Source organism: Microbacterium sp. DT81.1 (assembly GCF_049844955.1).
Taxonomy (GTDB): Bacteria; Actinomycetota; Actinomycetes; order Actinomycetales; family Microbacteriaceae; genus Microbacterium.
Map to the genome: position 1 here is coordinate 225,794 of NZ_JBNCMA010000007.1, position 56,828 is coordinate 282,621.

Annotated in this window: 49 protein-coding genes and 3 tRNA genes (2 of these 52 running past the window's edge); 30 read left to right on the plus strand and 22 right to left on the minus strand. The window is 67.0% G+C overall.

Features of this window, described 5'->3' with window-relative positions; translation table 11 throughout:
* Positions 1-915 carry the 5' portion of an alkaline phosphatase D family protein gene (locus tag ACLQ2Q_RS18860; protein ID WP_425822748.1) on the minus strand. Its footprint begins 750 nt before the window's first position, so the window shows 915 of its 1,665 coding nt (coding positions 1-915); its start codon is at positions 913-915; its stop codon lies off the left edge, out of view.
* 75 nt (positions 916-990) lie between these two features.
* On the opposite strand from ACLQ2Q_RS18860, the gene ACLQ2Q_RS18865 reads away from it, so the two are divergent.
* Positions 991-2,022, plus strand: a complete 1,032-nt coding sequence (locus ACLQ2Q_RS18865; protein ID WP_425822750.1) for an alpha/beta hydrolase — start codon at positions 991-993, stop codon at positions 2,020-2,022.
* A gap of 202 nt (positions 2,023-2,224) precedes the next feature.
* Here the strand turns inward: ACLQ2Q_RS18865 and ACLQ2Q_RS18870 are convergent, their stop codons facing one another.
* Positions 2,225-2,713, minus strand: coding sequence for a YajQ family cyclic di-GMP-binding protein (locus tag ACLQ2Q_RS18870; protein ID WP_425822752.1), 489 nt, complete (start codon positions 2,711-2,713; stop codon positions 2,225-2,227).
* 260 nt (positions 2,714-2,973) lie between these two features.
* Between ACLQ2Q_RS18870 and ACLQ2Q_RS18875 the strand changes: the two genes are divergently transcribed.
* The 4 genes from ACLQ2Q_RS18875 (at position 2,974) to ACLQ2Q_RS18890 (ending at position 7,702) form a co-directional block, all read left to right on the plus strand.
* The gene (locus tag ACLQ2Q_RS18875) at positions 2,974-4,215 is read left to right on the plus strand and encodes a sugar ABC transporter substrate-binding protein (protein WP_425822754.1); all 1,242 of its coding nucleotides are present in this window, start codon (positions 2,974-2,976) and stop codon (positions 4,213-4,215) included.
* Between the two features lie 89 nt (positions 4,216-4,304).
* Positions 4,305-5,936 carry an ABC transporter permease subunit gene (locus ACLQ2Q_RS18880; protein WP_425822757.1) on the plus strand — a complete coding sequence of 544 codons (1,632 nt, stop codon included), beginning with the start codon at positions 4,305-4,307 and terminating at the stop codon, positions 5,934-5,936.
* Between the two features lie 37 nt (positions 5,937-5,973).
* Positions 5,974-6,891: a sugar ABC transporter permease gene (locus tag ACLQ2Q_RS18885; protein WP_425822892.1), complete on the plus strand. Its 918-nt coding sequence runs from the start codon at positions 5,974-5,976 to the stop codon at positions 6,889-6,891.
* 7 nt (positions 6,892-6,898) lie between these two features.
* A complete protein-coding gene (locus tag ACLQ2Q_RS18890) occupies positions 6,899-7,702 on the plus strand; it encodes a hypothetical protein (RefSeq protein ID WP_425822759.1) in 804 nt (267 codons plus the stop codon).
* Between the two features lie 3 nt (positions 7,703-7,705).
* Here ACLQ2Q_RS18890 and ACLQ2Q_RS18895 read toward each other — a convergent pair whose 3' ends face one another.
* Positions 7,706-8,455: a class I SAM-dependent methyltransferase gene (locus ACLQ2Q_RS18895; protein ID WP_425822761.1), complete on the minus strand. Its 750-nt coding sequence runs from the start codon at positions 8,453-8,455 to the stop codon at positions 7,706-7,708.
* Between the two features lie 78 nt (positions 8,456-8,533).
* Here ACLQ2Q_RS18895 and ACLQ2Q_RS18900 point away from each other — a divergent pair, with 78 nt between their 5' ends.
* The 4 genes from ACLQ2Q_RS18900 (at position 8,534) to ACLQ2Q_RS18915 (ending at position 11,138) form a co-directional block, all read left to right on the plus strand.
* Positions 8,534-9,436, plus strand: coding sequence for a bile acid:sodium symporter family protein (locus ACLQ2Q_RS18900; protein WP_425822763.1), 903 nt, complete (start codon positions 8,534-8,536; stop codon positions 9,434-9,436).
* Between the two features lie 42 nt (positions 9,437-9,478).
* Positions 9,479-9,973 carry an FBP domain-containing protein gene (locus ACLQ2Q_RS18905; protein ID WP_425822894.1) on the plus strand — a complete coding sequence of 165 codons (495 nt, stop codon included), beginning with the start codon at positions 9,479-9,481 and terminating at the stop codon, positions 9,971-9,973.
* Complete coding sequence (locus tag ACLQ2Q_RS18910; protein ID WP_425822765.1) at positions 9,970-10,887, plus strand: PfkB family carbohydrate kinase; 918 nt, start codon at positions 9,970-9,972, stop codon at positions 10,885-10,887. Before ACLQ2Q_RS18905 ends, ACLQ2Q_RS18910 begins: the two co-directional genes overlap by 4 nt.
* A 166-nt stretch (positions 10,888-11,053) precedes the next feature.
* A tRNA-Tyr gene (locus tag ACLQ2Q_RS18915) sits at positions 11,054-11,138 on the plus strand.
* Between the two features lie 255 nt (positions 11,139-11,393).
* Here ACLQ2Q_RS18915 and ACLQ2Q_RS18920 read toward each other — a convergent pair.
* Together ACLQ2Q_RS18920 and ACLQ2Q_RS18925 are read right to left on the minus strand one after the other, a co-directional pair.
* Positions 11,394-11,708, minus strand: a complete 315-nt coding sequence (locus ACLQ2Q_RS18920; protein WP_425822767.1) for an EthD family reductase — start codon at positions 11,706-11,708, stop codon at positions 11,394-11,396.
* Between the two features lie 172 nt (positions 11,709-11,880).
* Positions 11,881-12,948 (minus strand): SDR family NAD(P)-dependent oxidoreductase, encoded by a 1,068-nt coding sequence (locus ACLQ2Q_RS18925; protein WP_425822769.1) that lies wholly within the window; start codon positions 12,946-12,948, stop codon positions 11,881-11,883.
* 50 nt (positions 12,949-12,998) lie between these two features.
* Between ACLQ2Q_RS18925 and ACLQ2Q_RS18930 the strand changes: the two genes are divergently transcribed.
* From ACLQ2Q_RS18930 to ACLQ2Q_RS18940, 3 genes are all read left to right on the plus strand, one after another.
* On the plus strand, positions 12,999-13,562 hold the full coding sequence (locus ACLQ2Q_RS18930; RefSeq protein WP_425822771.1) for a TetR/AcrR family transcriptional regulator: 564 nt from the start codon (positions 12,999-13,001) through the stop codon (positions 13,560-13,562).
* Between the two features lie 26 nt (positions 13,563-13,588).
* Positions 13,589-14,146, plus strand: coding sequence for a YbaK/EbsC family protein (locus tag ACLQ2Q_RS18935; protein WP_425822773.1), 558 nt, complete (start codon positions 13,589-13,591; stop codon positions 14,144-14,146).
* Between the two features lie 118 nt (positions 14,147-14,264).
* Positions 14,265-15,311 carry a hypothetical protein gene (locus tag ACLQ2Q_RS18940; protein ID WP_425822775.1) on the plus strand — a complete coding sequence of 349 codons (1,047 nt, stop codon included), beginning with the start codon at positions 14,265-14,267 and terminating at the stop codon, positions 15,309-15,311.
* Positions 15,312-15,343: 32 nt separating this feature from the next.
* On the opposite strand, the gene ACLQ2Q_RS18945 is transcribed toward ACLQ2Q_RS18940, so the two are convergent.
* A complete protein-coding gene (locus ACLQ2Q_RS18945) occupies positions 15,344-16,951 on the minus strand; it encodes a phytoene desaturase family protein (protein ID WP_425822777.1) in 1,608 nt (535 codons plus the stop codon).
* A gap of 30 nt (positions 16,952-16,981) precedes the next feature.
* Here ACLQ2Q_RS18945 and ACLQ2Q_RS18950 point away from each other — a divergent pair, with 30 nt between their 5' ends.
* From ACLQ2Q_RS18950 to ACLQ2Q_RS18975, 6 genes are all read left to right on the plus strand, one after another.
* Entirely contained in the window at positions 16,982-17,773 is a 792-nt protein-coding gene (locus ACLQ2Q_RS18950; RefSeq protein WP_425822779.1) for an inositol monophosphatase family protein, read from the plus strand.
* Between the two features lie 263 nt (positions 17,774-18,036).
* On the plus strand, positions 18,037-19,269 hold the full coding sequence (locus tag ACLQ2Q_RS18955) for a M23 family metallopeptidase (RefSeq protein ID WP_425822781.1): 1,233 nt from the start codon (positions 18,037-18,039) through the stop codon (positions 19,267-19,269).
* Positions 19,270-19,340: 71 nt separating this feature from the next.
* Positions 19,341-19,412, plus strand: a tRNA-Thr gene (locus ACLQ2Q_RS18960).
* A gap of 26 nt (positions 19,413-19,438) precedes the next feature.
* A tRNA-Met gene (locus tag ACLQ2Q_RS18965) sits at positions 19,439-19,512 on the plus strand.
* Between the two features lie 173 nt (positions 19,513-19,685).
* Positions 19,686-19,922, plus strand: coding sequence for a helix-turn-helix domain-containing protein (locus ACLQ2Q_RS18970; RefSeq protein ID WP_425822783.1), 237 nt, complete (start codon positions 19,686-19,688; stop codon positions 19,920-19,922).
* Between the two features lie 200 nt (positions 19,923-20,122).
* Positions 20,123-21,109, plus strand: a complete 987-nt coding sequence (locus ACLQ2Q_RS18975) for a tyrosine-type recombinase/integrase (RefSeq protein WP_425822785.1) — start codon at positions 20,123-20,125, stop codon at positions 21,107-21,109.
* A gap of 180 nt (positions 21,110-21,289) precedes the next feature.
* Here ACLQ2Q_RS18975 and ACLQ2Q_RS18980 read toward each other — a convergent pair whose 3' ends face one another.
* A complete protein-coding gene (locus tag ACLQ2Q_RS18980; protein ID WP_425822787.1) occupies positions 21,290-22,483 on the minus strand; it encodes an ROK family protein in 1,194 nt (397 codons plus the stop codon).
* A 290-nt stretch (positions 22,484-22,773) separates the two neighbouring features.
* Here ACLQ2Q_RS18980 and ACLQ2Q_RS18985 point away from each other — a divergent pair, with 290 nt between their 5' ends.
* The 3 genes from ACLQ2Q_RS18985 (at position 22,774) to ACLQ2Q_RS18995 (ending at position 28,823) form a co-directional block, all read left to right on the plus strand.
* On the plus strand, positions 22,774-26,580 hold the full coding sequence (locus tag ACLQ2Q_RS18985; protein WP_425822789.1) for a glycoside hydrolase family 3 N-terminal domain-containing protein: 3,807 nt from the start codon (positions 22,774-22,776) through the stop codon (positions 26,578-26,580).
* A gap of 117 nt (positions 26,581-26,697) precedes the next feature.
* Complete coding sequence (locus ACLQ2Q_RS18990) at positions 26,698-27,426, plus strand: helix-turn-helix domain-containing protein (RefSeq protein ID WP_425822791.1); 729 nt, start codon at positions 26,698-26,700, stop codon at positions 27,424-27,426.
* Between the two features lie 122 nt (positions 27,427-27,548).
* A complete protein-coding gene (locus ACLQ2Q_RS18995; protein WP_425822793.1) occupies positions 27,549-28,823 on the plus strand; it encodes an RICIN domain-containing protein in 1,275 nt (424 codons plus the stop codon).
* 75 nt (positions 28,824-28,898) lie between these two features.
* Here ACLQ2Q_RS18995 and ACLQ2Q_RS19000 read toward each other — a convergent pair whose 3' ends face one another.
* From ACLQ2Q_RS19000 to ACLQ2Q_RS19020, 5 genes are all read right to left on the minus strand, one after another.
* Positions 28,899-30,440, minus strand: a complete 1,542-nt coding sequence (locus tag ACLQ2Q_RS19000) for a glycoside hydrolase family 30 protein (protein ID WP_425822795.1) — start codon at positions 30,438-30,440, stop codon at positions 28,899-28,901.
* A 132-nt stretch (positions 30,441-30,572) separates the two neighbouring features.
* Positions 30,573-33,431, minus strand: a complete 2,859-nt coding sequence (locus ACLQ2Q_RS19005; RefSeq protein ID WP_425822797.1) for a glycoside hydrolase family 3 protein — start codon at positions 33,429-33,431, stop codon at positions 30,573-30,575.
* Positions 33,432-33,749: 318 nt separating this feature from the next.
* The gene (locus ACLQ2Q_RS19010; protein ID WP_425822799.1) at positions 33,750-34,565 is read right to left on the minus strand and encodes an IclR family transcriptional regulator; all 816 of its coding nucleotides are present in this window, start codon (positions 34,563-34,565) and stop codon (positions 33,750-33,752) included.
* Between the two features lie 699 nt (positions 34,566-35,264).
* Positions 35,265-36,176 carry a helix-turn-helix transcriptional regulator gene (locus tag ACLQ2Q_RS19015; protein ID WP_425822801.1) on the minus strand — a complete coding sequence of 304 codons (912 nt, stop codon included), beginning with the start codon at positions 36,174-36,176 and terminating at the stop codon, positions 35,265-35,267.
* Between the two features lie 281 nt (positions 36,177-36,457).
* On the minus strand, positions 36,458-37,474 hold the full coding sequence (locus tag ACLQ2Q_RS19020; RefSeq protein WP_425822803.1) for an aldo/keto reductase family protein: 1,017 nt from the start codon (positions 37,472-37,474) through the stop codon (positions 36,458-36,460).
* Between the two features lie 202 nt (positions 37,475-37,676).
* Between ACLQ2Q_RS19020 and ACLQ2Q_RS19025 the strand changes: the two genes are divergently transcribed.
* The 3 genes from ACLQ2Q_RS19025 (at position 37,677) to ACLQ2Q_RS19035 (ending at position 40,701) form a co-directional block, all read left to right on the plus strand.
* Positions 37,677-38,696, plus strand: coding sequence for a zinc-dependent alcohol dehydrogenase family protein (locus ACLQ2Q_RS19025; protein WP_425822805.1), 1,020 nt, complete (start codon positions 37,677-37,679; stop codon positions 38,694-38,696).
* Between the two features lie 161 nt (positions 38,697-38,857).
* Entirely contained in the window at positions 38,858-39,523 is a 666-nt protein-coding gene (locus ACLQ2Q_RS19030; RefSeq protein WP_425822808.1) for an SDR family NAD(P)-dependent oxidoreductase, read from the plus strand.
* Between the two features lie 50 nt (positions 39,524-39,573).
* Positions 39,574-40,701 carry a PQQ-dependent sugar dehydrogenase gene (locus tag ACLQ2Q_RS19035; RefSeq protein ID WP_425822810.1) on the plus strand — a complete coding sequence of 376 codons (1,128 nt, stop codon included), beginning with the start codon at positions 39,574-39,576 and terminating at the stop codon, positions 40,699-40,701.
* 903 nt (positions 40,702-41,604) lie between these two features.
* On the opposite strand, the gene ACLQ2Q_RS19040 is transcribed toward ACLQ2Q_RS19035, so the two are convergent.
* From ACLQ2Q_RS19040 to ACLQ2Q_RS19075, 8 genes are all read right to left on the minus strand, one after another.
* A complete protein-coding gene (locus ACLQ2Q_RS19040; RefSeq protein WP_425822812.1) occupies positions 41,605-42,804 on the minus strand; it encodes an MFS transporter in 1,200 nt (399 codons plus the stop codon).
* Positions 42,801-43,154: a carboxymuconolactone decarboxylase family protein gene (locus tag ACLQ2Q_RS19045; RefSeq protein ID WP_425822814.1), complete on the minus strand. Its 354-nt coding sequence runs from the start codon at positions 43,152-43,154 to the stop codon at positions 42,801-42,803. Before ACLQ2Q_RS19045 ends, ACLQ2Q_RS19040 begins: the two co-directional genes overlap by 4 nt.
* 30 nt (positions 43,155-43,184) lie before the next feature.
* On the minus strand, positions 43,185-43,541 hold the full coding sequence (locus tag ACLQ2Q_RS19050) for a cyclophilin-like fold protein (protein WP_425822816.1): 357 nt from the start codon (positions 43,539-43,541) through the stop codon (positions 43,185-43,187).
* Between the two features lie 187 nt (positions 43,542-43,728).
* Positions 43,729-44,487 carry a glucose 1-dehydrogenase gene (locus ACLQ2Q_RS19055; protein ID WP_425822818.1) on the minus strand — a complete coding sequence of 253 codons (759 nt, stop codon included), beginning with the start codon at positions 44,485-44,487 and terminating at the stop codon, positions 43,729-43,731.
* Positions 44,488-44,598: 111 nt separating this feature from the next.
* Positions 44,599-45,573 carry an alpha/beta hydrolase gene (locus ACLQ2Q_RS19060; protein ID WP_425822820.1) on the minus strand — a complete coding sequence of 325 codons (975 nt, stop codon included), beginning with the start codon at positions 45,571-45,573 and terminating at the stop codon, positions 44,599-44,601.
* Between the two features lie 125 nt (positions 45,574-45,698).
* Positions 45,699-46,193 (minus strand): hypothetical protein, encoded by a 495-nt coding sequence (locus ACLQ2Q_RS19065; protein ID WP_425822822.1) that lies wholly within the window; start codon positions 46,191-46,193, stop codon positions 45,699-45,701.
* A gap of 7 nt (positions 46,194-46,200) precedes the next feature.
* Entirely contained in the window at positions 46,201-46,974 is a 774-nt protein-coding gene (locus ACLQ2Q_RS19070; RefSeq protein WP_425822824.1) for a hypothetical protein, read from the minus strand.
* 135 nt (positions 46,975-47,109) lie between these two features.
* Positions 47,110-47,631, minus strand: coding sequence for a cupin domain-containing protein (locus tag ACLQ2Q_RS19075; RefSeq protein WP_425822826.1), 522 nt, complete (start codon positions 47,629-47,631; stop codon positions 47,110-47,112).
* On the opposite strand from ACLQ2Q_RS19075, the gene ACLQ2Q_RS19080 reads away from it, so the two are divergent.
* The 5 genes from ACLQ2Q_RS19080 (at position 47,630) to ACLQ2Q_RS19100 (ending at position 53,984) form a co-directional block, all read left to right on the plus strand.
* On the plus strand, positions 47,630-48,511 hold the full coding sequence (locus ACLQ2Q_RS19080) for an aspartate/glutamate racemase family protein (protein WP_425822828.1): 882 nt from the start codon (positions 47,630-47,632) through the stop codon (positions 48,509-48,511). The two genes, ACLQ2Q_RS19075 and ACLQ2Q_RS19080, sit on opposite strands and share 2 nt — an antisense overlap.
* 211 nt (positions 48,512-48,722) lie before the next feature.
* On the plus strand, positions 48,723-49,640 hold the full coding sequence (locus ACLQ2Q_RS19085) for an ABC transporter permease (protein WP_425822829.1): 918 nt from the start codon (positions 48,723-48,725) through the stop codon (positions 49,638-49,640).
* Positions 49,641-49,692: 52 nt separating this feature from the next.
* Complete coding sequence (locus ACLQ2Q_RS19090) at positions 49,693-50,985, plus strand: substrate-binding domain-containing protein (protein ID WP_425822830.1); 1,293 nt, start codon at positions 49,693-49,695, stop codon at positions 50,983-50,985.
* A 73-nt stretch (positions 50,986-51,058) separates the two neighbouring features.
* Complete coding sequence (locus ACLQ2Q_RS19095) at positions 51,059-53,557, plus strand: ATP-binding cassette domain-containing protein (RefSeq protein ID WP_425822833.1); 2,499 nt, start codon at positions 51,059-51,061, stop codon at positions 53,555-53,557.
* 19 nt (positions 53,558-53,576) lie between these two features.
* Positions 53,577-53,984, plus strand: coding sequence for a nuclear transport factor 2 family protein (locus tag ACLQ2Q_RS19100; RefSeq protein WP_425822834.1), 408 nt, complete (start codon positions 53,577-53,579; stop codon positions 53,982-53,984).
* 34 nt (positions 53,985-54,018) lie between these two features.
* On the opposite strand, the gene ACLQ2Q_RS19105 is transcribed toward ACLQ2Q_RS19100, so the two are convergent.
* Entirely contained in the window at positions 54,019-54,456 is a 438-nt protein-coding gene (locus ACLQ2Q_RS19105) for a hypothetical protein (RefSeq protein ID WP_425822836.1), read from the minus strand.
* A gap of 239 nt (positions 54,457-54,695) precedes the next feature.
* On the opposite strand from ACLQ2Q_RS19105, the gene ACLQ2Q_RS19110 reads away from it, so the two are divergent.
* Positions 54,696-55,466: a glucose 1-dehydrogenase gene (locus tag ACLQ2Q_RS19110; RefSeq protein WP_425822838.1), complete on the plus strand. Its 771-nt coding sequence runs from the start codon at positions 54,696-54,698 to the stop codon at positions 55,464-55,466.
* Between the two features lie 44 nt (positions 55,467-55,510).
* On the opposite strand, the gene ACLQ2Q_RS19115 is transcribed toward ACLQ2Q_RS19110, so the two are convergent.
* Positions 55,511-56,828: the 3' portion of a four-carbon acid sugar kinase family protein gene (locus ACLQ2Q_RS19115; RefSeq protein ID WP_425822840.1), read on the minus strand. It continues 152 nt past the right edge of the window; only the last 1,318 of its 1,470 coding nucleotides appear in the window; its start codon lies off the right edge, out of view — the gene reads right to left on this strand; the stop codon is at positions 55,511-55,513.

Genomic DNA, 56,828 nt, shown 5'->3' on the forward strand with positions numbered 1-56,828 from the left:
GTCGCGGTGATAGCTGAAACGGTACGTGTCCGGCTGGCGGTCGATGCGATCGGCGAGGGCGTCGAGCGCGCCGCTGACATCCGCCTCGCCGGGACCGGTGTGCGCGACGATCCGCTGCCAGATCTCGTCGGCCGCGCGCTGCGCCGGCGAGAGGTTGCCGAGGTGCTGATACACCCAGTACGAGGCCAGCCCGGCGACGATGCGGCCGTGCCACCAGGACGTGGCATCCATCTGCTTCTTCCAGTCCAGCGAGGCGTTCCAGTCGTCACGCACGTCGTGGTCGTCGAAGATCATGGCGCTCGGCACCGTCGAGAGCAGCCACCGGATGCCATCGTCCGACCACGCGAGCCGGTAGAGGTGGGCGTACTCCTCGAAATCCTTGAGCTCCTTGCCGGGCGGCTCGCTGATGTCCCGCCGGCCGCGGATGAACTCCTGCATCGCCTCCGTCGTCATGTCGGCGTACACCTGGTCGCCCAGCAGGAGGATGAGGTCCGGGCGCAGCGACGCGTGCTCGGCCAGCGACAGCGCGAATGTGCGCATCGCGTCGACGCCGTGTGTGCGGTTTCCCTTCGCGTCGTGATCGACGCTCGTCCGGCACGAGCCCCATGCCATGCGCAGGGGCCGCTCGGCGGCGCGGGCGGCGATGACGGGCGCCGGGAAGGCAGAGTCCGGCTCGGGCCACACGCGCTCGCCGTCCAACCGCACCTCGTACGGCAGCACGGATCCCGGTACGAGGTCGTCCACGGCGACGAGCGCGTAGTGGTGACTGTGAACGGCGAACGTTCGGGCGCTCCACTCCCGCTCGCCGGCGTGCACGCTCACCGTGGCGTCGCGGTCAGTCTCCACCCACACGCTCGCACACGTCTCGGCGGTGTAGCGCAGCATCGGACCGATGAGGAGCGGAGTGGATGCCATGGTCCATGTCTAGCGCCCCCGGCAAGCGCCTGCCACGGGTCGGGTCGTCGGCCGACCCGTCGCTAGGCTGGCCGGGTGACCGAGACCCCGGAGTGGCAGCCCGACGTTCTGGGGGAGCCCTTCCGGCAGCTGACGCTGCCGCTCGACGACGACAGCGAGGGTCCCGTCGTCGCGACGCTGGTGCGCGCGCTCGCTCATCACGAGTGGTGGCGGATGCCGCGGCCGCCGCTCGAGGACGTCGATGTGCTGTACGTGCACGGCTGGTCGGACTACTTCTTCCAACGCAGCCTCGCCAAGTACTGGACCGACCGGGGCGCGCACTTCTACGCCCTCGACCTGCGGAAATACGGACGCAGCCTGCGCCCCGGGCAGACCCCGGGCTACATCGCCGACCTCGACACCTACGACGACGACATCGCGGCCGCCCTCTCCGCGATGGGCCGACCGCTCGACGGCTCGAAGCACGAGAGGCGGCTGGTGCTCGTCGGCCACTCCACCGGAGGGCTCGTGCTGAGCCTCTGGGCGGGGAGCCACCCGGGGGAGGCGGACGCCGTCATACTGAACAGCCCGTGGCTGGAATTCCAGCTCAGCGCCGTCACCCGCGTCGCGGTGGCGCCGATGGTCGGGCTGCAGGCGCGGCTGCGACCGTTGGAGACCCTGCCGCAGGTCGACTTCGGCTTCTACACGCGCGCCCAGCGCGAGGCGCGCGGTGCCGACCTGGACGTGCGCCCGGAGTGGCGCCCCGAGCAGTCCTGGACGGTGCACAGTGCCTGGCTCAACGCCATCCTCGTCGGGCACTCCAAGGTCGCGCTGGGCCTCGGCATCCAAGCTCCGGTGTGCACGCTGCTTTCGGCCAAGTCGGCGGTGCCGACCCGGTGGTCCGACGACCTCACCCGCGCCGACACCGTGCTGGTCGTCGACGACATCGCCCGCGCCGCGCTCAAGCTGGGGGAATCCGTCACCGTCGAGCGCGTTCCGGGCGCGCTCCACGACGTCTTCCTCTCGCGTGCGGACGCGCGGGATGTGGCGTACGAACGATTGGACCGGTGGGTGATGGGGTGCCTGGGCACCAAGCGCCTGCCCCTGTCGCCCGCAACCTACGACTGAGTCGCGAGGGGCGATATCACCGGCCGTCGATATAGCGGATCACGCCCCGCGTCAGCCCGCGTTCGGCCGACAATCCGCGTACATTGAGGTCACGTCGCGGAGGAACCCTGCCTCCGCGAAAGTCGCGATAGGCCTCGATCCCCCGCGAGTCGGTACGGTGCGCAGCGCCGAGGAGTCCCTCCGGACACTCGCGCAGCGGGCCTCAGCGGAAGTTGATGAACTGCAGGTCGACGTCGAGGTCGGCGTTCTTCAGCAGCGCGATGGTCGACTGCAGGTCGTCGCGGCTCTTGGACTGCACGCGCAGCTCGTCGCCCTGGATCTGCGACTTGACCGACTTCGGTCCCTCGTCGCGGATGATCTTGCCGATCTTCTTGGCGTTCTCCTGCGAGATGCCGTCCTTGATCGTGGAGGTGATGCGGTATTCCTTGCCGCTGGGCACCGGATCTCCCGACTCGAGGCTCTTCAGGCTGATGCCGCGTTTGACGAACTTGCTCTGCAGCACATCCAGCACCGCCTTCGCCCGCTCCTCCGAGCTCGCCCTGATCAGGATCGCCTCGCCGCTCCACTCGACCGACGCGCCGGTGCCCTTGAAGTCGTAGCGCTGCTCGACCTCTTTGCGCGCCTGCTGCAGGGCGTTGTCCGCCTCCTGGTGATCGACCTTGCTGACGATGTCGAACGATGAATCAGCCATGCGGGAAAGTCTACCGGGGCGTGCGATGTCGGTGCAGGCGCCGGGGAGCGAGGGGTTCCAGAGCCGGAGTGCCGACTCGCGGCTCGGCCGGCGGGTTGGGTCACGAGTTGATATCGATGGCCCAGCGAGGTGAGGACGTTTCGGGCGGCGATGATAGAAATGTAAGCGCTTGCATAAATGCGAGCAGAGGAACGGCTGCAATGGCGCCCCCGGTGCCGCGACGGCTGCACTCATTCCCACACGTGAGGAAGGCAACACCGATGAAGGTGAACAGGAGCGGCGCGCTCGCACTCGGCGCGCTCGTGACAGGAAGCATGCTGGTACTCGCCGGCTGCGCCGGCGGCGGCGAGAGCGGGGACACCCCCTCGTCCGCACCCGAGATGGCTGGAGAGTTGACCGTCTGGGTCGACCAGAACCGCGCGGATGCGCTGAAGGACGTCGTCGCGACGTTCGAGGAGGAGACCGGCGTCGACGTGACGCTCGTGGTGAAGGACAACGCGAAGATCGCCGCTGACTTCACGGCTCAGGTGCCGACCGGCAAGGGTCCCGACATCACGATCGCCGCCCACGATGCGCTCGGCCAGTTCGTTCAGGACGGCCTCGTGGCACCGATCGAGATCGGCGACAAGGCAGGCGACTTCCTCGACGTCGCCATCTCGGCCTTCACCTATGACGACAAGGTCTACGGTCTGCCGTACGCGATCGAGAACATCGCGCTGATGCGCAACACCGCTCTCGCCAGCGAAGCCCCGGCGACGTTCGATGACATGATCGCGGCGGGCGCCGCGGCGGGAACGAAGTACCCCTTCGTCGTCGGACTGAACCCGGAGAACGCCGATCCGTATCACCTCTACGGATTCCAGACCTCGTTCGGCAACTCGGTCTTCGCGCAGAACGAGGACGGGACCTACGACGGTTCGCAGCTCACGATCGGCGACGAGGCCGGCCTCGCGTACGCGAATTGGCTCGGTCAGCAGGGTGCCGCAGGCACGGTGAACCTCAACCTGACGCAGGATCTCTCGAAAGAGGCCTTCAACTCGGGTGAGACGCCGTTCATCATCACCGGACCGTGGAACGTTGCCGACGCGCAGGCCAAGGGCATCGAGGTCGCGATCGACCCGATCCCGACCGCGGGTGGCGAGGTCGCCGCGCCGTTCGTGGGCGTGCAGGGCTTCTATCTCAGCGCGAAGTCGGAGAACACGCTCGCCGCGAATGAGTTCCTCGTGAACTACATGGCGCGCGAAGACGTGCAGACCGCCCTCTACGAGGTGGGAGATCGTCCCCCAGCGCTGAAGGCCGCCTACGAGGCAGCGCAGTCCGATCCCATCACCAAGGGCTTCGGTGACGTCGGAGCCAACGGCGCCCCGCAGCCGAGCATCCCCGAGATGGGCAGCGTGTGGGAGGCGTGGGGTGTCGCTGAAGCCGCGATCATCAAGGGCGCCGACCCGGCGGCCACGTGGACGAAGATGACCGAGGACATCCAGGCCAAGATCGACGGTTAGTCGGTCGGTGCGGGGCGACGCCTGTACGGGCGCCGCCCCGCCCTCTACTCTCTCAACCACCAGGGCACAGCCCGAGACAGGAGCCGACCATGACCGGGCCCACGCTCGAGGAAGAACGCGTGGCGGGAACCCCTGCCGACAAGGCGATCCAGCGCAGACAGAGGCGCGCGGCCGCATACGCGGAGGCTGCCGGTGCGGGCTGGAAGGTCTGGCTGGTCAAGATCGCGTCGCTCGCGATCATCGATGCCCTCGCCGTCTACGGCATCTTCGTGCTGATCGCGCAGGACAACTGGCTGATGCCGCTCATCATCGCGATCGTCGTGATCGCGGTGAATCTCGTCTACCTGACGCCGGGACTGCTTCCCGCGAAGTACCTCACCCCCGGCATCCTGTTCCTGCTGGTCTTCCAGATCTTCCTGATCATCTACACCGTCTACGTCTCCTTCACGAACTACGGGTCCGGGCACAACTCGTCCAAGGATGACGCGGTCAATGCGCTGCTGCTGCAGTCGCAGACCCGCGTGGAGGATTCCGCTGCCTATCCCGTCAAGATCCTCGAGCAGAGCGGCGGCTTCTACCTTCTGGCGACCGACGAGGAGGGAGAGGCGCTGCTCGGCGGAGCAGACCAGCCTCTCGCCGAGGTCGATGACGCTCAGTTCGAGGGTGAGCAGGCGGTCGGCGTCGACGGCTACACCACGCTCGACTTCGCGGGCATCCTGGCCAACCAGGATGCCATCGCCTCTCTCGCCGTCCCGCTCACCGACGACCCGAACGACGGCTTCCTTCGCACGACCGACGGCTCGACCGCGTACGTCTTCACCTCGACGCTCGCGTGGGACCCCGTCGCCGACACGATGACCGACACGGAGACGGGAACCGTCTACAGCGACATCGGCACGGGCGCATTCACGGCGGAGGACGGCACAGAACTGCTGCCGGGCTGGCAGGTGGCGGTCGGCGCAGACAACTACATCGCCGCGTTCACCGAACCGTCGATCCGCGGCCCGTTCCTCTATGTGCTCGTCTGGACATTCGTCTTCGCCATCCTGTCCGTGGTGACCACGTTCGCGCTCGGGCTCTTCCTCGCGATCGTCTTCAATGATCCACGGATGAAGAGCAAGCGCTTCTATCGAGTGATCGTCATCCTGCCCTACGCGTTCCCCGGCTTCCTGACGGCGCTGGTCTGGGCGGGAATGTTCAATCAGGACTTCGGCATCATCAACCAGTGGTTCTTCGGCGGCGCCGCCATACCGTGGCTGCAGGATCCGTGGTTGGCGAAGATCGCGATCCTCACCGTCAACCTCTGGCTCGGCTTCCCGTACATGTTCCTCGTGTGCACCGGAGCGATCCAGTCCATCCCCGAAGACATCCAGGAGGCGGCGAAGGTCGACGGTGCGGGGGTGTGGGGCATCTTCCGATACATCAAGTTCCCGTTGCTCCTTGTCTCGGTTGCCCCCTTGTTGATCTCGTCGTTCGCGTTCAACTTCAACAACTTCGTGCTGATCTACTTCCTGACCCAGGGCGGCCCGCGTTTCCCCAACGCCTCCATCAACGTCGGTCAGACCGACATCCTGATCTCGATGGTGTACAAGGTGGCGTTCGTCGGCGCCGAGCGCGACTATGGGCTCGCCAGCGCGTTCTCGGTGATCATCTTCCTTCTCGTCGGAACCATCTCGTGGATCGCGTTCCGACAGACCAAGGCCCTCGAGGAGTTGAACTGACATGAGCGCAGAACAATCCGCCGGCACCGCTCCGGAGATGCTCGCCGTCGACTACGCGGCAGTCCTCGAGAAAGCCCCGAAGGAAGCGAAGCTTCCCCGTCGGCCATTCTCGAAGTACTTTCGCGAGACCGGATGGCGGCACATCGTCGGCATCGCCGTGCTGCTGTTCGCCGTCTTCCCGCTCGTATACGTCCTCTCGGCCTCCCTCAATCCCGGGGGCACGCTCCTCACCGCGAATTCGCTCTTCTCCAACATCAGCTTCGAGAGCTACTTCGCGCTGTTCCAGGACCCGAACTACCCCTACGCGGCGTGGTGGGTGAACACGCTCATCGTCGGCCTCGCCACGGCCGTCGGGACGGTGTTCCTCTGCGCCCTCGCCGCGTATGCGTTCTCCCGCATGCGGTTCACGGGACGGCGTTTCGGACTGCTCACTCTGCTTCTCGTGCAGATGTTCCCCCAGCTGCTGGCCTTCGTCGCGATCTTCCTGCTGATGTCGGCCATCTCCGACGTGTTCCCGGCGCTCGGCCTGAACTCGCTCATCGGCCTGATCATGGTGTACCTCGGTGGGGCGCTCGGGGTGAACACGTATCTGATGTACGGGTTCTTCAACACCGTGCCGGCCTCGATCGACGAGGCGGCAAAGATCGACGGTGCCGGACACGCGCGCATCTTCTTCACGATCATCCTGCGCCTGGTCGCGCCGATCCTCGCCGTCATCGGCCTGCTCGCCTTCACCGTAGCGTTCGGCGAGTACGTGATCGCCTCGGTGGTCCTGATCGACGTCGACAAGCAGACGCTTTCCGTCGGGCTCTTCCAGTTCGTCTCCAACGCGCAATCGAAGAACTGGAGCGTCTTCGCCGCGGGGGCAGTCGTGGCGGCGATCCTTCCTATGGCGGTGTTCCTCTCGCTGCAGAGATTCATCGTCGGCGGGCTCACGGCCGGCAGCGTGAAGTAGACGGGGCATGCGCGGCAGGTTCGAACGCTTCGACGCGCTGAGCGCCGGTCTCGCCGATGGTGTGCGGCAGCGTGAGGGACTCTTCGGCCTCATGCTTCTGGGATCGGCATCCGATGAGGCCGCCGACCGGCGCGACGAGTGGTCCGATCACGACTTCTTCGCGCTCATCGAGAGCGGTCGCGGCGACGAACTCCGCCCCGACCTGAGCTGGCTGCCCGACCAGGACCAGCTTGTCCTGACCGCGAGGGAGGGCGAGATCGGGTTCGTCGCCGTCTACGACGACGGGCACGTCTTCGAGTTCGCATTCTCGGATGTCGAAGAGCTGGCGGGGGCGGTCGCGGGGGAGGCCACGGTGGTGCTGGATGACGACGCGGGCTCGGTTGCGGGTCTCCTGGCTCGCGCCCGCGCGCGTGCCGCGGCAGCCGATTCATTCGATCCCGCCAACGACGCGAGCCTCGTGCTCGTCAAGCTCCTGATCGGTGTCGGGCGCGTGCGCAGAGGCGAGGTGCTGGGCGGCGGGCAGTTCGTGCGGGGTGCGGCCGTGCAGCACCTCGTGCGTGCCATCCGGGGGCGCTTCTCGGAGCGCTCCACAACCCTCCGCGACACGATCGACCCTCTGCGGCGCTTCGAGCGCGACTTTCCGGAGTGGGGAGGCCGGATCGCCGCGCTGCTCGACGCACCCGTCGAAGACGCGGCCCACGGACTGTTCGACTTCGCCCGCGAGATCCTCGAGCCCGGCTGGCCGGAGTTCCCGAGTCGGGCCGCCGATGCCGTCGCGGCGCGTCTGTGCTGGCGTCAAGCCCGACCCTAGGCCTCACCTCGCGCGCGCGACCGCCCAGCGGAACGCGTTGTGCAGCACGTAGCCGCCCGAGCCGTCGCCGAACGGCTCCGCGGCGGCGGTCACCACGGCTTTCAGCTCGTCGATCGTCTCCTCGTCCTCGCCGAGCAGGATGCCGCGGACGAGGGTGTCCTCATCGGCTGCGTGCCATGGCGCGTCGACGATGCCCGCCGCCACCAGCTCGAGCGACGCGGCGCGCAGGGCCGCCTCGAGTCCTCCGGCCGACCGGAGCGGTCCGTCTGGCCGCGGCTCGTCCTCGAGTGCGGAGGCCACGGCGGCCTCGATCACGTCGACATCATTGCGGGCGCCCTCCGCCCAGTTCGAGACGGCGATCAGCCCACCAGGGCCGACTACGCGGGCGAACTCATGAAGGGCGTCCGTGGTGTCCGCGGCGAACTGCAGGGCGTTGACGGCGGTCACCACCTCGAAGACTCCGTCGTCGAAGGGAAGCGATTCGGCGCCCGCCACCACGACCTCGACTCCGGTGCGCCGGGCGAGCCCGACCATCGCGGGTGCGGGATCGGCGCCGACGGCCGAGGCTCCAGTATCGCGCAGCAGTGCGAGGAACTCCCCGCTGCCGCATCCGACGTCGAGCACTCGCGTGCCGGGCCCGATATCAGCCGCATCCATCAGCGCGCGCCGCGCGGGACCCGCGAAGTCGCCCCACAGCTCGGCCCATCCGGCCGCGACATCCGACCAGCCCGATTCATCGGCACCATCCACCATCCCGCCAGCGTAGCGACGCCCACCGGGTCCTCCACAGGCGGTAGGCACGCGGTCCCGACGTACTGGATACTGAGTTCCATGTCAGCGTTGACCACCATCGGGTTGCCCGTAGCCCTCGGAATCATCATGTTCGGCCTGGGGCTCAGCCTCACGATCGCGGACTTCGCGCGCGTCCTCAAGCAGCCGAAGGCAGTGCTCATCGCCCTGGTCTGTCAGCTGCTCGTGCTGCCCGCCATCTGCTTCGGCCTGGTGCTCGCCTTCCAGCTCCCGCCCGTGCTCGCGGTCGGCATGATGATGCTGGCCGCCTCACCCGGCGGAACGACGGCGAACCTCTACAGCCACCTCTTCCGGGGCGACATCGCCCTCAACATCTCCCTGACCGCCGTCAACTCCGTGATCGCCGTGATCACGCTGCCGCTCATCACCAACTTCGCCATCTGGTACTTCGAGCCCTTCGACGACCAGCTCGGTATGCAATGGGCCAAAGCCGCCGAGGTGTTCGCGATCGTGCTGCTGCCGGTCGCGCTCGGCATGCTCGTCCGCCGGCTGTGGCCGCGGTTCGCAGATCGGATGGACAAGCCGGTGCGCATCATCTCGGTCTTCGTCCTCGTCATCGTCATCGTCGGGGCGGTGGCGTCGAACTGGGCGCTGCTGCTGGACAACTTCGCACGCCTCGCCCTCATCACGATCGTGTTCTGCCTGATCAGCCTCGCGATCGGATACTTCGTGCCTCGCTGGCTCGGGATCGGGACCCGCCAGGCGATCGCGACGTCGTTCGAGATCGGCATCCACAACGCGACCCTGGCCATCGTCATCGCGCAGACCGTGCTCGGCTCCGTGGAGCTCAGCCTGCCGGCAGCCGTCTACGGCGTGCTGATGTTCTTCATCGCCTTCGGGTTCGGTTTCCTGATCCGCGAACGCAGAAGAGCGGATGCCGGCGCCGCCGCCGAGGCAGAGCCCGAGGCGTCCGCGCGTTCGTAGACTGGCACGCACCGTTCTTAGACTGGCAATGAGGTGATGCCCATGCGTCCGCTGACCGAGACCGAGTTGCGCGCGTCCTTTGTGAACGCCGATCCCGACGAGCTGCGACTGGCCGCACTGCCGCCCGACTTCCTGCTGACCGACTGGGATCACCTGGACTTCTTCGCGTGGCGAGACCCGCGCACGCGCAGCCGCGGCTACATCGTCACCGAACGTGACGGGCGACCGACCGGCGTCGTGTTGCGAGCGGCGGAAGGCACCTCGCGCGCGCGATCCGCACTCTGCAACATCTGCCACACCATGCAGCCGGCCGACCAGGTGGCGCTCTTCACCGCGCGCCGTGCACGGCCGGCGGGAGAGGCGGGTGACAGCATCGGCACGTACATCTGCGCAGACCTCTCGTGTCACGAGAACGTGCGTCTGGCGTTCCCGCTCGCACCGAACGAGGTGCGGGGGAGCGTCGACCGGCGCATCGATGGCGCACGGCAGCGCTCTGAGGCGTTCGTCGAGAAGGTTCTGGAAGGGGCTGCCGTATGACCGAGCAAGGGCGGGTTGTCGTCGTCGGCGATGCCCTCATCGACGAACTGCGCGATGACCGAGGGGTCCGCGAGTTCGTCGGCGGCGCCGCACTCAATGTCGCGGTCGGTCTCGGCCGGCTGGGGGTGCCGACCTCGCTGATCGCGATGGTGGGAGAGGACGAGGACGGCGCTCACATCCGCGCATACCTCGGCGACTTCGAGGTCGAACTGATCGCCACTGCGTCCCCTCGCGGCACATCACGGGCGGTGAGCGTGCGCTCGCGAGCCGGTGAGCCGGAGTATGTGTTCAACGAGGCGGCCAAATCCCGCCGCATCCGGTTCGGCGATGCGGAGCGCTCGGCCATCGCGGTCGCGCCGTACGTGGTGATCAGCTGCTTCCCCTTCGACGATGTGGCGCAGACGCTCGAGCTGGCCGACGCGGTGCGCGGAGCGGCCCTCGTCATCGACCCGAATCCGCGGTCCGGCTTGCTGACCGACCGCGCGGAGTTCGTGCGCGGGTTCGAGCAGCTCGTGGCGGATGCGGCCCTGATCAAGGTCGGCGACGACGACGCCCAGCTGCTGTACGGGGTGGAGCTCGACGAGCTGCGCGCCCGGCTGATCGATCTCGGCGCGTCGGCCGTGCTCGCCACCCACGGGGCGGCGGGGGCCACGCTGGAGGCGGCCGATGTGCTCGTCACGCGCCCGGTATCGACGCTGCCTGGCGCGATCGTCGACACGATGGGTGCGGGCGATGCGACGCTCGCCGCGGCGGTGGCGTTGCTGGTCGCCGACAGACCGCAGGACGAGGATGCCTGGGCCTTGGCGCTGGAGCGGGCGATGGATGTCGCGGCCGCGACCTGCCGCTTCGAGGGTGCCCTGCTCCGCCTGCCATCGGCTCTGCTCGACGTCGATCTGGAGTCGCTGGGCACTTAGTTCCGCGCTGTCGATTCGCGTTCTGGCGGCGTTCACCGCCGGAGCGTGTGCAGATTGGGCAGCGCCGCGTTCCGCCTTCCGGCGCCGATTTCGGTACCCCCGGTTCACGGAGTAATATGGCTTCTCGCGCCTCCGATCGTCTGGAAAAGTCGGGCGGGTGCGCACTGGCGAGTTACCCAAGCGGCCAAAGGGATCTGACTGTAAATCAGACTGCTCAGCATTCGGGGGTTCGAATCCCTCACTCGCCACCATTGTCCTGGGCCGCGACAGAGAGGTCATCTGAGTCGCGACCTAGGTTGTGACATTTTCTATGAGAGCCCGGCCATCGGCCGGGCTCTCGTCGTTGGTGCGCCGCTGTTCGCGTCCAGGCTCGATCCAGCGGGATTGGGGCGCCGCAGTCTCTTCGGGTCGCACCTCTTCCGCCCCGAGGAGCGCAAAGCGCCCCAAACCCCGCCCCCGACTCGGGAGAACCCCGCCCCAGACTCGGGAGAACCGAGACCCTGCCGTTAGGGGACGGAGAACTCCTCGTCGCTGAGCAGCATGACCACGCCGCGATCGGCGAAGTTGCCGATGTCGGCGACCGCCGCCTGGCCCTCTGGTGAACCGAATCCGGCGAGTGCATCGTCCTTGGACTCGAACAGGACCTCGCCGAGAAGATAGAACTCCGGTGTGGATCCGTCGATGGAGTCTATGTGGCCCGCGGTGAGGCGGATGGCGCCTGGTATCCGACTGGCGATGGGGACGTGCGTGCTGCGGTAGTACTCGTCGAACGCCGCGGGATCGGTGGGCTGCCGGTAGGCGACGGTGATGCGATAGGCCATGAGTCACTTCCTCGTGCTCAGAATCGTGGCTGGATCTTCCCACGCTGTGCCGAGGGGCACAAGACGAGTCGTCGCGCGCACGCGGGCGCCGCCCAGGCACTCGGCGGAGTCGCTTCGCGCCGCTTCCCGGATGGGGGAGGCGACACGAAGCGACCGAGGCAGCGGTCGACGACTACGCGGCCGACCAGCCGCCGTCCGAGGCGAGGATCACGCCGTTCACGTTGACGCCGTCATCGCTCAGCAGGAACGTGATGGATGCCGCGAGGGCATCGGGCTCGACGGGATCCGGCATCACCGACATGCCGACGCGTACGCGCTCGGCGCCGAGCGCCGAGGCGAAGTTCGCCTCGATGTTCGTGATGGTGGGTCCGGGCGCCACCGCGTTCACGCGGATGCCCGAGGGTCCGTACATGAAGGCGCTGCTCTTCGTGAGCCCGGCCACCGCATGCTTCGACGCCGTGTAGGCCGCGCCGGCGGCGGAGCCGCGGAGCGCCGCCTCCGAAGCGGTGTTGACGATGGAGCCGCCGCCCTGGGCGAGCATCGTGGGGATGACGGCGCGCATGAGCTTCATGGTGCCCGTCACGTTGATCCGGAACACGCGGTCCCACACGGCATCCGTCACATCGCCGACGGGCGTCATGTCGTCCATGATCCCGGCGATGTTGGCGAGGGCGTCGACGGTGTCGCCCGCGGCCGAGACGATCTCGGCGATCGACGCGTCATCCGTGATGTCGCCCACGACCGGCACGACGTCAGCGCCGGCGTGCTCTGCGCGGAACTCGTCGAGGCGCTCCTGCGAGATGTCCACCGCGATGACGCGACCGCCTTCGCGTGCGATCCGGGATGCCGTCGCGCGGCCGATGCCGGATCCGGCTCCCGTCACGATCACGGTCTGCCCGGTGAAGCGGCCCGAGTCGATGCGCTCTTTCCACTCGCGCAGGGGCACGCTGGCGGTGGCGGCGGCGTCATCCGCGTCGACGACGGACTCGGCCTCGACACCGGCGGGCACTTCGCCCGCGGCCGCGCGGCGCACGAGTTCGTCGAGTGTCTCCTGGCTGAACGCGCCCTTGCTCATGCCGACGAGCCGCTTGATCGCGAGGCGCCTCACCGGGCGGAACACGTCGGCCGACTGGCCGCCCTGGGCCAGCATGTCTCGCAGGATCGGACCGCCCACCGGGTCGGCGAGCCAGTTCGCGATGGAGGTGTCGCCGGTGAGGCGCTGTGTATTGATGGTGGTCATTCGGGTCTCCCTTTCTACCGGACAGCAATGTCCGGTAATACGATACATCAGTGGACAGCGATCAGCCCAAAGCAAACCGAGGACCGAGCGCGGGCCCCGAGAATCGCCGCGCCATCATCGCCGCAGCGCGCGAGGTCTTCGCCGAAGAGGGGATGCGCGCGCCGCTGAACGCCGTGGCACGCCGGGCGGGCGTGGGGCAGGGCAGCCTCTACCGGCACTTCCCCGATCGGCTGGCGCTCGCCGTCGCGGTCTTCGACGAGAACATCAACGAACTCGAGGCGCTCGTCGGAGCCGAGCGCTCTGTCGATGACCTCTTCCTCAGCATCTCGGAGCAGGCGATGGCCTCGACGGCGCTCATCGAGATCATGACGGAGAACCAGCACGACGAACGGGCGGTCGCCCTGGCCGGGCGGGTGCGCGCGATCGTCGTGGCGCTCGTGGCCGGCGATCACGAGGCGGGTCGCATCGGCGGGGGCGCGACCGTCGACGACGTGCTGGTCGCCATCACGATGCTGGCCTACGCGGTGGCCTATACCCCCGAGCCTGCGCGCCCCCAGATCATCGAACGGGCTCGGCGGATGTTCCACGCCGCCTTCACGGCGCTGACCGCATGAGGATGCCGGCTGGGTAGCCTGTCGGGATGGAGTGGACAGCCACCGGAACCCTCACCGCACGGCCCGCGCTGGCGCATCCGGAGCTGCTCGCTGTACCCGTGACCGCCGCGCTGGGGGTCCTCGACCCCGCGCTCGCGGCATCCGTGGGAGTGGCCCCGATCGATCCGAACGTGGCGGACACCGCGGCGTTCTGCGAGCGCTACGGAATCTCGATGGATGCCTCGGCGAACTGCGTCGTGGTCAAGGGGAAGCGGGGCGGCGACGTGCGCTATGCAGCCTGCATGGTGCTCGCCTCGACAAGGGCGGACGTCAACGGCCTCGTGCGCCGTCACCTGGATGTGCGCTCGGCATCGTTCGCGCCGATGGACGAAGCCGTCGCCCTGACCGGGATGGAGTATGGCGGCATCACGCCGATCGGCCTGCCGGCCGACTGGCCGATCCTCGTGGATGCTGCGGTCGCGGCTTCCCGGGAGGTCGTGATCGGCGGCGGGGTGCGGGCGAGCAAGCTCTTCCTCCCCGGATCCGTCCTCGCAGCCCTGCCGGGCGCGCAGGTGATCGAGGCGCTGGGCCGCTCGGTCGGCTGATCCCTCCACAGGAACCCCGGCGCCACGGGTATCCACAGGGCACGGGGACCCTGTTCTCGGCCATCGGGCGCGTGTCAGGATGAGCACGCGGGGCATCCCGCCGCGAGAGAGGACCACGATGACCGCGCCCGGCCACGAACTGCGTCCCCAGCAACCGGCAGCAGCCGCGAAGGGCCGCCCGACCCTCATGCGCGGCGCCGTCTGGATCGCGATCGGCGCCCTGATCGCCGCGGCCATCGTCTGCGTGATCTGGGTGCTCGTGGGCTCCCAGAACGACATCGTCGGCAGGGCGTTCCTGACGATCCTGCTTCTGGCGGGGTTCGCGTGTGCCGCGCTGTACGACTCGCAGGTCGCTCCGCGTCGGCCGGACTGGTACGTCATCGCCAGCATGGTCGCGTGGGTCATCGCGCTGCTCGCCGGTGCGCTCAAGATCTGGATGCCGTACTACAGCACCTACAACGATTTCGACATGTACGGGTGGGACAACGGCGTCACCCGGTTCTTCGAGTTCCTGGCGATCGTCGTGATCCTTCGTCTGGCGCTTCTGCACGTGCGCCTCTACCTGAAGGCGCATTCGCGCTACGTCACGACGTTCACCACCGTGGTGACCATGGTGACGATCGCCCTGGTCGGCATCCTCGTCGTGATGCTGCTCGTCCCTCTGTTCTTCCCGCGCGAGATCGACTACGCGGAGTTCTACTGGAGAGTCGTGGTGGCCCTGGCCATCCTCGCGGCCGTCGGCACCGCGCTGGTGCCGCTGATCAACGCCCTGAGTGCGCCGAAGAAGCCCGCGGCGCCCAAGGCTTCGCCGTTCCACTACCCCGCTCCGACCCAGCAGTGGCCGACGTACGCGGACGGCATGACCCCGTTGCCGGTGATGCCCGACGGGACGCCCGACTGGAACGCCTACTACACGGGGTATCCGACCTACGCGCCTCCGCCCGCCGCGGCATCGGCGTATCCGGCGGGGCTGCCTTCTGCAGCCGCGCACCCGGCACCCTCTCACCCGGCACCCTCTCACCCGGCACCGGCGCACCCGGCACCGGCGCATCCGGCACCCGCGCCCTCCGCGGCGGTGCCCCCGTCATCCGCCCCGCAGACCGCGCCGGCGCAGGGCGAGTACCCGCCGCCCCCGCCCCTGCCCCCGCGGCCGCCGCTGCCCTGACGGCCGCTCGGCCGACCCGTTCGGCCGGCCCGTCAGCCGTCGCGATCGTCGCCCAGGATCTCCAGGGCGGCCATGGCGGCGTTGTGCCCCCCGATGCCGCTCACCGCGCCGCCTCGCCGCGCGGCCGATCCGCACATCAGCACCCGCTCACGGCCCGAGGCGACGCCCCACCGGGCCGCCGGGTCGTCGAGGATGTCGGCCGAATCGACCCACGGCCACGAAAGGGGGCCGTGGAAGATGTCGCCGCCGGTCATGCCGAGCGAGTGCTCGAGGTCGAGCGTCGTGCGTCCCTCGATGCAGGGGGAGCCGTCGGGCGCCTCGTACAGCAGCGGGGACAGAGGCTCGGCCAGCACCGACTCCAGCGAATGCTGCGCGGCCGCCAGCAGGGCATCACGCACCTGGTCGGGGTCGCCCTCGGCCGCGATGGCGTGGGGCACGTGCAAGCCGAACAGGGTCAGGGTCTGGGCTCCGGACGCCTGGAGATCGGGGCCGAGGATCGACGGATCCGTCAGGGAGTGGCAGTACACCTCGGCAGGGAGGGGCCGCGGGATGCCGCCGGCAGCGGCCTGCGCGTGAGCCGACTCCAGCTGCGTCAGCGTCTCGTTGATGTGGAAGGTGCCGGCGAATGCGGTCTCCGGCGACACGTCTGCATCGTGCAGTAGGGGCAGCCGACGGAGCAGCATGTTGACCTTGAATTGAGCTCCGGACGGGCGCTCGGCATCCGTAGGCGGCGCCCCACCTGCCCGCAGAAGTTCGGCCAGCACGGCGGGGCCGACTCCGCTCAGCACCAGCCGTCCCCGAACCGTCGCCGGAGCGGGACCGGCCGTTCGGACCTCGCCATCCGGCGAGACCTGAGTGACGGGGGAGTCGGTGCGCAGCTCCGCACCGGCCGAGCGCGCCGCGCGTTCGAGCTCGGCCGACACGCGACCCATGCCGCCGACCGGCACGTCCCAGTCCCCGGTGCCCCCGCCGATCACGTGGTAGAGGAAGCAGCGGTTCTGTCGCAGGCTCGACTCGTCGGCGCTCGCGAACGTGCCGATGAGACCGTCGGTCATCACGATGCCCCGGGCGATGTCCGACTCGAGCGTACGCCGTACGAGGGCGCCGAGCGGGCGCTCAATGACCGACTCCCAGACCTCTTCGTCACCCAGGCGTGCACGAGCCTGCGCCCTGGTCGGCAGAGGCTCGGTGAGCGTTGGGAACAGCGCACGGGCCAGCGGCGCCAGGCGGTCGTAGAAGCCGGCGAAGCGCCCGGCTTCTGCGTCGTCGCCCGTCACGCGGGCGAACGAGCGTGCCGTCGCCTCGGCATCCTGAGTGTCCACGAGGATGCCGCGCGACGGATCTGCCGGATCCGGCGTGTAGGAGGAGTACCGCCGCCGGCGCAGCTGGATGCCGAGCCCGAGATCGTCGATGATGCGGCGCGGGAGCAGGCTCACGAGGTAGGAGTAGCGCGAGAGGTTTGCGTCGACGCCACGCCACGGGCGCGCCGAGACGGCGGCCCCGCCGAGGTGGCCGAGGCGCTCGAGCACGACGACAGATCTGCCGGCCGAAGCCAGATATGCCGCCGCCACCAGCGCGTTGTGGCCACCGCCGACGATCACGACGTCGTGGGTGAAGCCCGCGCCGGTGCTGGAAACCATGACTTCACGGTACCCGGCTAGCGTTGAGCCATGACCCGCGAAGCAGACCTCCTCGAGCTGGCCACCGACATCGCCCTCGAGGCCGGTGCTCTCGCGAAGCGACGGCGCGCGGAGGGCGTCTCCATCGCGGCCACGAAGTCTGCGATCGCCGACATCGTCACCGATGCCGACCGCGAGGTCGAGGCGCTGATCCGCGCCCGGCTCGCCGCCGCTCGACCCGACGACGGCTTCCTGGGGGAGGAGTCGGGCGCCGAAGAAGGAGCATCCGGCATCACATGGGTCGTCGACCCGATCGATGGGACGGTCAACTACGCCTACGGCATCCCGGCCTACGCGGTCAGCATCGCCGCGGTCGAGGGTCCACCCCACCCGCAGACGTGGACGGCGCTCGCAGGCGCGGTTTTCGCCCCGGCGATGGGGGAGCTGTTCGCGGCATCGCGAGGCGATGGCGCGTGGCTCGGCGATGAGCGCCTGCACGTGAACGATGAAGCACCAGCGGGCGCGCTGCTGGCCACGGGGTTCGGGTACGACCCCGCCACCCACGATGGCGACCTCGCACGGGTTCGCCGCGTGATGCCCGTCGCGCGCGACCTGAGGCGCATCGGCGCCGCATCCCTCGACCTCGCCTATGTCGCTGCCGGACGCCTCGACGGCTACTTCGAGCGCGGCCTGAATCCCTGGGATCACGCGGCCGGTGCCCTCCTCGTGATCGAAGCGGGTGGACGGGTCGGCGGCTATCGTGGAGCGGCCGCCGGATCGGCGATGACCATAGCGGCCGGGGATGCCGTGTACCGGGCCATCGAGGAGATCATCGAAGGGTGACGCCGGGTCGCGCGTCGCACGGCACCCGGTTTCATTGCATATTGAGACGGCGCGCCCAAGGGCCTTACATGGCATTCCCAGGTGCTCCCCTGTAGTGTTTACCGTATCGTTACATCGCCTCCCCCCCGATTGGCGACGTAGCTCCCCCCGACGGCCGATTGCCGCACCCGAAGCGGCACGACACGAGAGTTCCCTGCGCGTTGCCCCTTGACACACCCATGGCCGAGCCCGCGCCCACGCGGCGTTCGACCAGAGACAGAGCGATGCCCACGGCTCCTCCGATCGGCGGTGACTCGACCTCCCGCTCGGGGCTGCGCAAGCGATCGACCGGGACCGTGCCCACCGTCCAGGCCGGTTGGAACCGCCCGGCTGAGACGCCTCCTGTCCCCGCCCCTCGAGTGATCGTCGAGGCAGCAACTCCGGCTCTCGCCCTCGCCGCTCCCGTCACCCGGCGCAGCAGCCGTGCCCAGGCGTTCACCGCGCCGAGCGCGCAGGCCGCCGCTCCGATCGTCGAGCCCGTCCGCGAAGCCGTTCACGAAGCCGCCGACGAGTTCGAGCTGCGCGAGCCGGAGGTCCTGCCCGAGCCCGAAGTCCTGGTCGAGACGGCCGCCGAAGCGGAGATCGACGAGTTCGCCCACGCCGCCAAGCTCTTCAGCTTCACCGGCGAGACGCGCGTCATCCCGCCCGTCGAGGCAGAGGTGGCTCCTCCCGTCGCGGCCCCCTCCGCGCCCCGCGTCGCCCCGACCAGCGCGCGCAATCGAGGCGCCTCGTTCCGACGCATTGCGACCGCATCGTTCTCCGTGGGCGTCATGGGCATCGTCGGGCTCCTCACGGTCGGCATGACCACGCCGGCCCAGGCCGTCGCCGCGGCTCGCTCGACGGTCGACGGCACGATGTCGATCGCCCCTTCACAGAACCCGACGCAGGTCTCCAAGGAGACCGAGGAGATCCAGGCCTACGTTGCGCCAGCCGAGGTTGCCAACGCCGAGCTCGACCGCACGGAGGGATACTCCGCCGTGTCTCTGGCCGAGATCGCGGCCGAGTCCGGTATCAACTACACGTCATCGGTCTTCACCAACGACCAGAACTCGCCTATCCAGTGGCCCTTCGCGGTCGGAGTCGGTCTCAGCAGCGGCTTCGGACAGCGGTGGGGCCGGATGCACGAGGGTCTGGACTTCACCCCCGGCGAGGGAGCTCCCATCCAGGCGATCGCCGACGGCACCGTGCGCATCGCGACCGAGTCGGGCGGCGCCTACGGAGTGACGGTCTACATCGACCACGTCATCGACGGGCAGCTCATCACGAGCCACTACGCCCACATGCAGTACGGGTCGCTCGAGGTCTCGGAGGGTGAGCAGGTCACCGTCGGAACGATCGTCGGGCACACCGGGAATACGGGGCGTTCCTACGGCGCGCACCTGCACTTCGAGCTGCTCGTGAACGGAACGACCCCGATCGATCCGCTCCCGTGGCTGCGGGCGCACGCGGGCGGCTGATGAGGTCCGTCTCGGTTTCTTGAGTACCGCCCCGCGGTGGTATTCTCTTGTGGTTGCCCGCTTGCGGGTGCGCCCCGATAGCTCAGTGGTAGAGCACTTCCATGGTAAGGAAGGGGTCGTCAGTTCAATCCTGACTCGGGGCTCGGACATCCTTCATCGGATGCCGCGCGGCAGGGTAGCTCAGTTGGTGAGAGCGCACGACTCATAATCGTGAGGTCGCGGGTTCAAGCCCCGCTCCTGCTACAACGAAACCTCGGTTGACCAGGATTTCTTGTCCCACACTAAGGGACAGAGATTCGATGCGTCCAACGTTTATTCAACACTTATCGCTGCGCTGCCGCGCGTTGGTGGCCCGCACAGAACAGGTGCTCGGGCCAGTTCGACCGACCTGGGTCGACCTGGCTTACCTCCTAGGTATGAACCGCGAACAGCTCTCCGGGCTGGGCCTGGAGCCGATGCTGACCACCAGCGAGCTCGCCGAATACCTCGGCGTGCACGTGCAGGCGATCTACGATCTGCGCGCGGACGGCCGTGGTCCGGCCGGCATCCGCGTCGGACGGGAACTGCGCTACCGCATCTCGGACGTGAAGAAGTGGCTGAACCGCCTGCATGAGCCGGAACCGCAGCGGGTTCCCATTGGAGGCGAGCTTTGATGGCCGGACGTCCACGTCTATCGATTGGGACGTTCGGTGACATCACGATCACCAAGATCGCTGGTGACCGCTTCCGGGCGACAACCCGCTTTCGTGACTGGGATGGAAAGGCCCGTCAGGTTGTCGCGACCGGGGCTAGCGGCAACGCGGCTAAGGGCGCGCTGAAACGGAAGCTTGCCGAGCGGATGCGCGGTGAGGACATGAGCGGCAGCCTCTCCGCCGACTCCCCGTTCACCGATCTGGCCGAGGCCTGGCTCGCGGATCTGCGCCTGGACACCGACCGGTCGGAGGGCACCAAAGAGGTCTATGAGCGGGAACTGCGCAGCCTCGTTCTGCCCACCTTCCAGCACTACACCGTCCGAGAAGTGACCGTCGGCCGGGTCGAGCGATTCCTTAAGGAGCAGCGGACCAGGTCCTTCGCGCGGGCGAAGCACTCACGCACGATCCTGAGCATGGTCATGGGCTTCGCGGTTCGGCGGGAGCTGGTTCCCCGCAATCCCGTGAAGGAGACTTCCCGGAAGAAGACGCCGAAGCGAACCCCAAAGGCCCTCACGCGGGCGCAGATCCAGGCCATTCGGACCGCCGCTCGGGACTGGCGGATGGAGAAGGGGTCCCTAGGACCTCACCCGGACGGTCAGGTCCGCGACCTCATCGAGGTGATGCTCGGCACGGCCATGCGGATCGGCGAGGCGCTGGCACTGCGCAAGTGCGACGCGGACATGGCCGCGAACCCCCCGACCGTAACGGTGTCGGGCACCGTCGTCGTACGCCAAGGAATCGGTGTGCTGCGGCAGCCGACTCCCAAAACCGACGAATCAAATCGGGTCGTCGCCGTACCACCGTTCGCGGCCGCGATCATTCGGCGGCGGTTGGCTCTCCTTGGCACAGAGACGGAGGAGCACTTGCTTTTCTTCACCAGGAACGGCACACCCCTCGCGCCGCACAATGTGCGTCGCACCTTCCGGCAGATCCTCCAGCTGGCGGGACTCGAGGGAGCCGATATCACCCCTCATGCGTTCCGCCGAACCGGCGCGACGCTGCTCGCCAACGAAGTGAACATCGAGACGGCCGCCGCCGTACTCGGCCACACCTCCGTGGCCACGACCCGCGAGCACTACGCCGAACCTGATCGGACGGTGGACCCCGTGCCCGCTCAGATACTTCAGCGACTGGCGCCCGAGCCCTAGCTCCGGACTTCATGGCGGGACCCGGCCAGTCGATAACCTACTTGAGGGCGGTCAACAAGACGACCGATCGCGGCGTACCGTGGCGGCCACTCCAAGGGGCCGAATGGGACGTGGTTTGCGCCAGGTGAGTAGGCCGCAGGCGCCTCGCGGACTCCCTCAGAGGCGATGCCTGCGGACAGACTAATCCGGGCGTCGGGCGCGCGTGCGCGCCGTCGCCTCTGCGATCTTCATAGCTCCCACCAAGGGTGCCAGTGGCCCGTGTGTTCCCGCCCGGATGGACAGGTGCTGGATGACCTGCGGGTGCACCAGGCTCTCCACTCGTGCGCGGACGCCTCTCACCAGGCTTTCCATGGGAACCTCGAGCGGACCGCCGATGACGACGTCTTGGGCCTGCAGGGCCGCCACGATGGGAGCGAGGGCAGTGCCGACGGCCTCGCCGGCGTCGTGCATGGCGCGAGCGCTGGCGGTGTCTCCCGAGGCCAGGAGGCGGGCCAAGTCGGACTCCTCGAGCCGTCCGTGGACCGGTTCGAGGGCGCGCAAGATTGCCGGCACGGATGCCAGCGTCTCCAGGCATCCGCGGTTTCCACATCCGCAGAGCTGACCATCCGCCTTGACGACGAGGTGACCGATCTCGCCGGCCTGGCCTCCGTACCCGCGAACCAGTGCGCCGCCTATGACGACGCCTGCCCCGACGCCGGTGCTGACTTTCACGAATACTGTGGTCTTCTCGTGGTCGCCGGCTTCCGCGATGGCTCCGGCATTCGCGTCGTTCTCGATCGCGGTCGGCACTCCGAATTCCGCTCGCAGGCGTCCGGCGACATCGAGACCGTGCCAACTCGTGAGGAAGGGCGTGGGAACCACCCGTCCGTCAGCCTTGCTCACAGGCTGCGGAACGATGGCGCTGATGGCGAGCAAAGGGCGGCTGTCGCTGGGGTCTGCGAGAAGTCGTGTCGCTAGAGCCATGGCGGTCGAGAGTGCCTGGCTTGGATCGGAGTCGACTTCGGTCGATATCCATTCATGCGCGGTGAGGTCGGTAGCGTCTGGACACACGGCGACCGCGATGTGGTGGTGCCCGAGATCTATCCCGCAGACCAGTCCCGGCGGTGCAGAAAGAATCAGGTGGGCGGGTTGGCGGCCTCTTGCATGCGAACTGCGTGGGTGCGTCTCCAGAAGTGTGCCCTCTGCTAAGAGCTCATTGACGGCCGCGGTGATGGTCGCTCGGGACAAGGCGGTGCGGTCGATCAGGTGCAACCGAGTCGCCGGTCCACGGTCGGCGATGGCATCGACGATGGCTTGTCTCGAGCGCCGGCTTACTCGGCCAGGCTCGCTGGATCCGTCTGGGCTCACCGACAGTGGCGACCTAGCATCACTCATGCGTCCGCGGCACCTTCCGTCTAGATCGGCCCGCTGGGCCTAAGACAAAGTATCAGCCGGTCAATTTGCCCAGAATTGGCGTTATCAAACCGTTATACAAGTTATCTTTTGCTCAGAGTTGGGCAGAGTGCATGATCGACTGCAGACACTGCTGCGGCGCTGGACGTCCGACTCGCTCTCCCGGCTGCGCTCGGGCGGGAGGTCGAACCTAGCCAGCAGAGCCGGCGCGTCGACACGATCGGCCTGCGCCGTCGTATCCGTCTCCCGTTCAACGAAGAAGGCAGAGCAAGATGATTCCTCGATTCTCCCTGCGGGCGGGTGTCGCGTCGGCGCTGGCGCTTGCGTTGGCATTCGGCGCCGTTTCGCCCGTGTCGGCGGATGACGCCGACCTCGCGCGTGTGGGGACGGTCACGGCATCGTCCACGCAAGCCGACAGCGACGGAACCTACCCGGCGACGAATGCGATTGACGGGAACGCGACGACCCGCTGGGCGAGCGCGAAAGGGCCCGACGCGGTCGAGGAGTTCACGGCGACCCTGACATCGGAGTTGGCCGACCCGTCGATCATTTCGCGGGTTGATCTCGCGTGGGAAGCGGCGTACGCGGTGTCGTATGAGGTCCAGGTGTCGGCGAGTGCGGCGGTGCCGACATGGCGCACCGTGCACGCGGAGACGGCAGGTGATGGTGGCCTGGATCGGATCGTGCTTTCGCAGCCGACGTCGGCCTCAGCTATCCGTGTGGTGATGAGCGAGCGTGCGCCGGTGGACTGGGAGCCGGGCTCGTCGCACTGGTACGGGTACTCGCTGTACAGCTTCGAGGTCTACGGCACGCCGGCGCCGGATGTGCCGCCGGCCGGGGCCGGTGCGGTGGAGGTGCTCGAAGAGTTCGGTGCCGGAGCGCCCGCGGACTACTTCTCCTGGTCCAGCGCGCCGGGTCTGCAGCCGCAGCTCTCCACGACCGTCGACGACTCCGTGCCCTCCTCTGAGGAGGGCAACTCGGTGTTGGTCGCGTCGGTGGCGGGGGATATCGGGGCCAACGACTACTTCGGGTTCACCAATGACACGGGTGCCCAGGACTGGTCGGAGTGGGACGGGTTCCAGTTCTGGTTCCTGGGCTCGGGCTCAGGCCGCTCCTTTTCGTACGAGCTGAAGAACGCCGGGCAACTGTTCGACGGGACCGTGGTCGATGACACGGCAGGGTGGCGCCTGGTTCCCGTGCTGTTCGCCGACTTGCGGGTGAAGGGCGACCCGACGTCGCCGGTGCGATTCGATCCCCGCGCGTCGACAGGGTTCGCGGTGACGCTGACGGGCCTGGGAGCCGGCACGTTCGGGTTCGACCGGTTCGCACTCTTCGAACGCGCCACCACCCTGGACGACTTCGAGGGAGACCTGCCGATCGGGTCTCGTTCGAACCCGGTGGGGTACTTCCCGTGGTTCTCCGACGGCGCCATGGTTACCCTCGGCACTGAGGTTCAGAGTCGCGGCGGTGATGAGGAGAACCGGGTACTGTCCGGTTCGGCATCCATCCCCTCCGACGGTTACGGCGGGTTCAGCGACAACCTGGCCGCCGCGCAGGATTGGAGCTCGTACCGCGGTCTCCGGTTCTGGTGGTACGCATCGCAGGCCAGCAACCCGGCCTCACCCACCGCCGGCGACCTGGTCACCGTCGAGGTGAAGGACGGCGGGTCGGACGGGGAGCGTACGGAGCGGTGGACTGCCACGTTCCGGGACAACTGGGGCAGCTCCACATCGCGGTGGAAGCTGGTCGAGCTGCCGTTCACCGAGTTCTCCCTCGCGGACTACCAGCCCGGATCCGGCGACACCCGCAACGGCACCCTCGACCTCACGACCGCGTGGGGATTCGGGCTCACCCTGCCCACCGGAAAGCCCTCCGCCGTGCGGTTCGCGATCGACGACGTGCAGCTCTACGGCACCCCTGCGGTCGCAGCCGACTACGCGGTCACCACCGATCAGGAGGTCTACCTCGTCGACCCAGGAGACACGGCATCGATCGCCCTGACCGTGACGACCGCGACCGGGCAGCCGCTTCCCGCGGATGTCACCGTGAACTACACGACCGGGGCGGGCGCGACCGCCGTCGCCGGCGAGCACTACGCCGACTTCGCCGGGTCCATCACGTTCCCGGCCGGTGCCGCATCCGGCACCTCCCAGCCGATCACGGTGCAGACCCTCCCGGTGGCGGGTGGGGACGAGGCGCGGAGCATCCCGATCGCTCTCACCGCCCCGGGAGCGCAGTTGCCGGAGGAGCAGCCGCGGGTCGTGATCAACGCCCACGACCTGCCCTACCTCGACCCCGCGCTTGCGACCGCGGAGCGGGTCGAGGACCTGCTGTCGCGGATGACGCTTCCGCAGAAGGCCGGGCAGATGGCGCAGGCCGAACGGCTCGGCCTGGAAAGCCCGCAGCAGATCGCCGGACTCGGCCTGGGGTCGATCCTCTCCGGCGGCGGCAGCGTCCCGGAAGGGAACACCCCGCAGGCGTGGGCCGACATGATCGACGGGTTCCAGCGGCAGGCGCTGTCCACCGGGCTGCAGATCCCTCTCCTCTACGGAGTCGATGCCGTGCACGGGCACAGCAACCTGCTCGGCGCGACGATCTTCCCGCACAACATCGGGCTCGGCGCGACCCGCGACCCTGCCCTCGTCCAGCGCATCGCGGAGGCGACCGCCGCGGAGACCCGCGCGACCGGAGTGAACTGGACCTTCGCGCCGTGCCTGTGCATCACCCGCGACGAACGCTGGGGACGCTCATACGAGTCTTTCGGCGAGGACCCTGAGCTGGTGAAGTCCTTCGCGGCCGCGAACACCGTCGGCCTGCAAGGCGCCGACCCAGGCAAGAGCGACGCAGACGAGGTGCTCGCCACGGCGAAGCACTGGGCCGGCGATGGCGGAACCCGCTATGACCCGTCGCTGATCGGGGACGGGTATCCCATCGACCGGGGCGTCACGCACTCCCCCTCCCTCGAGGAATTCTCCCGGCTTTTCATCGACCCCTACATTCCAGCGATCGACGCGGGTGTCGGCTCGATCATGCCCTCGTACTCGAGTGTGGACCTCGGCGACGGCCCAGTGCAGATGCACGAGCACACGCAGCTGAACACCCAGGTGCTGAAACAAGACCTGGGATTCGATGGATTCCTGATCAGCGACTGGGAGGGCATCGACCAACTCCCGGGGAGCGACTACGCCGACAAGGTGCGCAGGTCGGTCAATTCCGGGATGGACATGGGGATGGCTCCGTACAACTTCACCGAGCTCATCACATCCATCACTTCGGGAGTTGAGGCCGGCACGATCGAGGTAAGCCGGGTGGATGACGCCGTCCGCCGCATCCTCAGCCAGAAGTTCGAGCTCGGTCTGTTCGAGCGGCCCTTTTCAGACCGGTCTCTGCAGGCCACCATCGGGTCAGCCGAGCACCGGGCGGTCGCCCGCCAGGCAGTCGCGCAATCGCAGGTACTGCTGAAGAACGATTCCACGCTCCCGCTGGCCAAGCAGGGCTCGTTCTATGTCGCCGGCTCCAATGCGGACGATCTCGGGCACCAGATGGGCGGCTGGTCGATCTCCTGGCAGGGAAGTTCCGGCGACACCACCACGGGCACCACCATTCTCGAGGGGATCCGCAGCGCCGCGCCCGGTGCGAACATCACCTACAGTGAGGACGCCTCGGCCCCCATGAGCGGTTCCGACACCGGGATCGTCGTCGTGGGCGAGTCGCCCTACGCGGAAGGCGTCGGGGACGTGGGGAACAACGGCAACAGCCTCGAACTGGATGCCGCCGACCAGACCGCGATCGACAAGGTGTGCGGCGCAATGAAATGCGTCGTGCTGGTCGTATCGGGGCGGCCACAGATCATCACCGATCAGCTCGCCGACATCGACGCCCTCATCGCATCCTTCCTACCCGGCAGCGAAGGAGGAGGCGTCGCGGACGTGTTGTTCGGAGACGAGCCCTTCACCGGCAAGCTCCCCGTGTCGTGGCCGCGTTCAGCCGATCAGGTTCCGATCAACATCGGTGACGCCGTCTATGACCCGCTGTTCGCGTATGGCTGGGGGCTGGAAGCCGACAATGCTGCGAACTAAAGATGCGGGGGCAACCCCCTCGACCGCGACGGCTCGCGGGGGCTAACATCCCGCTGCAAAACTTCCCAATGAGCAACCCAAATGCCGCAGAGCGAACGCGAGCCCAGGAGGTGCAAGATGCAATTGATCAGTGGGGTGCATCACGCGGGGCAGGTCTTGGACCTCTTCACCAAGGGCGATTGGGAATGGGGCGCAGCTGATGTCGGGAGACGTCTTGCGATGTCGCGAGCGCACGCCCATCGATTGCTTTCCACGCTGGCCGAAATCGGTCTGTTGGATCGTGTCGAGTCCAGTGGACGTTTTCGCCTGAGTTGGACGTGGTTCCATTACGGCGGAGTCATTCGCGCCACGGACCCGCTCATTGCGTCGAGTGTTCCCATCTTGCGCCAAATCCGGGCGAGATACGGGTTGGAGACAATGCTGGCCGTCTGGCGCGGTGGCGCCATGCACGGCTTCTCTCCCGATGCGACACAAACGGCGGTTCACCGCCAGCGCTCCGTCTGTATCGCTCTCAGCGTCGTCCTGATCGCGGGCCTGGCAGAGGATGAACTCGCGACGCACCTCGCATCCGATCCGAACGCTGCGTGGTTTCCCCCGCCCGCAGAGCTCAACGAGATGATCCGGGAAGTCCGCGAGGGCGGCTTACTCGCTCGCCCCGAGCCAGGGGATGTCGATGGGGGATGGCTGGCCACGCCGATCATGGACGACGACAGGATCGTCGCCGCCCTGGGCGTGTACACCCGCAACGCTCGCTGCTCCGATGGGGAGAGCGCGGCAACGGCATTGAAGAAGGCAGCCGCGGCGCTGACCACGTCGTTGCATCGCGACCGGCCTAGCGCGGCCTAGCCCCCCGGCATTTTTACACTTTTGGCAGAGTCTCCAAATCGATTGGGCGTGCATTGAAGGAATCATCGAAGGTATTCGCAGGTATTCCCTCGTCAGCCGCTCGGAGGACGACAGGGTTCGAATTGCCTCGTGCCATCTTCCGGCGAATACCGCTGGCTCTTGCGACGCTAGTTATCGCGCTCGCGGCTGCCGTTCCGCTTGCTGCGGGTACCGTCGTCGCCGCCGTTACGGCCGATTCACCCGCGGCGGGCGTCGTGCGGGGCCCGGGTGGGCTCTGTCTCGATGTGGCTGGCGCCGGAACGGCCGACGGGACGCCGGTGCAGCTGTACGAGTGCAACGGCACGGCTGCCCAGACATGGCAGCCGTTAGCGGACGGGACTGTTCGGGCTCTGGGCAAGTGCCTCGACGCCAGCACGTATGGCGGTTTCGGGTACCTCGTGCAGCTGAAGACGTGCGATGGCGGTCGCGTCCAACGCTGGATAGGCCAAGACGACCAGCTGGTCAGCTCTGCCCGCAGCGGCTGCATCACTGCCACGTCCACCTCCGAGCTCGGCATCCGCTCCTGTGGTCAGGGTGAAACGCAGCGCTTCACGTTCCCGGTCGCCTCTGGAACCATGGTCGGGCTCGGGGGACTGTGCCTGGGTGTGGCAGACGTACGTGGAACTGACGGAGTGGCGGCGCAGTTGATCTCCTGCAACAGCAGAGGGGCACAGCCCTGGTCGCGTCCTGCGGATGGCACGGTGCGGTCGCTCGATAAGTGCCTCGACGTCGCAGGCGCCGGCTCCGCGAACGGCACCCGCGTGCAGCTGTATACGTGCAATGGGACGGCCGCCCAGGTGTGGAACTTCCACGCCGATGGGACGATTCTGAACCCGAGCTCGGGCAAGTGCCTCGACGTCACGGACTGGCGCGCCGAGAATGGCACGCAGCTGCAGATCTGGGACTGCTTCGCCGGCGAGAACCAGCGGTGGGCCGGGCCGGTCTGGTCGCCCCGCGACGGCGCGCGATCGCCGGCGGACTGGCGGTACGGTCCAGCCGCGTTCACGGGAACGATACGTTCGGACCGCGCCAGCGTGGAGTCCGGTCAGCTGTTCCTCGACGGAGCCACTCAGGGCACCGTCGAGGGTCGGCACGGCATGCACGTCTCCGACGGGGCGATGCATTCGGCGGTGACGGGCGTGTCGGCGACGTGCAGCTCGGTGCAACTGGAGCTCCGGGAGGTAACCGCCTACGGAGCCGCGGGCGGCGACGCCACCACAATCCCGTCGTACACCATCACGTTGACACGGGACCGCACCGAGAAGGATGTCACACACCGGTACTGCGCGATCGCCGCTGCGGTGCGGCTGGGCGCAGGCCCCGATGAGATCGCCGGCCGCCTGAACGCCATCCTCTGAAGGGCACTCACCAGCAGAGCCGGCTCACTTCTGGGACGCACTCCACCACCAAGTCAGACTCGTACGGGTGTTGGGCTACTCACGTATTTCGAGCGTCACAAGGGCCCTTCCCGGGACTTCGAGCAGCGTATCGGTAGATCCCACGCTCACCCTCGTCGTACGGGACTCCGGCGAGTCGTTGTACAAGAGCACCACCAGCGCGCCCGAGGGCGTTCGGAAGCCGGTGTGGCTGAGCGGCGAGTCGCCCTCCTCCGCCGTGTTCAGCGCGATGGAACCCCGAGGAATGAATCTGCTGGCGTGAGCGAGCACGTAGAACTCCGCATTGCGTGTGACGGCACCCGCGTCATCCACCGTCACGACCCCTGTGCAGGTTTCACAACCACCGATGTGCGGTCCGCCGGAAGGATCCAATGCGAGGTTCCAGGTGAGCACGGTGCTCGCCCAATTCCCCAGCGACGCGAGGAGAAGGTTGCGAGCCTGCCACGCCAGAGTGTTGCCGAAGATCGCCTCTGGGGTGTCGTCGGGGGCGTGGGAGCCAGAGCATTCGGTGATAAAGATCGGGGTGCTCGGGAACTGGTCGTGCAGAGAAGACTGTCGCGACGCGTCGCCCGAATAGCAGTGGTACGCCACGCCGCCGACCCACTCGCCCGCTGAGCTTGCCAGAACATCGGCTGGATACTCGGTCTCCGGTGCCCCGCCAGGACCCGCAGCGGCGTCTGCCGGGTGCAACGACCAGTTGTGGTCATACGCGAGGACGTCGACCTCGAGCCCGCTCTCCGCCAGCATGGGTCCGAGCACCTCGATGAGTCGGATCTGGTCGGCCACCGGCATATCGGTGCCGGGGTAGCCGCCCGGGTAGCGCGCCTGCGGCTCGTTCTGGACCGTGAGGTAACGGATCTGAACCCCGGCGGCAGCGTACTCCTGCAGTGCCCTCACGAGATACCTTGCGTAGGTGTCGTAGACGCGGTCATCGTCGCGGAGGCGACCTCCCACCAGGGAGCCGGAGTCTTTGAGCCAGGCAGGCGGACTCCACGGGGACGCGATGATCTGCAGATCAGGCGAGATGGTGAGAATCTGACGTAACAGAGGGCGCAGCGAAGTTTCGTCCGCCCCGGTACTGAAGCGCGCGAGATCCCAGTCCTCCTCACCCGGCGGGATGTCGTTGTACGTGTACGCCGGCTGCGAGACGAAGTCTGTGCCGCCGAACGGTACGCGGAGCACGTTCAGCCGGACGTCGCCGTCCGGATCGAACAGCTCTCGCAGGAGGGCATCGCGCGATGCGGCCGGCATCCCTGCGAGGAGGTCAGCAGACGAGTGGGTGAGGGCTGCGCCGAAGCCTTCGACGCGTTGGCGCCCACTGTTCGGATCCGCGGTGACGACATCCGTCGGTTCGCCAGTCTCCGCGGGAGTCAGCGGTGCCAGACGGAGGTCGCCCTCGGCCGCAGTCACCCATGCTTGCACCGACGGGTCGGCCGGAGTCGATGGTGTGGACGGAGTGTCGTTCTCGCTGGCGGGAGGTGCGGTGCACGCGACCAGGCCGAGCATGATCGCCGCCGCCACCAGCGCCGTGAGGTGGCGCCGGCGCGCCAGGATTCGTCGACGCTGTTGCCGCTGCATGTCAACCAACTTTCTCGTATTCCGACTCCATGCGATCCGAGCTGTCGCCGGATGACTGTCGGGTGTGCCTGAACGAACGGATGCCACGGCCCCAAGACGGCCGTGGCATCCGCACCCTATGCGGTCAGGACATCATCGCCTCACCACAACGACCGACCGTCCCGACGCGGCGTTCACGGTATCGCTCCCGGCGTAGTCGATCACGACCGGGTTGACACCGACGGGCAGCCGTCCGAGCCTGACAAGCACTCGCCCGTTCCGCAGTGTGCCATCGAAGGTCTGCCCGTTGACCTGCACCGTCACCTCACCCTCGGCGACAACACCTCCGGCCAGCGGCCGGACGTACACCCAGAGAGCGAAGTCCGTCCGCGAGTTGCCGAGTACCGGCCGGGGCACCCCTACGACAACGGCGTCCACCTTCTGCGCTTCGGGCTCCACCGTGAAGGTGCCCTGCAGTGCGGCATCGCTGGATGATCCACCGACGTAGACCGAGTAGGTCCCGGGCGCGATCTTCCAGCTGTCGCTGGGCGTGTCGAAGTAACCGAGCGGGTGCGTGGACGCGCCCGGATCGATCTGGATGCTCACGTCCGTCGAGCTGCCTGCCTCGGTGCTCACGCGGGTGTACCCCACGAGTCGCTTCGGCTCACCGGTCGATTCCGGAAGCCCGAGGTAGACCTGCGCGACCTCGTCACCGTCTGTAGCACCGGTGTTGGCGATCGTGAAGTTCACGTCGATCGGCGTGTCCTCCACCGCCTCGAGGGGCACGCTCTCCGGGACCTGGAGTCCGCTGTACTCGAATGACGTGTACGACAGGCCGTAGCCGAAGGGGAACAGCGGGGTGATGCCCGCGGTCTCGTACTCCTTGTAGCCGACGGCGATGTCCTCGGTGTACTCGACATCCACGTCATTGGTGGAGTTCTCGTACGGAGGCCGAACGCTCGGGAGCACCGTGTCCTCGCTGGTGGGGTAGGTGATCGTCAGCTTTCCTGATGGGTTCACATCCCCCCACAGCACCCGGCCGAGCGCCGCACCCTGCTGCTGTCCACCGAAGTAGGTCTGCACGACGCCTTCGACGTCGTCCAGCCACGGCATGGTGACCGTTCCGGCGGTGGCGAGCACCACGATGGTGTTCGGGTTGACTGCGGCGACGGCTTCGATGAGCTGGTCACCGCTCTGCGGCAGCTTCAGCGACACCCGGTCGTGGGACTCGCCCTCGATCGTGTAGGCGTAGACGATGGCCACGTCGCTGTTCCTCGCGGCTTCCACGGCCTCCTGGATCCCCGGCGACAGGGCGCCCTCCGGCGTCCTCCACTGCAGTAGAGCTGTGCCGTCGTTGAGGATCTCGTAACGGGCGTTGCCCTGGAAGGTGACGCGGATGCTGTGCGACTCGCCCGCGACCCAGTTCAGGACCGGTGTCTCGACCAAGGGAAGCGTTCCCTCCGCGCCGTCCATGAAGAGCACCTGCTCGCCGTCCAGCTCCAGCGTCGCATCTCCCAGACCGGTCAGGGACAGAGAATACGCTCCAGTCGCCGGGGCGGTGATGTAACCCTCGTAGACCGCGGAGCCGGGGCAGGTGGCGCAGTCCACCGGCGGCGGCGGGACCTGCGACGGTCCTGGGGCATCCAGCGTGCTTAGGATGCCCACGTCGTAGTTCACCTGCCGTGCGATGCGCTGCTCGTCCGGGGCACCCTCGAGGCTGTTGTTCCGCCAGAACGAAGCGTTCAGGCCGTTCCCCTCACCGCTCAGCGGCGTGAGGACCGACGACGGGACCGCAGTCATGTCGCGGGTCTCCAGCATGTTCGCGCCGTTGGCCGGGTCGTTGCCCTCTACCCACTCCACGGTTGCGCCCGCCGCCTCTGCGCGCTCGGTGATTCCATCCAGCGGTGTGGTCTTCTCTGTCGCCAGAACGAACGGGGTGCCGCCACCGATCGCATTGTGGTCAGCGTCCGCACCGATCACGGCGATCTTCTTGGCGTCGCCCGTGAGCGGCAGTGCGTCGCCCTCGTTCTTGAGCAGCGTGATCGCCTGCTCTTGCACGGCCTGGGCGACCCGGCTGCCCTCTTCGACATCGATCGCGCCTGGCTCGGCCGGGTTGTCGAACACGTTCAGCCGGAACATCGTACGGAGGATGTTCAGGACCGACTCATCCAGACGCGCCTCGGAGACTTCACCGTTCTGGAATGCCTCGGTCAGGTGCTGGGAGTAGACGTCCTTGTTGCCGGTCTCCATGTCCACGCCCGCGTCGAGCGCGCCCTGAGTGGTGTGCCCGGCGCCGTAGTCCGTGTCCACAAACCCGGTGAAGCCGAACTTGTCGAGGTATCCGCGCAGAGTGTGCGGGTTCTCGCAGCCGTAGTCGCCGTTGATCTTGTTGTACGAGCACATGATCGCGCCAGGGTCGGCATCGGCGATCGCGGCCTCGTAGGGGAGCGCGTAGACCTCACGCAACGCCCGCTCGGAGGCGATCATGTTGCCGCCGCGGTTGCGGTTGGTCTCCTGGGTGTACGCGAAGTAGTGCTTCAGCGTGGCGATGACGTCGTTGTCCTGGAGCACTTCGGTGAAGTCCGTCAGGTAGTGGCCCGTCTGGATCGGGTCTTCGCTGGGGCTCTCATTGATACGGCCCCAATACGGATTGCGCAGAATATCGCCGACCGGGCTCAACAGCACGTTCGCTCCCGAGGCCCGGGTCTCCTCCGCCACCTGCGCGGCATAACGCTCCGTCGTCTCACGGGACCACGTGGCACCCAGTGCCTGCGCCGAGGGGAACGCCGTCGCCTGCTCGCCAGTGTTCGTCGACTGCCAGCCGTGCGCGTGGATGCCGGACGCGGAGTCCTGCATCCTCAACGCAGGAATTCCGAGCCGCTCGATCGGCCCGTTATAAAACGCGTAGGTCCCGAACTCCTGATTGCTGCTCATCAGTTCGATCTTCTCGTCGACCGTCATCTCGGCGAGAAGCAGCTGTGCCCGCTGGTCCGGCGACAGCGAAGTATCCATCCACGGTCGATCGTGCTCATCAGCGGAGGCCGGTGGAGCGAGAGCGATCGCCGAGATGGCAACCGCCAATGCGGCGACCATCCCGCCTGCCCGCATCCTCCTACGGGTTTGTCCTGAATGCATGAGTGTGACTCCTTTGCCATCTGTGCCATCGCTGGCCCTACACTGCCTGTGAACTTCCCGTGCGTCACCTGAGAAACCCGGGTGCACGATTAGAGCACGGCAGTCAAGGCCGCGGCGAGGCTTGTCACCGTATTTGGGACGGCGAACGCAGGCCGGCCGCCGAGAGCTCCTCGAGTGGCAGGCTCGAGAGTGGGTTCAGGTGCGCGCTGAGGGCGGCGGCGGCTCGGCCGCCGCGACCAGCGGGCTTGGCTCGGGCGCCGTTGTTTCCGGTCCGGGTAGGTGGATGCGAGCGTGCGCTGGGTTGCGCTGCAGCGCCCGAGTCAGTGATGCGGCTGCCCGCTTCAAGACGATGAGGTCACTCTGGCCCTCGGGGAAGTTCTCCCGTTGCGTGCATACCCCTAGGGCCGCGACGATGCTCTCGCCCGTCACAACTGGTGCGACCAGCCATCGACGATTGCGATCATTCGTCGGTAAAGTCCTCAGGACCCCTCCGTTCCTGATGTGTCGAACCGCGTCACGGAGTTCTCGCTGGGTCGGAAGTTCAGTGGTCGGCGTAGCCGACGCGACCAGTGCCTCCAGCTCATCGTCGGGTAGATCAGAGATGAGGACGAGCCCGACCGCCGGGCAGTCTGCAAACTCCAGCCGGGTGACGGTGGGCGTCGCTGCGGGCTCCAGGCTGAACACTGCGCCCCGGCGCCAGACCGCAAGCATCGGGTCGAGTCCGTGCATCGTCCGGAGCTCTCGAAGGATCGGCACTCCCGCAACCACGAGTGGATCAGACTCGCGGAGCACACTGCCATACCCGAAACAGGCCCAACTCAGGCGAAAGCGACCGCCTGGCCCGCTGCGCTCCAATAGGCCGATCTCCGCGAGCGTGGACAGCAGCCGGTGGGCGTGAGACCGTGAGAGCCCAAGAGCCCGGCCGACGTCGGCTGCCCCCCACTCGGGCGCGCTGGCACTGAAGAGGTGGAGCACCTGCCCCGCCTGATGTACGCCGTTAACCAGTTGCACGTGAGCGCCTTGACGGTGTTCGCCAAGTCTGGGACCGAGCGGTGAGGCGGAAGCGGTTCATGGTGGATCTCTGAAGGGGCGCAGGAAGAGCCTGGCGGGCAGGGGGCCGAGCTCATGTGATCCGGTTAAGGAACGATCAGCTCCCCTCCAGAGCACCACGCCATCATTCGGGGAGGGAGTCTCTCCTGAGGGGTGTACCAGCAGAGCACCCCAACCGCCCGGACGGAACGGAGTGCCGTCAGCAGTCACTCCCCACGGTGGAGGTGCAGCAACCGCCCTGCCCGACGACCGCCCCCGGCGTTTCACGCTTCATGGAGTCCGTGAGAGGGCCCTTGGTGATTCCTGGAGTGTCTCTCACAGTGGATGAGGTCGGTGCGGTACTAGAAGTCGATGCGCGTAATGCCAGCGACGACGACCATCTATGCGGGTTCGGCGCCTCAACGAACCCGTCGGCGCTGCACCACTTCCAGCGCGCTCGGTCTCGCGCGATTGAGCAGGACCGGTCGGTGGGAGGTGTCGCGACGTGGCGGAGGAAGACGAAGGTGACCTGCGGGGGCCGGCTGGCAAGACTGACACCGCCGCGGCCCCAGCCACGTCAGTGTGCCTGTCGTGACGCCATCCCCCCGGAAAGCGTCGATGTGGACGTCGTCGATGGCGGCAAGCGCGGCTGTCATTCGGGCGTCCCCAGAGGCCCATCCATTACCCCTCTATGCTGCCGGACACCGGGAGGTCCTCGTCGTCGGCGAGTATTTCGGGTGGGTGCTCCGCGCTCCACGACGCGAGTAGTCGCAGCCTTTCGGCCGAAGCAGAACCGGGTTCGGCGGTATAGATCAGCATGACGTTTCCGCGCTCGGCGGTGATCGCGAGCTCCTCGTAGGCGAGGACCAGCTCCCCGACGATCGGATGCTGAAACCGTTTCGTCCCTGCCCCGTGGGTGCGGACGTTGTGCGCGGCCCACAGGGTGCGGAAGTGGTCGCTGCGGGTGGACAGTTCCCCGACGAGGTCCTGCAATGCCTTATCGTGTGGGTCGCGGCCTGCTTCGGCGCGCATGACCGCGACGCACATCTCGGCGAATTTCTCCCAATCCGGGTAGAACTCCCGGGCGGCCGGGTCGAGAAACTGGAACCGTGCGAGATTCGGTGTGCGGCCGCCATCGCCGATCACCGGGGAGTAGAACGCGCGGCCGAGGTCGTTCGCGGCCAGAAGATTCTGGCGTGGATCGCGGACGAAAGCGATGCCATCGGTGATCGACGCGAGAGCCCACTGCAGGCTCGGGCGTGAGGCCGCCGATTTGCCGCTTCGGCGACGCGGGCGGCCGCTGGTAGGGATTCCGTCGGCGGTGCGTGCCAAATCGAGCAGGTGCGCGGTCTCGGTCTCGTCCAACTGCAGGGCCCGAGCCACCGCATCCAGCACGGACGCCGACGCACCGGCGATCGCGCCGCGCTCGAGCTTCGCGTAATACTCGACACTCACCCCAGCGAGGCCGGCGACCTCAGTGCGACGGAGGCCGGCGACGCGGCGATTCCCGCCGGCCGTGATCCCAGCGGCTTCGGGCATGAGTCGGGCACGCCGGGTCATCAAGAACTCACGCACTTCAGCTCGGTTGTCCATGAACCGAGGTTAGAACCGGACCGAAGAATGAGGGACACCCTGTCAGAACACCCCTCGCCCATCCAGCCGTCGCGGGTTGGCTCAGGTAGAGACGGCATCAACGAACCGGCGGCGCGCGTATCCGCCGCCGTAGGGTCTGCGGGGTCGATGTCGCCCTGTGGGATCGGCCAGCCCCTACCGTCTTCCGTGCCCAGGACGGACTCCTCTATGCGAGATCACCACTCAACGCCACATCCATGCACTCCGGCTGCCGCATGCGCTGAGATCGGTCCGGGTCGGAGTCAGCCGGTCGGCCGCCCCTTCAGCGATGCTTCGTCCGTCTTGGCGGGGTCCGTCTCGGCGACACCCGCCAGGGCTTCGTCGATGGCGGTCATCGCGTCGGACTCAAGAATGACGCCGGACGCCTTGACGGTGTCGTCGAGCTGCTCCGGACGAGACGCGCCCACGAGCGCTGCCGAGACGTTCGGGTTCTGCAACACCCACGCGATCGCGAGCTGCGGCAGAGTCAGGCCGGCCTGTTCGGCGACCGGCCTCAGCTTCTGCACCGCCGCCAGCACGTCGTCGCGGAGGAAGCCCTTGATGAAGTCGGCGCCGCTCTTGTCGTCGGTCGCGCGCGACCCTTCAGGCAGGGGCTGACCCGGCAGGTATTTGCCACTCAGCACACCCTGTGCCATAGGCGACCAGACGATCTGCGAAATCCCGAGCTCCTCCGACGTCGGAATGACCTTCTCCTCGATCACGCGCCACAGCGCCGAGTACTGAGGCTGGTTCGAGACGAGCTGGAAGCCGAGCTCCTTCGACAGCGCGTGCCCGGCGCGTATCTGCTCGGCGGTCCACTCGGAGACGCCGATGTAGAGCGCCTTGCCCTGGCGGACGATGTCGGCGAAGGCCTGCATCGTCTCTTCGAGGGGCGTCTCGTGATCGTAGCGGTGCGCCTGGTACAGGTCGATGTAATCGACCCCGAGACGGCGGAGCGATCCGTTGATGCCGTCCAGGATGTGCTTGCGACTGAGCCCCTGATCATTCGGGCCCTGCGGCCCGATCGGCCAGTAAACCTTTGTGAAGATCTCGAGCGACTCACGCCGCTGTCCCTTGAGCGCCTCGCCGAGCACCTCTTCGGCAGCGGTGTTCGCATAGACGTCAGCGGTATCGAAGCTGGTGATCCCGAGATCGAGCGCTCGATGCACCGTCGCGATCGCGGCATCGTTCTCGATCTGCGACGCGTGCGTGATCCAGTTGCCGTAAGTGATCTCTGAGACTTTGAGTCCACTGTTTCCGAGATAGCGGTAGTTGACCATCACGCCACACTAGAGCGGCACGGCGGCATCGTCGCCGATCAGGGGTTCCCTGTTGGTACACCCCTTATCAGGGACTCCCGCGCACGTGAGAGGCGAGCGAAGCTGAATTCATGCGTCCCCGATCCGGCGTGCCCGCGCTGCAAGCAGAGCGTTGCTCGGCGTGGTCCGGATCTCCCGATCTCAACGAGGAAGGACACCACCGATGCGTGGAGTCATCATGTACGCCCCCCGCGACGTCCGGGTAGAGGAGCGGGAGAAGCCAACGATCCTCGAACCAACCGATGCCATCATCAAACTGGCGGCGTCCTGTATCTGCGGCTCGGACTTGTGGCCCTACCGTGGCGCCGAGCCTGTCGAGGACGCGCCGATGGGGCACGAGTACGTCGGTGTCGTTACCGAGATCGGTGCGGACGTGAACAGGATCAAGGTGGGCGACTTCGTCGTCGGGTCGTTCTTCACCTCCGACAACACCTGCGACATCTGCCGGGCCGGCTACCAATCGCACTGCGTGCACCGCACCCTGATGGGCACGATCGGCACCCAGGCCGAGTACGCCCGCATTCCGCAGGCCGACGGCACCCTCGTCGCCACGCCGGGTCAGCCTGACGCGGACCTCATTCCATCGCTGCTTGCCGCATCGGACGTGCTTGGCACCGGATGGTTCGCCGCTGTCGCGGCCGAAGCTGGACCCGGGAAGACCGTCGTAGTAGTCGGCGACGGCGCTGTCGGGCTCCTCGGTGTCCTCGCGGCCCGCGAGCTCGGTGCAGAGCGCATCATCGCGATGTCCCGGCACGCTGACCGCCAAGCCCTCGCCCGAGAATTCGGCGCGACCGACATCGTCGAAGAGCGTGGCGACGAGGGCGTGGCGAAGATCAAGGAGCTGACCGGTGGGGTCGGTGCACATTCCGTGATCGAGGCCGTCGGCACCCAGGCAGCAATGGAGCAGGCAATCCGATCCGCGCGTCCTGGCGGCCATGTCGGATTCGTTGGGGTTTCCCACGATGTGTCCCTAGACGGGCTGGAGCTGTTCTTCTCCGGCGTGCACTTGCACGGAGGACCCGCCCCGGTGCGCCGGTTCCTGCCCGAGTTCATCCAGCTGATCTGGGACCGCAAGATCAACCCCGGCGCGGTGTTTGACCTCGCGCTTCCGCTAGAGGACGCCGCGGAGGGCTACAAGGCCATGGACGAACGCCGCGCCACCAAGGTGCTCCTCACCATCTGACCATCGACCGGGCGGCCGGGTTTCCCGAATCCGGCCGCCCCCTCCCTCGGAGGAGTTTTCTATGCAGATCGAGCCACTCCCGCCGACCGACGAATACACGCCGGAACGATTCCAGGCGAACTCCGCACGATCTCGTCGGACCGAATGAACGGATACCCCTCGTGAACACCATCGCCATCATCGGCGCCGGCCCGGGACTCGGCACCGCGATCGCGCGCCGTTTCGGCGCCGAAGGGCACGCCGTCGCCCTCATCGCCCGCAGTCGGAGCCGCCTGGACGAACTGGCAGACGGACTCGCCGGCACCGGCATCACCGCCCGCGGGTACACAGCCAATGTCCGCGACACCACCAGCCTCCGCGCCGCTCTCGACCAGGCAACGCAGGATCTCGGCCCGATCGAGGTGCTCACCTACAACCCGCTGCCACAGAAGGAGTTCCTCCGACCCGTGCTGGAGACCACCCCGGAAGATCTCGCCGGTGCCGTGGAGTTCTCCGTCTACGCCCCGGTGACTGCAGCACACCAGGTGCTGCAGGGGATGCGCTTCCTCGGTCGCGGCAGCATCCTGTTCGTCAATGGCGGCAGCGCCGTTCGGCCCAACCCGGAGTACGCCGGCACGTCCGTCGCGTTCGCAGCCCAGAGCGCCTACGGGCAGATGCTGCACGACACCCTGGCGATCGACGGCATCCATGTCGGGCAACTGATCATCCCCCGCGGCATCACCCCCGGCGACGCCACCCACGCCCCCGACATCCTCGCCGGGCTGCTCTGGGACATGCACACACAGAAAGGGGACTTCCGCCGCTACGCGGACAGTCTCGACGCCTGAGAAGTGGCTGCCACGCTGCCCTGAAGGATTCGACCGGAGATTCTCACGCCATGACCAAGCACAATGCCCGCCCGCTCGCGGCTCTCCTCGCGACCGCCGCGATGTTTCTCGCCGCATGCGGTGCCGAACCGCAAGGGCAGCGAACGCGCAGCCCTGAACCGGCGCCGGCAACCGCTGCGCCTGCCCCGACGAGCCCGGCTGCCGCACAAGTGCAACCGACCGGCGACCCCGCCGCCCTGACGACGGGCTTGCTCACCCCCTGGTCGGTAGCCTTCTTCGGTCAGACAGCCCTCATCAGTGAGCGTGACACCGGCAACATCCTCGAACTGACCGGCAGCACTACTCGGGTTGTGGGGACGATCTCGGACGTCGTACAACGCGGAGAATCGGGGCTACTCGGTATCGCGGTCGATGACGAGCAGCGCCTCTACGTCTACTCCACGGGCCCGGACGGAAACCGCATCCAGCGCTTCGCCGTGGCCGGCACTCCCGGAACCCTCGCGCTCGGCTCGGGAGAGACCATCTTGAACGGCATCCCCGCGGCCAGCTACCACGACGGCGGACGGATCGCGTTCGGGCCCGACGGGATGCTCTACGCCACCACCGGAGACGCCGGAAACCGAGACGAGTCGCAGGACCCGGCGAGCCTTGCGGGAAAGATCCTCCGGATGACGCCCGAGGGCGCTGCGCCCGACGACAACCCGTTCGCAGGCTCGCTCGTCTACAGCTTTGGGCACCGCAATCCGCAAGGCATCGCCTGGGCGGAAGACGGCACTATGTTCGCGGCTGAGTTCGGGCAGGACACGTGGGATGAACTGAACATCATCAGGGCTGGTGGCAATTATGGCTGGCCGATCGTCGAGGGCATCGCCGGCGATCCCAGCTACATCGACCCCGTTCAGCAGTGGACACCGGATGAGGCCAGCCCCAGCGGCATCGCCGTCGTCGACGGCACGATCTTCATCGCCAATCTCCGCGGCCAGACCCTCCGCGCTGTGCCCGTAGCCAGCCCAAGCGATGCCACCGACCATTACACCGGCACCTACGGCCGCATCCGCCACGTCACGCATGCCCCCGACGGCAGCCTCTGGTTCCTCACGAGCAACACCGACGGCTACGGCACCGGCCCACGCGACGGCGACGATCGTCTACTCTCCGTCCCCTTGAACCGAGGCTGACGCTCTAGGGTCCCTGCCGCCACGTCCGAACAGACCAGGGAAGATGCCAGGTCCGTGGGCAGCGACACAACCGAGTAGTGAGCGACGATTGCATGCTTAGCTCCTGAAGGGCTGCAACGTCCCGACGTCCGCCTGGTTGATCTCAATGGCCGGATCGCCTGGCGTCCGGCGTCACCGTGCGGCTCGTCAGGTTCTTCCCGGGACTTGCGACATCAGAGCGGGCAAGTCTCGACCGGTTCCACCTCGACGGTTCACCTAGCCTCAGCCGAACTGGTGCCGGCCGTCGTTGACGGGCCCGACGCCTCCCCGGACGCGTCGAGGGCCCGAGCAGGCCGACGGGTCCGTCGGCGCACAAAGTCTCACGATCGATCCCAAGTTCCGCCCCGTGGAGGGCAGCGTGGCCGGTGCCGAACACGTCGGAGGGGTATCCACGGACAGGCTCAGGCCGAGTCGGCTGGTACGACAGTCTCGCGAGGGTGCCGTCGGTCCAGGGGCACGACCATCACCTCGGCCCGTCCTCCCTCTAGGAGAGCTCGGTGTCCCAGAATCGGCTGTGCACGTAGAGGTCTGCGGGCCTTGGCGGCAGTACTAGCAGGTGACGTCCGAAATCGCGAAGGCAGCAACGTCCGGGTTGCTTCTCTTCACGTTGATAAGGGCGGAGTCGGTGTCTCGAAGATGCCGGTGATTCGTACCCCCATGCGGGCGGGCCCCCGGTCACGGATCATCGAGTGGTGGGAATGCAGGTTGTTGCCGCAGATACAGGCGGCTGTGACGCGTCCGCGAGCTTCGGTGGGTTCTCCGAGCCTCGATTCGGGGACGTTCTCGTCCAGACGTTCCCGGCCACGTACATCAGCGTCCCCCGCGTGGGTGTCTTCCCTCTCCGTTGACCGGGGTCGGTTCGGTTCAGTGTCGGGCCGCGAACGCGGTGCGGCGCCCGTAGAGGGTGAGGGCGAGTGCAAGCAGACCGAGAATTGTCATGGCGGCGGGGAGGATCAGTGCGTCGAACGCGGTGAGCAGCACAGCTCCGAGAACTCCCGAGCCGAAGATCGCCAGATTGAACGCCACGGGCAGGAACGAGTTGGCGACGTCTGCGTTGTCTCCGCCGGCGTGGGTGAGCGCGTTCTGCAGCTGTGCGGACATTCCACCGAAGCTCACCCCCCACAGCAGGGCTGCGAGGAGGATCGCGGCGGTCCAGGCGTGCCCGACGAGCAGGATCACGCCTGCGCCGGTGAAGGCGGCCGCCGAGAGGTGGAGCAGTGGCCGCGGATGCCGATCGAGGAAGACACCCGTAATTCCGACACCGGCCAGTGACGCGACCCCGTAGACGAGCAGCATCAGGTCGGGGCTGATGCCGGTCGATGTCGCGCGCAGGTACGGGGCGACGTAGGTGTAGATGGTGCTGTGGGCGAGCATCCAGACGCCGATGACGATCAGCGCGATCAGCACCCCTCGCAGTCGAAACACCTCGAGCAGAGGAAGGCGTGTCGCCGCCGGCAACCCCGGGGCGTCAGGCACCGAGACGAGGATGATCAGCCCTACTATGACAGCGAGCAGGCTCAGGCCGGCGAACGACCAGCGCCAGTCGGTGAGTCCGCCGATGAACGCGCCAAGCGGCGTTCCGAACGCGAAGCCGAGGGGCGCCCCGATCGACATGATCGACAGGGCCAGACCCGATCGGGCGGGCGGGCTGATCCGGATGGCATAGGCGGCCAGCATCCCCCAGATGATCCCCGCGAAGGACCCTGCAACGAATCGGGAGACCAACGCCGCGGCGACGTCGGGAGCCGCGGCCGTGAGCGCGTTGGACAGGATCAGACCACTGACGCTGATCAGCAGGAGCGGCTTGCGGCGGAACCCTCGAGTGAGTGAGATCGCAGGCACAGTGACGATCACGGTGCCCAGCGCGTACGCGCTGACGAACAGACCAACTGTTCCCTCGCTGGTTGCCATGCGTGCGGCGATGTCGGGAAGGAGCCCCGCGGGCATCGTCTCGATCGCCACGAGGATGAACCCGATCAGCGCAAGAGAGACGAGTGCCAGTACGGGCATCCGACCATGGCCCGAATCACGAACCACGGGATTGTCGGCGGTGGCGGTGCTCATGTGGTCGCATCCGATGAAGTGGATGCCGCACCCAAGACGTCCCTCAAAACCCCGATCGCCGTCATGGCCTTGGGCCAGCCCGCATAGAACGCGAGGTGCGTGGCGGTTTCGATCAGCTCGGCTTCGGTCACGCCGTTCTGCAAGGCGCGGCCCGCGTGGAAGCTGAGCTGTGCTGCGTCGCCGCTGCGGATGAGTGCAGCAATCGTGATCAGGCTGCGGTCGCGAGGGTTCAGTTCGGGGCGGTTCCAGACATCGTCGAAGAGCACGTCGTCGGTCAGCGCGGCGAGTTTCGGGGCGATGTCGCCGATGCCGGCGCGCCCACCGCCGACCTGCCGGGGGGAGTCGGTCATGGGGTCCTCGATTCGAGAGATGCGGGTGGCTTAGGTCGCGGTCATGGTGCCCGTGAAGGCGGGTGCGTCGCGAACGGTCGCAACGTCGTCGAATCTGCCGAGCGGGATGATGCCGTTGTAGTAGCCGACGGTGTCGTAGTAGAGGACGAGCGCCTGGTCGGGGACGTAGTAGCCGATCGTTCCCGGCTCGGCGCTGCCGCCCGGGGGCATCCCGTCCATCGCGAGGGGCGCTGGGAGGGTGGCGATCTTCTCCTGGCCGCCGTAATCCTCGAAGGAGAGCTCGAGCGGCAGTTGCGCCAGCAGGGAAACCGTCGCCGCACTGTCCTGCAGCGTCCCTCTGACGGTCGTGCCGTTCACGGTGATGGTGATGCTCGTCTCAGTGAACACGGGTGCCTCCGGAGTCTGGGCGGGTGGCGTGGGGGGCGTGGTAGGGGTGACGGTGTCGGATTCGCGAGGGGCTGCGGACGGGGCGGTGCGTTCGGAACCGGCATCGCCGGACCCGGGTGCGCAGCCGGCGAGGGCGAGTATGACGGCGACCGCCGCCGCACTCACGGCGCCGCGAATTCTGCTGGCGTCAACCAACCGTCTGGCCTCCGTCGACGACCAGGGTGTGCCCCACGGCGAACGAACCATCGTCGCTGCTTAGCCACAGCACCGCGGATGCGATCTCCTCGGGTCGGCCGAGGCGGCCGATCGGCTCCTGCTCCACCATGCTGTCCGACTCCCCACCGGTGACCCGTTCGATCATGGCGGTGTCGATCACGCCGGGTGCGACCGCGTTGATGCGGATGCCGGAACCGACATACTCCAACGCGGCCGACTTGGTTAGCCCGATCACCGCGTGCTTCGCGGCCGCGTAGGCGGCCTGCTCCGCGATGCCGACGACGCCGGCTCCGGAGGAGGTGTTCACGATGGAACCGCCACCCCGGGCTGCCATGTACCGGATCTGGTGCTTCATGCACAGGAACACGCCCCTCACATCGACGGCGAAGATGCGGTCCCATTCGTCGTCGTCGAGATCAGCCACCCGGGCATTGGACTGCTCGATGCCGGCGTTGTTGAACGCGACGTCCAGCCCGCCGAATTCGGCGACCGTGCGGTCGATCGCCCGGACCACCTGCGCAGGGTCGGTGACGTCGCACGCGATCGCGATCGCCCTACCGCCAGCCCCGACGATGCTGCTGCGGGTGCTCTCGAGGGTGGCGCCTGGCAGATCGACGACGGCGACACGGGCGCCCTCGCGGGCGAAGGCGATTGCCGTCGCCTGGCCGATGCCGCTGGCGGCGCCGGTCACGAATGCGACCTTCCCGATGAAACGCTGCGTGCTAACCATGATTCTGGACTCCTTCTCCGGTCGTCAGTTGTCGTGCAATTCGTTGAATCGGGTCATGCTGAGTTCGAACGCGCGGAGCTCACCGCAGGTTCCGCTGCGCACGCGGTCTGCTCAGGCGACGGCGGTGAGCTGCCGTGCGAGGTTGGTCGTGAAGAATTCGTCGAGTTTGTCGAAGGGGATCAGGTCGGGGCTGTCGTAGAGGTCAATGTGTCGCGCCCCTGGGACTACGACGAGTTCCTTGGGTTCGGCGGCTTCGATGAACACATCGTCGCTGAACCATTTGGAGTGGGCCCGGTCGCCGGTGATGAGCAGGACGGGTCGGGGGGCGATGTCGGCGACATGGCGGAGGGCGCCGAAGTTGATGTGTGCGGGCTCGCTGGTGAGGGTGAAGCCGCCGATGGAGCGGGGGTGGTGGCCGCGGTCGGTGACGTAGTACTCGAAAAACTCGCTCGTGATCGGGTCCAGCCCGTCCGGGATCTCGGACGGGAACGTGGGGGAAAGGGCGGGCTCGCCGGCGTCGGCATCAGCCCAGCGCTGCGCGGCGGCGTCGGACAGGGTCTGTCGCCGGTCGGCGCTTGTGCCGGTGCCCTGCCAGCCGTCGCGCTTGACCCCGCTGATGTCGTACATGGCGGAAGTGGCGACGGCCTTGATGCGGGGGTCGACGGATGCGGCGCTGAGCGCGAACCCGCCGCTGCCGCAGATGCCGATGGCCCCGATCCGTTCGCGGTCGACGTAGGGGAGGGTGCCGAGGTAGTCGACGCCGGCGCTGAAGTCTTCGGCGAATATCTCAGGGGAGGTGATGTGCCGGGGGTGGCCGCTGCTCTCGCCGTTGTAGGAGGGGTCGAACCCGATCGCGACGAAGCCGCGACGGGCGAGTTCCTGTGCGTACACACCGGGACCCTGCTCCTTGATGCCGCCGTGCGGCGGCCCGACGACGATCGCCGGGTGCGTGAGGGCGTCGTCGAACGTCTTAGGCAGGTAAAGGTCGGCCGCAATCTCGATGCCGTAGCGGTTGGAGTACCGCACGGGCGTGCGCGTGACTTCGTCGGAGAGGACGAACGTGTATCCGTCGGGGTGCAAAGGCATGAGTGTCCCTTTCCGGGAGTCGGTGTGATGTCTGTCGATAACCAGTCAACGACCGATGCCGCAGGAGAGGGAGTCTCTGCTGAGGGGTGCACCCTCAGAGCACCCCTCATGGCCGTGTCGGCGGGTCAGGTGTAGGCGAGGAGTCTTCCGGCGAAGATCACGCCTGTCCACGCGGTCAGCGAGACGGTCGCCGCGGCGCGTGCGGCGACAGGGGCCACGGCGGCGTCCGCCCACTCACCGACGCGGCGGTAGACGCCGCTGTGGAACACCAGGACGTTCACCCCCGCGACGAGCAGCAGTCCGAGCTTCCACGGCGCGGCGCTGGAGTCCGCGACCACGGTCGGTTGCGCGCTGAAAAGCGCCACGCCGGTGACGAGGGCGACGACCAGGCCGATATGGGAGATGGGAAGGAGGTAACGTGCGGCGGTCGTCACGGACAAAAGGCGTCGCCCGACGCTCAGCAGTCGGAGATCGAACGCGAACGCCGGGCCGACCAGGAGGGCGATCCCGAGGATGTGGATGCCCTCCACGGTGGGATACAGGAACGGGGTGCCTCGCACCGCCTCGCCGAGCGCCGAGCCCTGCAACCAACTCAGCAGGGCATCAAGCCAGTCAGGCATGGGCCCCTCAGCCTTGCTGCGCGCGGCGGCGCAAGTAGACGAATCCGCCGACGACGCCTGCGGCTACGACGATCCCGAACACGGTCCAGACGACCCAACTTCCGACGCCACCTTCCCCGGAAGGTGCTTCCGTATCGGCTGCCGGCACCTCCAATGGGTCCGGAGCAGTCGACGTCGTCGAAGGGGTCGGAGCCGTCCCGCCAACGGATGGAGCGGTCGAGGAACCTGCCTCCCGCAGCGGCGCGCGTACCGGAAGCGTGCTGCCGAGCACTTGATTGACCGGCACATCGTCATCCCCGTACCAGAACACGACCGGGCGGAACAGTCCGTCGTCTGTCCGGTTGATGTAGCCGACCCCCCGGAAGCGCTCTCCGATTTCCAGCGCGCGATCCAGCCCCCACCTGCCGGACCAGGCGGGAGGTGCGATGATGACCTCCAGTCCCTCCTGCGGCCCGTCGTACGAGAGAGCGGCGTTGACCCGGATACTGTCCTCGGGGTCCTGCAGGTCCTCCGGAATCACCAGCTCAGGGGTGTCGGCGGGTAGGTCGCTTTCCAGGGTCACGTCGAAGACCGAGTGCGGCTCACCCCAATTGCCATCCGAAGAGACCGTGCCTTCGATGTAGATGAGGTCATCGGTGTCGAAGCCGTCCCAGCCGTGATGCGCGGCTGCCGGTGACGCCGGAACCAGCACTATCGCGGCGGCGGCGGCGGCAGCGGCGGTAAGGGTGGCGCCAAGGCGCCGGCCCTGCGGGCGGGGGAAAGTAGTGGTCACATCGCTCATCGTCGGAGCCCTTCCGGGTCGGTCGGTGGTCCCCTCCAGTATCAGAGCGATCCTGGCGTCGTCAGAGGCCCTGTCAGTACACCTCCCGCCGGGGCGGCGCAGAGGGGCTCGGTCCCTTCCCGCATCAGGGGTGGCTCAGCGGCGCGCGCTGATATGGACAGCCGAAACCACGCACGGGCTGTCGCTCCTATTCCGCCACGCATGCTTGACGCCTCGCAAGACGATCGTGTCGCCTTGGCGCATGAGTGTCTCCCCGGACTCGACCAGCACGTGAATCTCTCCGGATATGACGGTGACGATGTCGATCGTGTCGGTAGTGTGCATTCCTGGAGCATCCGCCGCATCCGGTTCGACACCGGAGTCAGCGAGCAGCTTGGCGTATCCCGCCTCATAGTTCCAATGGCTGTCGGGCGCGAAAGCCGTGATGTCGTAGCCGTAGCCCTTCGGCGGTGGCGGGATGACGGACGCGTCGCCAGGGCCGTTGGGCGCATCGACAGGAGTAGGGACTTCAAGACCCTGCCACAACTGATTCCGGGTGTACCCCTCGCCCACCAGCCGGTCGGTGGTCGGTGCATCGCTGATGAATACCGACTCACCGTCCGGTCCCGATCCGGTGACGATCAGGCGGGCGTATACGTCACGGTGACTTGCGGTCATGGGTGAGCTCCTTTGCGGCATTGCCGACGGCGTTGTCGTTCCAATCTTCGCTGAACCGCCCACATCACTCTCGCGTGCGTCCAAACTATTGACTAGATCCTATATAACGGGATATAGTCAACGCAACGACGCTGTTCCAGCAAGTGACGGAGCCATGCGTCCTGAGAAACGGCTTCCGCCATTCGAGATCAGGAGACAGCTGATGACCAAGATTGCGATCCTCCATACGAGTTTCGTCTTCGTGTCCGTGGAGCCGGTCATCAATGACCTGATAGCCGAGCTGATTCCGGACGCCGAGGTGATGCACTTCGTGGACTCGGACGTACTCGCGACGGTGGTGCGGGAGAACGGCATCTCGACGCGGAGCGAGGCGCGGATGACCCACCTCGCACAGGCGGCCGAGGAGGCGGGAGCCGACATCATCTTCTCGGCCTGCTCGTCTCTTGGCCCGGCGCTCGACGTTGCGGCGCAGAACGTGCATACGCCAGTGGTGAAGATCGACGAAGCGATGGCCATCCGTGCCGCGAGCGAGGGTTCGCGAATCGGCGTACTCGCAACCGTTCCGACCACATTGGGTCCGACATCGGACCTCATCCAGGCGCACGCCGACGACCTGGACCGCAGCGTGATCATCGAGCAGCGGCTCGCTGAGGGCGCGTTCGCTCTCCTCATGTCAGGTGATCGCGAGCAGCATGATCGGCTCATCATCGGTGAGGCCATCGATCTCGCCCAGCGAGTCGACCTCATCGTGCTGGCGCAGGCGTCGATGTCGCGACTGGCCCCGGTGCTGGAAGAGAAGGCGGGGGTACCGGTGCTCTCCAGCCCGCGCATCGGCGTCGACTTCCTGGCGCACCGGGTCGCCGAACTCGCCAACGCCTGACCTTTGTCCGGCCATCTGTTTCCCGCCCGCAATCACACCGTCGTGATCGGAGATATCCGTGTCAGCCAATTCTCATGACGTCAGCTTCGACGTCGACCTCACAGCGGTCCCCCCCGCACCACGACGAAGTGGGCAGTGGCTCACGGACCTGAAGTATCGGTTGCCAGTACGTTACCTCGCAGCGTGGGCAGCGCTGGCGCTGCTCATCCTCGTGAGTCTTTTCTTGGCGCCGGCCAGCATGCGTGGGCCGTCGATCTCGGTCGTCACCGCGCTTGCGGGCATCCTTGCGATCGCGGCTCTGGGTCAGATGTTGATCCTCATGATCGGCGGTATCGACCTCTCGGTGCCGGTCATGGTCGCAGTATCGGCCGGGATCGTCATACGGTACGGACTGCCCGGGGTCGATCTGCTGCCGGTGGTGCTCATCGCGTTGGGCGTCGCAGTGGCGTTCAGCCTCGTCAACGGCTTCTTCATCTCCGTGCTGCGGCTGAATGCATTGATCGTCACACTCGGGACGCTCGGCATAGGCACCGGCGCGATCACCTTGTGGACAGGGGTCTCCTTCTCTCTTACCGGGGCCGCCCCGCAGGCCCTTACCTCCTTCGCGCGGGCATCGGTCTTCAACGTCAACGTCTGCTTTTTCGTCGCTCTTGGCGTGGCCGCTGTCCTAGGGGTCGCGCTGGCTCGCACCCGTGTCGGACGCCGAGTCCCGGCCGTCGGCGCGAACCGCAGGGCAGCACGCACGCTGGGCACGCGCACTGTGGCCATCGAACTCGGGGTCTTCGCGGGTGCGGGCCTACTGTACGGAATCGCCGGCGTCCTGATCGCGGGGTTCATCGGAACTCCCGACACATCCATCGGTGCGCCCTATCAGCTCGCGACCGTGACGGCGGCCGCAATCGCGGGTGTCGCCCTCAACGGTGGCCCGGGCAGCGTCGCTCCCGTCATCGGAGCCAGCCTCTTCCTGCAGCTCCTCGACCAGGTCATCGCCATCGCGGGCCTGCCCACCGGCGTAGGAACGATTCTGCAGGGCATCTCGCTTGTCGTCGCCGTCGCCGCTATCACGATCTGGCAGCTGCTCTCGACTGGCGTGCGACGGGTGGGTCGCGCAACGCGCCCGAGAAGCTGACACCAGAACCTCGCCCGAGGACCAACAGCACACTATGAAAGAGGACAGTTCAATGAAGACTGAATCCGCTCGCCGTAGCCGGCGAACCCCACGCCTGATGACGGCGACCATCGTCGCCGGGGGCGTGGTCGCGCTCCTCCTGGCCGGGTGCACGAGCACCACAGGCGGCGGCGGCGCCGCCGAGGACACGACGCTCTCGGACGAGACGACGGACATCACCGTCGACTCGGTCGACCCTGAGCAGCTCGCCGACACCATCCGCAAGGCCTTCCTCACCGATATTCCGGTGGAAGACCTCGATCCTGTCGTCGCCGACACGCTCGCGGTGGCATCGGAGCCTCTCAACGAGGAGAATGAGGCCCTCTTGGCCCAGTGCCTGCAGCAGCCGGTGTGCGACACCGGTCGCGGCACGCTGAAAGTCGGCATCCCGATCTTCGTGACGGCGAACGCGTACACCAACGTCAATCGGGCGGAGGCCACTGCGCAGCTGCTCGCCTATCCCGAGGTCAAGGAGATCCACTACAGCATCTCCAACGGAGATATCGCTGCGTCGATCTCGAACGTTCAGAACCTGATCACTCAGGATGTGGACGCCATCATCGTCGACCTCGCCTTGGGTGCTGCGATGAACTCCGTGCTTCAAGAGGCCACGGATGCCGGCATCATCGTCATCAACGTCAACACGCCCGCTTCGGCTGACACTCTCCCGATCCTGACGATGGATTTCCCCACCGGCCTCTGTGAGACCTACCGGAATGGGGTTGAGGCGCTGACGAGCTCGATCACCGAGCCTTCCAGTTACATGCTGTTCACAGGAATCCCAGGAAACGACAACGCGGCGGCCTGGCAGCCGTGCGCCGAAGACGCCTTCGCCGCAGCGGGTTGGCGCGCTCTTCCCGGCGGCTTCACCAATTGGAACTCTCAGGGGGAGGCGCAGGCTGCGAACGCGCTCCGCGCCTCCGGAGAGAAGCCAGGGGCGATCGTCTACGACTTCTCGGCCGATCAGCTCGTGCAGCCCTTCATCGATGCCGGCGAGACCCCGCCCGCAGTGATCTCGGGGGTGTCGACCTACTCGTGGCTGGCAACTTCGCAAGCAGCAGAGGCCGCGGGCCTGCCCATCCAGTCATGGATCTCCAACGGGCATGTGTGGTTCAGCCGTCTCGCCGTGACCGGTGCAATCCAGACCCTCCACGGTGCGGACCTGCCGCAGCAGGTCACGATGGATCTGCCGATGGGTCCGACCGCAGACGTGCTGGAATCCGACTGGGAGGGTATCCCCGCCGATTCGGTCATCTCAAGCCTGCTCACCAACGACCAGATCTCGCTCGCATTGGCCGCTGGCTAGCAAACACCCGACCACCCGGGTGGGTGGGCCGTTCCGGCTCACAGACCCGGGGTAACAAGCGAAGGTACCTCCCATGGTCGACACCGTCTCGTTCACACCCTCAGATGCTCCCCAGCAAGCCACCCCTTCGCTGTCCCTCAGAGGGGTCACCAAGACCTACCCTGGCGTCCGAGCCCTCGACAGCGTCGACTTCGAGTGCCGTCCCGGCGAGGTTCACGCCCTGGTGGGCGAGAACGGGTCGGGCAAGTCGACCCTGATCAAGGTGGCATCCGGCGTTCTCAAACCTGATACAGGGGAGGTGCACATCGGCCGGGCTGCCGCGACGGGAACCGGTGTGCATCGCGCCCGCACCCTGGGCCTCGTCACTGCCTACCAAGACACCTCCCTCGTGCACGAGCTGAGCGTGGTCGACAACATAGCGCTGTCCTTCAACGCGCTGGGTGAGCCGCTTCCCGCCAACCTGGACGGCGTACTTCAGGGCTACGGCGCACCATTCAGGGCCGCGGACCTGGTGAGCGACCTCGGGCCCGGTGCCCGCCAACTGCTCGAAGTCATCCGCGCGATCATCCACAAGCCCGCAGTGCTCATGCTGGATGAGCCGACTGCGGCGTTGGACATGAACCTCGCCGCTCACCTCGAGGGCCTCATCCGCGACTGCCGCGATGAGGGAATGGCGATCGTCTACGTCAGCCACCGTCTTGCGGAAGTGCGGCGGCTCGCGGATCGGATCACCGTCATTCGATCCGGTGTGATCCAGGGCACCTTCGACTCGGGGAACTGGGAGGTTGACGACATCGTGGAACTCATGGTCGGCGTGCCAGCCGACCTGAAATTTCCCGACCGCACCAAGAGGCTGACCGCGAACAATCGACTCGAGGTGCGCAATCTGAGCGGCAACGGATATGGGCCCGTCTCGTTCTCTGTACGCGGCGGCGAAATCGTCGGATTCGCAGGCGCAGAGGGCAACGGGCAGAGCGCAACACTCCGCGGAGTGTTAGGGCTCGGCCACTCAGGTGGGCAGGTTCTCGTCGACGGCAGCGAACTGGCGCGCGTCAGTCCGGCGCGTTCGCTCGAGGCCGGTATCAGCTACCAGAGCGGGGACCGTGCGATCGAGTCGGTGTTCACGCCGCTCTCCGTCATGGACAATGTGACGGCTCAGCTCGGTCCCGACGCGGGACCCGCCGGACTTGCCCTCGGCAGTCGGCTGCGAACAGCGTTCGCAGCGGCATCCAAGCAGTTGAACATCGTCGCCGCGTCGCCATATCAGCCCATCGGCGCGCTGTCCGGCGGGAACCAGCAGAAGGCGGTGCTGGCGCGTCCGGCATTGCGCACCCCGAAGGTGCTCATCGTCGAGGAGCCGACGCAGGGTGTCGATGCGCGTGCGCGTCTAGACATCTATCGCATGCTCGTCAGTGCTGCCGAAGAGGGCGTCGCCGTGGTCATCAACTCCTCCGACTCGGGTGAGCTGGCGGGGCTGTGCGACCGTGTTTACGTGATGTCGCGCGGCGAGATCGTGGAGGAGATCGTAGACCCGGCCTCCGATACTGTCATCGTGCAAAGCTTCGTCAACGCTGGCGACACCGCGGCCATTCGGCAGATTCGCGAGTCTCGCAAGGGCTGGCGGGAACGCGTGCGGTCGCTGAACGTGCCCGTTCTGATCCTGCTCGCGCTCATCGGCATCGCCGCCGTCTACACGGGAACGGTATCGGAGTTGTTCTGGAGCCCGCGGAATCTCGCCAACATACTCGTCGCGACTCTGCCGCTTGCCGTCGTTGCGCTCGGTCAGCAGTACGCACTGATATCGCGCGGCTTCGATATATCGGTAGGAGCGACGATGAGCCTCACGGTGGTGGCGATGTCCTTCACCTTGCCGGCACTGCAAACGGTTCCCATCGCCATCACCCTGGCCATCCTGGTCGGCATCGCGCTCGCCGTGGGCGGCTTCAACGCGTCGATGATCATCGGCCTCAAGGTCAACGCCGTGGTTGCCACCATCGCGACGCTGAGCATCGTGTCCGGGATCGCCATCGTTCTCCGCCCGCAGTCCGCGGGAATCATCGCACCCGAGCTGCGCAGCCTTGTCAGTCTGGGTGTGGGCTTCGTTCCGGCCGCCTTCATCATCGTCCTCGCCGTGGCGGTCGCGCTGGAAGTGTGGCTGACCCGCAGCCGGTCGGGGCTGGCGCTTCGCGCCGTCGGATTCAATGAGGAGGCCAGCGGCCGGGTTGGCTGGCATGTCAATGCCATCCGCGCTCGGGCGCTGATCGTCTGCTCGACGGGCGCCGTGATCGCGGGTGTGTTCCTTGCGTCGCAGACCGGAGTGGGTTCAAACGCAGTCGGCGCTAGCTATGCGCTGGCCTGCTTCACCGCCGTCTTCCTGGGCGGGGCGGTGATGACCGGGGGGCGCGGGTCGTTCGTTGGCGCGTTCCTCGGAGCCATGTTCGTCTCTCTCCTCAACAACGCAATGCCGTTCTTGAACGTGCCGGCCGCCGTCTCGCAGGCGCTCAATGGCGCCATCCTGGTTGTAGCCGTCGCTCTCTACGCCATCACAGGGCGGATGCGCAGACGTGGCTGAATTACAGGAGGATCAGACCATGGCGACAACGGCACAGGATCGCGAGCGCGTTGCGCACTTCCTCGAGAACTACTACGACGCAATGGAGACCAACGACCCGGCGCGGTACTCCGCCTACTATGCCGAGGACATCACCCTCACCTTCGGCAACGAAGCCCCCATTCACGGACGTCAGGCGGTCACCGAGGCCTTCGACGGCGTGCTCAGTCGCTTCCGCTCCCTGCAGCACGAGTTGGTGAACGTTTGGTCGGAAGCGGCCGGGGTCGTCATCTTCGAATCGATCGGCACGTGGAACCTGCATGGGGGGGAGTCCGTATCGGTACCCGCATGCTCAGTGTTCACGATCCGCGGTGACCGCCTCACCGACTTGAGGATCTATGTCGACAACGGACCGGTCTTTGCTGCTCTTGAGCAGGAAACCCGGTGAGCGTTCACCTCCGTATGGCCCGGCGCGGCGCAAGTCAGCCGCTCGTCCCCTCTTCCCGCAGCGGAAACGATGTGTAGACGAAGCGCGCCGCCACGGACCGGCGGTTGCTCAGATCATGCTGGCTGTCACGCAACACGATCGTCTCACCGGGACTCAGTGTCACTCGTTCGGTTTCGAGGATGACGTCAAGTTCGCCGTCGAGCATCGTGATGACGTGGAGCGAGGGGTCGGAGTGCAGGTCGGGGGGCGCCGGCCGGTCGCGAGCAGGCGGGACCGTGAGGATTCGAACCACAGCCCCGGACTCAGGGGAGTCCGGTCCCAGAGTCCAGTCCACCGCCGGGAAATCGGCTCGGCCCGCGGGCAGTGCTCGCTGTTGCCACACCTCATCCAGGACAATCCCATTGGGCAGGGTGGTGGCGGGGCTTGCGTCGTCGCACACGACGGTAGAGGCTCCGCGCCCGTCGACGCCCACGACAACTCGTCGCGCGGGCCGGTGTCCATGGTCCTCCACGAGATCTCCTCTCCAGAACGCCCGAACGATTGTCACTGTATCCCGCCTTGTGAGACAGGGTCAAACGCGTAAGCGCACGCGGGCGCGGCCGTATTTGAGTCAGATAGGAGCAGTGAGAGCTCTGAGGCCGGGCGCCGCGGTCTCAAACCAGGGAACCTGGACAGGCAACCCGAGATGAGACAAAGGAGAAGGGTGGGACGATGAACATTTCCAGCGAGTACGAGGGGCGCGTCGCGTTCATCACGGGGGGAGGGAGCGGTATCGGACGCGCTTCGGCGCTCGCCTTCGCTGAGCAAGGCGCGCGCGTCGCGGTCGTGGATCGCATGATCGCCGCGGCCAACGAGACCGCGGAACGCGTGCGCGCTCTCGGAGTCGATTGTGTCCCGCTCGAGGCTGATGTCACTCGGGAGCCAGAAGTGGCCGCTGCTGTCGCCGCGACGGTGCACGCTTTCGGTCGACTCGACTACGCGTTCAATAACGCGGGCGTCGAGCAGCCGGCGTCGACGGTCGCCGAGACGGATACCGCCGAATGGAACCGGATCATCGGCGTGAACCTGAGCGGTGTCTTCTTCGGCATGAAGCACCAGATCCCTGAGATCCTGCGCGGCGGCGGCGGCGCCATCGTCAACACATCGTCCGGCGCTGGAGTAGTGGGGATCGCGCGTCAGGGTGCTTACGCCGCCTCCAAATGGGGTGTCATCGGCCTCTCGAAGTCCGCCGCACTCGAGTATGCGGCGCAGAACGTCCGGATCAACGTCATTGCGCCCGGCATCATCGACACGCCGATGATGGATCGCTTCTCCGGGGGAACGGAAGAAGGACGAGCCCGCGTCGTCGCCCAGGAACCGGTCGGACGCATGGGGCGGCCGGCGGAGATCGCTGCCGCAGTCCTGTGGTTATGCTCCGACCTCGCATCGTTCACCGTCGGTCACGCGTACGTAATGGATGGCGGCCAGACCGTCGGCTTCTGATCAAGTGTGTGGGGTGCGCGGAGTACGCGGGCGCGCCACCCCTGCTAACCGTCGTCGCTCAGGTATGAACTGAGTTTTCGCGTCACAGCAAGGAGCGACTCCTCATCGCCGACATTCCCGGCGAACACGACGTACGGGATCCCCGTCGCCGGTCCCTCCAGTGCCTCCCACAGCGACACGATGCCGGGCAGCATGGGCCCGCGCACCATGGCGCGTCGGATCTCCAGTCCGTTCGCCGCCACATCGGAGGACGTGATCCCTCCCTTGGCGATGACGAATCGGGGTGGGAAGATGTGCAGCGTCCGATTCACGACGGACACCACGCCGGCGCTGACGGCGCGCGAGATCCGCAGGCTTTCGGCGGCGTCATCGGAGCGCACAAGCAGTCGACTGGTGTGCAGGATGACGTCGGCCTGCCGCAACGCTTCAACCACCGTATCGACCGCGCGTGCGACGTAGTCCGAGGCGCTGTCCGCGTCGAGCAGCTGCTGCACATCCAGCTCGACGATCCGGGCGCGGCGGTGCACCGCAGTAAGTCTGCTCAGCTGTCGCGTCGTTAGCCCCACGTGCGAGCCGACGACGATCAGCCCGCCGGTTTCCACAGCTGAGCCCGCGCGCTCGGAGTGACCGCCGTATACCTCATCCGCGGTCAGCGGCATCCGTGGAGTCTGCCCGATCCGAGCGCGCACGAATGGTGGCCCGACGCGGTACAGCAGGGTCTTGCCCCGGCGCTCAGCTTCTTCGAGGCCCAGGGCGAGGGACCGCAGGTCATTCTCGGTGACGATGTCGACAACGATGGGCACCGCGTCCCGCGCCGGCTCCAGTGCGGCGGCAATGGTGGCAGCATCCGACCTGATTACTGCGAGGTCGAGGACGATGACGTCGTGGGCCCGTACACGCCCGGCAGACTTCTCCTCTATATAGGCGGGCAGGTACGAGGTGGAAAACCCGAATGTGGCGTCGCGGGCGAACTCGGTGTCGGCAACTCGCGTGAGCGTCGGCGCCTCGAGGAGATAGTGCTCCGAACCAATCGTGACCCTGCCCGCCTCGGGGAATGCCGGAACGATGACGACGCCGTCGATGCCATCTCCGCCCTGGGCAGCGACAGTCTCGGCGATGACCGAGGGCTCGAGAGGGTAGTGACCGCGTAGCGTCGAGTCGCTGCGGCTGACGAAACCCACGGCGAGGCGGGTCTCTGATGCGGCGATGAGGGCAGCCGTCACCACTTGCCGGTTGCGTTCTGCCGCCTCGTCGGGGTCGAGGCTACGCGTGTTGGTGAGGACGTAGACCGCCGACGCGGGCCGGCCTCCGAGGCGGATGCCGAAGGCCCAGCGAAAATCCTCGACGTTCCATCGAGTGAGA

Excerpts from the sequence above, each read along its gene's own strand:
- ACLQ2Q_RS18870 (WP_425822752.1), bottom strand. The coding sequence starts at position 2,713 with ATGGCTGATTCATCGTTCGACATCGTCAGCAAGGTCGATCACCAGGAG.
- ACLQ2Q_RS18875 (WP_425822754.1), top strand. The coding sequence starts at position 2,974 with ATGAAGGTGAACAGGAGCGGCGCGCTCGCACTCGGCGCGCTCGTGACA.
- ACLQ2Q_RS18880 (WP_425822757.1), top strand. The coding sequence starts at position 4,305 with ATGACCGGGCCCACGCTCGAGGAAGAACGCGTGGCGGGAACCCCTGCC.
- ACLQ2Q_RS18885 (WP_425822892.1), top strand. The coding sequence starts at position 5,974 with ATGCTCGCCGTCGACTACGCGGCAGTCCTCGAGAAAGCCCCGAAGGAA.
- ACLQ2Q_RS18890 (WP_425822759.1), top strand. The coding sequence starts at position 6,899 with ATGCGCGGCAGGTTCGAACGCTTCGACGCGCTGAGCGCCGGTCTCGCC.
- ACLQ2Q_RS18895 (WP_425822761.1), bottom strand. The coding sequence starts at position 8,455 with ATGGTGGATGGTGCCGATGAATCGGGCTGGTCGGATGTCGCGGCCGGA.
- ACLQ2Q_RS18900 (WP_425822763.1), top strand. The coding sequence starts at position 8,534 with ATGTCAGCGTTGACCACCATCGGGTTGCCCGTAGCCCTCGGAATCATC.
- ACLQ2Q_RS18905 (WP_425822894.1), top strand. The coding sequence starts at position 9,479 with ATGCGTCCGCTGACCGAGACCGAGTTGCGCGCGTCCTTTGTGAACGCC.
- ACLQ2Q_RS18910 (WP_425822765.1), top strand. The coding sequence starts at position 9,970 with ATGACCGAGCAAGGGCGGGTTGTCGTCGTCGGCGATGCCCTCATCGAC.
- ACLQ2Q_RS18920 (WP_425822767.1), bottom strand. The coding sequence starts at position 11,708 with ATGGCCTATCGCATCACCGTCGCCTACCGGCAGCCCACCGATCCCGCG.
- ACLQ2Q_RS18925 (WP_425822769.1), bottom strand. The coding sequence starts at position 12,948 with ATGACCACCATCAATACACAGCGCCTCACCGGCGACACCTCCATCGCG.
- ACLQ2Q_RS18935 (WP_425822773.1), top strand. The coding sequence starts at position 13,589 with ATGGAGTGGACAGCCACCGGAACCCTCACCGCACGGCCCGCGCTGGCG.
- ACLQ2Q_RS18940 (WP_425822775.1), top strand. The coding sequence starts at position 14,265 with ATGACCGCGCCCGGCCACGAACTGCGTCCCCAGCAACCGGCAGCAGCC.
- ACLQ2Q_RS18945 (WP_425822777.1), bottom strand. The coding sequence starts at position 16,951 with ATGGTTTCCAGCACCGGCGCGGGCTTCACCCACGACGTCGTGATCGTC.
- ACLQ2Q_RS18950 (WP_425822779.1), top strand. The coding sequence starts at position 16,982 with ATGACCCGCGAAGCAGACCTCCTCGAGCTGGCCACCGACATCGCCCTC.
- ACLQ2Q_RS18955 (WP_425822781.1), top strand. The coding sequence starts at position 18,037 with ATGCCCACGGCTCCTCCGATCGGCGGTGACTCGACCTCCCGCTCGGGG.
- ACLQ2Q_RS18970 (WP_425822783.1), top strand. The coding sequence starts at position 19,686 with ATGAACCGCGAACAGCTCTCCGGGCTGGGCCTGGAGCCGATGCTGACC.
- ACLQ2Q_RS18975 (WP_425822785.1), top strand. The coding sequence starts at position 20,123 with ATGAGCGGCAGCCTCTCCGCCGACTCCCCGTTCACCGATCTGGCCGAG.
- ACLQ2Q_RS18980 (WP_425822787.1), bottom strand. The coding sequence starts at position 22,483 with ATGAGTGATGCTAGGTCGCCACTGTCGGTGAGCCCAGACGGATCCAGC.
- ACLQ2Q_RS18985 (WP_425822789.1), top strand. The coding sequence starts at position 22,774 with ATGATTCCTCGATTCTCCCTGCGGGCGGGTGTCGCGTCGGCGCTGGCG.
- ACLQ2Q_RS18990 (WP_425822791.1), top strand. The coding sequence starts at position 26,698 with ATGCAATTGATCAGTGGGGTGCATCACGCGGGGCAGGTCTTGGACCTC.
- ACLQ2Q_RS19000 (WP_425822795.1), bottom strand. The coding sequence starts at position 30,440 with ATGCAGCGGCAACAGCGTCGACGAATCCTGGCGCGCCGGCGCCACCTC.
- ACLQ2Q_RS19005 (WP_425822797.1), bottom strand. The coding sequence starts at position 33,431 with ATGGATACTTCGCTGTCGCCGGACCAGCGGGCACAGCTGCTTCTCGCC.
- ACLQ2Q_RS19015 (WP_425822801.1), bottom strand. The coding sequence starts at position 36,176 with ATGGACAACCGAGCTGAAGTGCGTGAGTTCTTGATGACCCGGCGTGCC.
- ACLQ2Q_RS19020 (WP_425822803.1), bottom strand. The coding sequence starts at position 37,474 with ATGGTCAACTACCGCTATCTCGGAAACAGTGGACTCAAAGTCTCAGAG.
- ACLQ2Q_RS19025 (WP_425822805.1), top strand. The coding sequence starts at position 37,677 with ATGCGTGGAGTCATCATGTACGCCCCCCGCGACGTCCGGGTAGAGGAG.
- ACLQ2Q_RS19035 (WP_425822810.1), top strand. The coding sequence starts at position 39,574 with ATGACCAAGCACAATGCCCGCCCGCTCGCGGCTCTCCTCGCGACCGCC.
- ACLQ2Q_RS19040 (WP_425822812.1), bottom strand. The coding sequence starts at position 42,804 with ATGAGCACCGCCACCGCCGACAATCCCGTGGTTCGTGATTCGGGCCAT.
- ACLQ2Q_RS19045 (WP_425822814.1), bottom strand. The coding sequence starts at position 43,154 with ATGACCGACTCCCCCCGGCAGGTCGGCGGTGGGCGCGCCGGCATCGGC.
- ACLQ2Q_RS19055 (WP_425822818.1), bottom strand. The coding sequence starts at position 44,487 with ATGGTTAGCACGCAGCGTTTCATCGGGAAGGTCGCATTCGTGACCGGC.
- ACLQ2Q_RS19060 (WP_425822820.1), bottom strand. The coding sequence starts at position 45,573 with ATGCCTTTGCACCCCGACGGATACACGTTCGTCCTCTCCGACGAAGTC.
- ACLQ2Q_RS19065 (WP_425822822.1), bottom strand. The coding sequence starts at position 46,193 with ATGCCTGACTGGCTTGATGCCCTGCTGAGTTGGTTGCAGGGCTCGGCG.
- ACLQ2Q_RS19070 (WP_425822824.1), bottom strand. The coding sequence starts at position 46,974 with ATGAGCGATGTGACCACTACTTTCCCCCGCCCGCAGGGCCGGCGCCTT.
- ACLQ2Q_RS19080 (WP_425822828.1), top strand. The coding sequence starts at position 47,630 with ATGGGTGAGCTCCTTTGCGGCATTGCCGACGGCGTTGTCGTTCCAATC.
- ACLQ2Q_RS19075 (WP_425822826.1), bottom strand. The coding sequence starts at position 47,631 with ATGACCGCAAGTCACCGTGACGTATACGCCCGCCTGATCGTCACCGGA.
- ACLQ2Q_RS19090 (WP_425822830.1), top strand. The coding sequence starts at position 49,693 with ATGAAGACTGAATCCGCTCGCCGTAGCCGGCGAACCCCACGCCTGATG.
- ACLQ2Q_RS19095 (WP_425822833.1), top strand. The coding sequence starts at position 51,059 with ATGGTCGACACCGTCTCGTTCACACCCTCAGATGCTCCCCAGCAAGCC.
- ACLQ2Q_RS19100 (WP_425822834.1), top strand. The coding sequence starts at position 53,577 with ATGGCGACAACGGCACAGGATCGCGAGCGCGTTGCGCACTTCCTCGAG.
- ACLQ2Q_RS19110 (WP_425822838.1), top strand. The coding sequence starts at position 54,696 with ATGAACATTTCCAGCGAGTACGAGGGGCGCGTCGCGTTCATCACGGGG.